Annotated in this window: 58 protein-coding genes and 1 pseudogene (1 of these 59 running past the window's edge); 6 read left to right on the top strand and 53 right to left on the bottom strand. The window is 35.1% G+C overall.

The genetic code is table 11. The annotated features are described in order from the left end of the window. Positions 1-364: 364 nt before the first annotated feature. The 22 genes from BN358_RS16740 to BN358_RS16845 all read right to left on the bottom strand — a co-directional run bounded on the left by BN358_RS16740 (position 365) and on the right by BN358_RS16845 (position 29,228). A complete protein-coding gene (locus BN358_RS16740; protein WP_019229682.1) occupies positions 365-2,437 on the bottom strand; it encodes a methyl-accepting chemotaxis protein in 2,073 nt (690 codons plus the stop codon). A 31-nt stretch (positions 2,438-2,468) separates the two neighbouring features. Beyond that, positions 2,469-2,870, bottom strand: coding sequence for a bacteriohemerythrin (locus tag BN358_RS16745; protein WP_019229683.1), 402 nt, complete (start codon positions 2,868-2,870; stop codon positions 2,469-2,471). 21 nt (positions 2,871-2,891) lie between these two features. Then, entirely contained in the window at positions 2,892-4,454 is a 1,563-nt protein-coding gene (locus BN358_RS16750) for a bifunctional diguanylate cyclase/phosphodiesterase (RefSeq protein WP_019229684.1), read from the bottom strand. A gap of 156 nt (positions 4,455-4,610) precedes the next feature. After that, positions 4,611-5,435 (bottom strand): flagellin, encoded by an 825-nt coding sequence (locus tag BN358_RS16755; protein ID WP_019229685.1) that lies wholly within the window; start codon positions 5,433-5,435, stop codon positions 4,611-4,613. A 204-nt stretch (positions 5,436-5,639) separates the two neighbouring features. Continuing rightward, positions 5,640-6,944 carry a glycosyltransferase family 2 protein gene (locus BN358_RS22530; RefSeq protein WP_019229686.1) on the bottom strand — a complete coding sequence of 435 codons (1,305 nt, stop codon included), beginning with the start codon at positions 6,942-6,944 and terminating at the stop codon, positions 5,640-5,642. A gap of 174 nt (positions 6,945-7,118) precedes the next feature. Next, a complete protein-coding gene (locus BN358_RS16765) occupies positions 7,119-8,249 on the bottom strand; it encodes a polysaccharide pyruvyl transferase family protein (protein ID WP_019229687.1) in 1,131 nt (376 codons plus the stop codon). Next, positions 8,242-9,936, bottom strand: coding sequence for a glycosyltransferase family 2 protein (locus BN358_RS16770; RefSeq protein ID WP_019229688.1), 1,695 nt, complete (start codon positions 9,934-9,936; stop codon positions 8,242-8,244). Before BN358_RS16770 ends, BN358_RS16765 begins: the two co-directional genes overlap by 8 nt. Positions 9,937-9,974: 38 nt before the next feature. After that, positions 9,975-10,811: a radical SAM protein gene (locus BN358_RS16775; protein WP_019229689.1), complete on the bottom strand. Its 837-nt coding sequence runs from the start codon at positions 10,809-10,811 to the stop codon at positions 9,975-9,977. A gap of 25 nt (positions 10,812-10,836) precedes the next feature. Next, positions 10,837-12,018, bottom strand: a complete 1,182-nt coding sequence (locus BN358_RS22535) for an FkbM family methyltransferase (RefSeq protein ID WP_019229690.1) — start codon at positions 12,016-12,018, stop codon at positions 10,837-10,839. Between the two features lie 253 nt (positions 12,019-12,271). Beyond that, positions 12,272-12,892, bottom strand: a complete 621-nt coding sequence (locus BN358_RS16785; protein WP_019229691.1) for a DapH/DapD/GlmU-related protein — start codon at positions 12,890-12,892, stop codon at positions 12,272-12,274. A 2-nt stretch (positions 12,893-12,894) separates the two neighbouring features. Further along, positions 12,895-13,812, bottom strand: coding sequence for a glycosyltransferase family 2 protein (locus BN358_RS16790; protein ID WP_232233361.1), 918 nt, complete (start codon positions 13,810-13,812; stop codon positions 12,895-12,897). A 20-nt stretch (positions 13,813-13,832) separates the two neighbouring features. Continuing rightward, entirely contained in the window at positions 13,833-14,606 is a 774-nt protein-coding gene (rfbF, locus tag BN358_RS16795) for a glucose-1-phosphate cytidylyltransferase (RefSeq protein ID WP_019229693.1), read from the bottom strand. Between the two features lie 389 nt (positions 14,607-14,995). Further along, positions 14,996-17,032, bottom strand: coding sequence for a methyl-accepting chemotaxis protein (locus tag BN358_RS16800; RefSeq protein WP_019229694.1), 2,037 nt, complete (start codon positions 17,030-17,032; stop codon positions 14,996-14,998). Between the two features lie 226 nt (positions 17,033-17,258). Further along, on the bottom strand, positions 17,259-17,663 hold the full coding sequence (locus tag BN358_RS16805) for a bacteriohemerythrin (RefSeq protein WP_019229695.1): 405 nt from the start codon (positions 17,661-17,663) through the stop codon (positions 17,259-17,261). A gap of 100 nt (positions 17,664-17,763) precedes the next feature. Beyond that, positions 17,764-19,983 (bottom strand): methyl-accepting chemotaxis protein, encoded by a 2,220-nt coding sequence (locus BN358_RS16810; RefSeq protein ID WP_019229696.1) that lies wholly within the window; start codon positions 19,981-19,983, stop codon positions 17,764-17,766. A 147-nt stretch (positions 19,984-20,130) separates the two neighbouring features. Next, entirely contained in the window at positions 20,131-22,155 is a 2,025-nt protein-coding gene (locus BN358_RS16815; RefSeq protein ID WP_019229697.1) for a methyl-accepting chemotaxis protein, read from the bottom strand. A gap of 137 nt (positions 22,156-22,292) precedes the next feature. Beyond that, positions 22,293-22,646 (bottom strand): hypothetical protein, encoded by a 354-nt coding sequence (locus BN358_RS16820; protein ID WP_019229698.1) that lies wholly within the window; start codon positions 22,644-22,646, stop codon positions 22,293-22,295. Positions 22,647-22,654: 8 nt separating this feature from the next. Next, entirely contained in the window at positions 22,655-23,032 is a 378-nt protein-coding gene (gene fliS / locus BN358_RS16825; RefSeq protein WP_019229699.1) for a flagellar export chaperone FliS, read from the bottom strand. 12 nt (positions 23,033-23,044) lie between these two features. After that, positions 23,045-25,324 (bottom strand): flagellar filament capping protein FliD, encoded by a 2,280-nt coding sequence (fliD, locus tag BN358_RS16830; protein ID WP_019229700.1) that lies wholly within the window; start codon positions 25,322-25,324, stop codon positions 23,045-23,047. A gap of 45 nt (positions 25,325-25,369) precedes the next feature. Continuing rightward, on the bottom strand, positions 25,370-26,392 hold the full coding sequence (locus BN358_RS16835) for a chemotaxis response regulator protein-glutamate methylesterase (RefSeq protein WP_019229701.1): 1,023 nt from the start codon (positions 26,390-26,392) through the stop codon (positions 25,370-25,372). 2 nt (positions 26,393-26,394) lie between these two features. After that, positions 26,395-27,198, bottom strand: coding sequence for a protein-glutamate O-methyltransferase CheR (locus tag BN358_RS16840; RefSeq protein WP_019229702.1), 804 nt, complete (start codon positions 27,196-27,198; stop codon positions 26,395-26,397). Between the two features lie 2 nt (positions 27,199-27,200). Then, complete coding sequence (locus BN358_RS16845; protein WP_019229703.1) at positions 27,201-29,228, bottom strand: chemotaxis protein CheA; 2,028 nt, start codon at positions 29,226-29,228, stop codon at positions 27,201-27,203. A gap of 195 nt (positions 29,229-29,423) precedes the next feature. Between BN358_RS16845 and BN358_RS16850 the strand changes: the two genes are divergently transcribed. The 6 genes from BN358_RS16850 to BN358_RS16875 are packed head-to-tail and all read left to right on the top strand — an operon-like array spanning position 29,424 to position 33,893. Further along, positions 29,424-30,359 carry a hypothetical protein gene (locus tag BN358_RS16850; protein ID WP_040583867.1) on the top strand — a complete coding sequence of 312 codons (936 nt, stop codon included), beginning with the start codon at positions 29,424-29,426 and terminating at the stop codon, positions 30,357-30,359. A 53-nt stretch (positions 30,360-30,412) separates the two neighbouring features. Continuing rightward, complete coding sequence (locus BN358_RS16855; RefSeq protein ID WP_040583869.1) at positions 30,413-30,859, top strand: hypothetical protein; 447 nt, start codon at positions 30,413-30,415, stop codon at positions 30,857-30,859. Then, entirely contained in the window at positions 30,846-31,133 is a 288-nt protein-coding gene (locus tag BN358_RS16860; RefSeq protein ID WP_019229704.1) for an EscU/YscU/HrcU family type III secretion system export apparatus switch protein, read from the top strand. The genes BN358_RS16855 and BN358_RS16860 overlap by 14 nt, the downstream gene beginning before the upstream one ends. 43 nt (positions 31,134-31,176) lie before the next feature. Beyond that, positions 31,177-31,809, top strand: coding sequence for a PilZ domain-containing protein (locus BN358_RS16865; protein ID WP_019229705.1), 633 nt, complete (start codon positions 31,177-31,179; stop codon positions 31,807-31,809). Positions 31,810-31,814: 5 nt separating this feature from the next. Continuing rightward, complete coding sequence (locus BN358_RS16870; protein ID WP_019229706.1) at positions 31,815-33,599, top strand: S-layer homology domain-containing protein; 1,785 nt, start codon at positions 31,815-31,817, stop codon at positions 33,597-33,599. Between the two features lie 21 nt (positions 33,600-33,620). Next, positions 33,621-33,893, top strand: a complete 273-nt coding sequence (locus BN358_RS16875) for a late competence development ComFB family protein (protein WP_019229707.1) — start codon at positions 33,621-33,623, stop codon at positions 33,891-33,893. A 64-nt stretch (positions 33,894-33,957) separates the two neighbouring features. On the opposite strand, the gene BN358_RS16880 is transcribed toward BN358_RS16875, so the two are convergent. The 31 genes and pseudogenes from BN358_RS16880 to flgC form a co-directional block, all read right to left on the bottom strand. Then, positions 33,958-34,440, bottom strand: coding sequence for a chemotaxis protein CheD (locus tag BN358_RS16880; protein ID WP_019229708.1), 483 nt, complete (start codon positions 34,438-34,440; stop codon positions 33,958-33,960). Then, a complete protein-coding gene (locus tag BN358_RS16885; RefSeq protein WP_019229709.1) occupies positions 34,437-35,042 on the bottom strand; it encodes a chemotaxis protein CheC in 606 nt (201 codons plus the stop codon). The genes BN358_RS16880 and BN358_RS16885 overlap by 4 nt, the downstream gene beginning before the upstream one ends. 21 nt (positions 35,043-35,063) lie before the next feature. Further along, on the bottom strand, positions 35,064-35,453 hold the full coding sequence (locus tag BN358_RS16890; RefSeq protein WP_019229710.1) for a hypothetical protein: 390 nt from the start codon (positions 35,451-35,453) through the stop codon (positions 35,064-35,066). Then, positions 35,428-36,531 (bottom strand): DUF342 domain-containing protein, encoded by a 1,104-nt coding sequence (locus tag BN358_RS16895; protein ID WP_019229711.1) that lies wholly within the window; start codon positions 36,529-36,531, stop codon positions 35,428-35,430. The genes BN358_RS16890 and BN358_RS16895 overlap by 26 nt, the downstream gene beginning before the upstream one ends. 20 nt (positions 36,532-36,551) lie before the next feature. Further along, positions 36,552-37,253: a flagellar hook-basal body protein gene (locus BN358_RS16900; RefSeq protein WP_019229712.1), complete on the bottom strand. Its 702-nt coding sequence runs from the start codon at positions 37,251-37,253 to the stop codon at positions 36,552-36,554. A gap of 229 nt (positions 37,254-37,482) precedes the next feature. Next, the gene (locus BN358_RS16905) at positions 37,483-38,232 is read right to left on the bottom strand and encodes a flagellar hook-basal body protein (protein ID WP_019229713.1); all 750 of its coding nucleotides are present in this window, start codon (positions 38,230-38,232) and stop codon (positions 37,483-37,485) included. 11 nt (positions 38,233-38,243) lie between these two features. Further along, on the bottom strand, positions 38,244-39,017 hold the full coding sequence (locus tag BN358_RS16910) for a sigma-70 family RNA polymerase sigma factor (RefSeq protein ID WP_019229714.1): 774 nt from the start codon (positions 39,015-39,017) through the stop codon (positions 38,244-38,246). Between the two features lie 21 nt (positions 39,018-39,038). After that, positions 39,039-41,093 carry a flagellar biosynthesis protein FlhA gene (flhA, locus tag BN358_RS16915; RefSeq protein WP_019229715.1) on the bottom strand — a complete coding sequence of 685 codons (2,055 nt, stop codon included), beginning with the start codon at positions 41,091-41,093 and terminating at the stop codon, positions 39,039-39,041. Positions 41,094-41,096: 3 nt separating this feature from the next. Continuing rightward, positions 41,097-42,092, bottom strand: a pseudogene (gene flhB, locus BN358_RS16920) (flagellar biosynthesis protein FlhB); the annotation flags it as partial. 91 nt (positions 42,093-42,183) lie between these two features. Beyond that, positions 42,184-42,954 (bottom strand): flagellar biosynthetic protein FliR, encoded by a 771-nt coding sequence (gene fliR, locus BN358_RS16925; protein WP_019229717.1) that lies wholly within the window; start codon positions 42,952-42,954, stop codon positions 42,184-42,186. 8 nt (positions 42,955-42,962) lie between these two features. Next, positions 42,963-43,229 (bottom strand): flagellar biosynthesis protein FliQ, encoded by a 267-nt coding sequence (gene fliQ / locus BN358_RS16930; protein ID WP_019229718.1) that lies wholly within the window; start codon positions 43,227-43,229, stop codon positions 42,963-42,965. 8 nt (positions 43,230-43,237) lie between these two features. Further along, positions 43,238-43,987: a flagellar type III secretion system pore protein FliP gene (gene fliP, locus BN358_RS16935; RefSeq protein ID WP_019229719.1), complete on the bottom strand. Its 750-nt coding sequence runs from the start codon at positions 43,985-43,987 to the stop codon at positions 43,238-43,240. A gap of 50 nt (positions 43,988-44,037) precedes the next feature. After that, complete coding sequence (locus BN358_RS16940) at positions 44,038-44,331, bottom strand: flagellar biosynthetic protein FliO (protein ID WP_157593551.1); 294 nt, start codon at positions 44,329-44,331, stop codon at positions 44,038-44,040. Positions 44,332-44,373: 42 nt separating this feature from the next. Beyond that, a complete protein-coding gene (locus tag BN358_RS16945; protein WP_019229721.1) occupies positions 44,374-44,736 on the bottom strand; it encodes a response regulator in 363 nt (120 codons plus the stop codon). Between the two features lie 17 nt (positions 44,737-44,753). Then, positions 44,754-45,878 (bottom strand): flagellar motor switch phosphatase FliY, encoded by a 1,125-nt coding sequence (fliY, locus tag BN358_RS16950; protein ID WP_019229722.1) that lies wholly within the window; start codon positions 45,876-45,878, stop codon positions 44,754-44,756. A gap of 11 nt (positions 45,879-45,889) precedes the next feature. Next, positions 45,890-46,876, bottom strand: coding sequence for a flagellar motor switch protein FliM (gene fliM / locus BN358_RS16955; RefSeq protein ID WP_019229723.1), 987 nt, complete (start codon positions 46,874-46,876; stop codon positions 45,890-45,892). Between the two features lie 29 nt (positions 46,877-46,905). Continuing rightward, a complete protein-coding gene (locus BN358_RS16960) occupies positions 46,906-47,706 on the bottom strand; it encodes a flagellar motor protein MotB (protein ID WP_019229724.1) in 801 nt (266 codons plus the stop codon). A gap of 20 nt (positions 47,707-47,726) precedes the next feature. Further along, on the bottom strand, positions 47,727-48,593 hold the full coding sequence (locus BN358_RS16965; protein ID WP_019229725.1) for a motility protein A: 867 nt from the start codon (positions 48,591-48,593) through the stop codon (positions 47,727-47,729). 13 nt (positions 48,594-48,606) lie between these two features. Continuing rightward, positions 48,607-48,804 carry a flagellar FlbD family protein gene (locus BN358_RS16970; protein WP_019229726.1) on the bottom strand — a complete coding sequence of 66 codons (198 nt, stop codon included), beginning with the start codon at positions 48,802-48,804 and terminating at the stop codon, positions 48,607-48,609. A gap of 159 nt (positions 48,805-48,963) precedes the next feature. Further along, positions 48,964-49,809, bottom strand: coding sequence for a flagellar hook-basal body complex protein (locus tag BN358_RS16975; protein WP_040583892.1), 846 nt, complete (start codon positions 49,807-49,809; stop codon positions 48,964-48,966). 76 nt (positions 49,810-49,885) lie between these two features. Then, complete coding sequence (locus BN358_RS16980) at positions 49,886-50,269, bottom strand: TIGR02530 family flagellar biosynthesis protein (RefSeq protein WP_019229728.1); 384 nt, start codon at positions 50,267-50,269, stop codon at positions 49,886-49,888. A 12-nt stretch (positions 50,270-50,281) separates the two neighbouring features. Further along, entirely contained in the window at positions 50,282-50,806 is a 525-nt protein-coding gene (locus BN358_RS16985; protein WP_019229729.1) for a flagellar hook assembly protein FlgD, read from the bottom strand. 14 nt (positions 50,807-50,820) lie between these two features. After that, a complete protein-coding gene (locus BN358_RS16990) occupies positions 50,821-51,663 on the bottom strand; it encodes a flagellar hook-length control protein FliK (RefSeq protein ID WP_019229730.1) in 843 nt (280 codons plus the stop codon). 6 nt (positions 51,664-51,669) lie between these two features. Beyond that, on the bottom strand, positions 51,670-51,939 hold the full coding sequence (locus BN358_RS16995) for a hypothetical protein (RefSeq protein ID WP_019229731.1): 270 nt from the start codon (positions 51,937-51,939) through the stop codon (positions 51,670-51,672). Between the two features lie 36 nt (positions 51,940-51,975). Then, complete coding sequence (gene fliJ / locus BN358_RS17000) at positions 51,976-52,428, bottom strand: flagellar export protein FliJ (protein WP_019229732.1); 453 nt, start codon at positions 52,426-52,428, stop codon at positions 51,976-51,978. A 15-nt stretch (positions 52,429-52,443) separates the two neighbouring features. Then, positions 52,444-53,754: a flagellar protein export ATPase FliI gene (gene fliI, locus BN358_RS17005; RefSeq protein ID WP_019229733.1), complete on the bottom strand. Its 1,311-nt coding sequence runs from the start codon at positions 53,752-53,754 to the stop codon at positions 52,444-52,446. After that, positions 53,744-54,520 carry a FliH/SctL family protein gene (locus tag BN358_RS17010; RefSeq protein WP_019229734.1) on the bottom strand — a complete coding sequence of 259 codons (777 nt, stop codon included), beginning with the start codon at positions 54,518-54,520 and terminating at the stop codon, positions 53,744-53,746. The genes fliI and BN358_RS17010 overlap by 11 nt, the downstream gene beginning before the upstream one ends. Beyond that, positions 54,504-55,523 carry a flagellar motor switch protein FliG gene (fliG, locus tag BN358_RS17015; RefSeq protein ID WP_019229735.1) on the bottom strand — a complete coding sequence of 340 codons (1,020 nt, stop codon included), beginning with the start codon at positions 55,521-55,523 and terminating at the stop codon, positions 54,504-54,506. Before fliG ends, BN358_RS17010 begins: the two co-directional genes overlap by 17 nt. After that, positions 55,513-57,102: a flagellar basal-body MS-ring/collar protein FliF gene (gene fliF, locus BN358_RS17020; protein WP_019229736.1), complete on the bottom strand. Its 1,590-nt coding sequence runs from the start codon at positions 57,100-57,102 to the stop codon at positions 55,513-55,515. The genes fliG and fliF overlap by 11 nt, the downstream gene beginning before the upstream one ends. Before the next feature lie 27 nt (positions 57,103-57,129). After that, positions 57,130-57,435 carry a flagellar hook-basal body complex protein FliE gene (gene fliE / locus BN358_RS17025; RefSeq protein ID WP_019229737.1) on the bottom strand — a complete coding sequence of 102 codons (306 nt, stop codon included), beginning with the start codon at positions 57,433-57,435 and terminating at the stop codon, positions 57,130-57,132. Between the two features lie 3 nt (positions 57,436-57,438). Beyond that, positions 57,439-57,671, bottom strand: partial view of a flagellar basal body rod protein FlgC gene (gene flgC, locus BN358_RS17030; protein WP_019229738.1) — the 3' portion only. 199 nt of this gene lie beyond the right edge of the window; 233 of the gene's 432 nt are visible here — the last part of the coding sequence; the start codon falls outside the window, past its right edge; the stop codon is at positions 57,439-57,441.

Below are 57,671 nucleotides of genomic sequence, written 5' to 3' on the forward strand. Positions count from 1 at the left end.
TTGGCTATATCAACATCTATTTTTTGTTTCGAGAACAAATAATTAAGCGCCTGTGTTATTTTAACTTCATCTTCCACAATTAAGATTCTCAAATTTATTCCTCCTGCGATGATTTATACCTTTATAATAGCTTTAAATTCTTAATTTAACATTAATAATATGTTCATAAACAACTTTATTTGATTAATTATATAATACCTTATATTTTATTGCAAAATAATTTTACACTAAAAAATGAGCATTGCTGCCCATCTACTACTTATAAATTTACATTTCTTACAATATATATGTTCACCCATTACCGACAAATTTACATTACGTAGGGGCGGACCTCGTGTCCGCCCGCTGAATTACAATTTCTAAGTTAGCAATCTGTCTCTGCACTGCTAAGCTCATCAATGTCATGATCAATATCAATATCATCATTCTCTTCAGCAACATCAATATTGTGAGAATCTTTATGTAGACTTCTTAATTTTATATTCTCAATAAGACCCTTGAGCACTGCTGCCTGACTGCTCAGTTCTTCACTTGCTGCTGCACTTTCTTCAGCTGTTGCAGAGTTTGTCTGCACAACAGATGAAATTTGTTCTATGCCTGAATTTATTTGAGTTGCACCTAAAGCCTGCTGCTGAGAAGCTTCTGCAATACTTTCCACTATTGAAACTGTTTCATTTGTTTTATCTACAATCATTTTAAATGACTCAACAGTTTCGTCAGCTATTTTTGCTCCCTTTGAAATAGCATTCAGAGAATTTTCAATGAGCTGAGTTGTATTTTTAGCTGCTTCCGCACTTTTTGATGCAAGATTTCTTACTTCATCAGCTACAACTGCAAATCCCTTGCCCGCAGAGCCTGCTCTTGCAGCTTCAACTGCAGCATTCAGTGCAAGAATGTTTGTCTGGAAAGCAATGTCTTCAATTGCTTTTATTATTTTTCCTATTTGAACAGACGAACTGTTGATTTCATCCATTGCTTCAATCATGAGTTCCATATATTTTGTTCCGTTGTTCACATCTGAAGCAGTTTCTTCAGATATTATTTTCGCCTGCTGAGCACTTTTTGCATTTGATATAATCTGTTCAGTGATTTCATTTATTGTTGCTGCAAGTTCTTCTATAGAGCTTGCCTGTTCAGTTGCTCCCTGGGTAAGAACCTGAGAACCTTCCGCAACTTCTTCAGATCCACTGGCCACTTGTTCTGCGCTTATGTTTATGTTCTTAAATATGTAATTCAATGATTTAATGATCTGTACAACAGAATCTTTTATAGGTTCAAAATCTCCTAAATATTCTTTGTCCACAAATTGAGTCAGATCTCCGCTTACAATTGCCCCAAGATGATGGGAGATATCCTGTATGATTGCATTAAGTTCAACTATTGTCTTTTCCAAGGAATTTAAAAGAACTGCTGTTTCATCCTTGCTTTTTGTTTTTGGGACCTCACTGTGCAAATCACCTTCAGACAAAAGCTTCAACCTTTCTGCACACGCAATTATAGGATCTGCAATTTTGTTTGACATTTTAAATCCTAAGAATGCTGCAATCAATATAGACAATAACCCAAGAATAGCTGTTGCAATAATGCTGAAATTTGTGCTTTTCATATATTCGCCCTGGGGAACATCAATGAGCATTGCCCATCCGTCTGTTCCTTCAATTGGTGAATAGGACAACATATTATTTTTTCCTTCATTTTTATATGTTCCAAAGCTTGTTTCACCATTTAGCATTTTTTGCTCAAGTGAAGCCATTTCAACATTGCTTCCGTCAGTCTGGTTATTTAAAATCACATTTTCCAGATTTAAAACCTTGCTATATTCAGGATGTCCAATAATGTATCCTTCCTTGTCAATAATAGATGCAAAACCATCCTCTCCAATAACAACCTGGGAAGCAATATCAGTCAGAGTTTTTCCATCTATTTTTACTATGACAACTCCTTCTGCTGTTGAGCCGTAAACACCGTCTTTCCAAAGAGGGGCTGATACAATATAGTACATTTCAAATGTTGCCGAATCAAACTGAGCATCAGTAACAAACACTTCTCCATTCATTGAAGCAGTGTAATAATCCATGTGCTTTACAATTTCTGTTCCTGATGATGATGCTACAAATCCATCCTTATCAGCAACGTTTATGTCTTTTAGACCATGCATTGTTATTCTTTCATTGAAAATCTTGCTTTTTTCTTCCTGAGTTATGTCTTCACTTGTGAGCTGAGAAAGCAATCCTACTTCTGCTGCTATTGTTTTATAACCTTCAAGTCTCATTGTAACAACATCTGCAGATGATGCTGCAATTTCCTGCATTGTTTCTTCAAGAGTGTCAAATGTTACATTGTAAGTAAGGTATGAAGAAACTCCCCCTATTGCTATAACTACCACCAATATTATTACCGTAATGTTTAAAAACATTTTCCGTTTAATGCTGTTCATGCTAACCCCCTGTAAGTCAATTTTTATTTTATTATTTATACATTATGTGTGCTGCAACTTTCTTGTCTTCTGATTTAATATGGTTTATAAGCCACCCTCCCACAGAAGAGTTCACTTTTGCAACCAGCTGAATGGTTGCTCCATTTTCCTTGAATTCGTCGGCTATGTTTTTTACTGTAACTTTAAATGCTTCATGCTTTTCCTTGTGAACTTTGTAATCAGGATAAGATGATTTTAGCTGTAGCATTTCTTCATCAGCAAAATGTTTTATAACATAATCCTGCAAAAAATTAAGCGTCTTTGATACTTCATTTCTTCCTTTTCCCTGGCTGCAAGCATCTAGAAGTTCATTGATTGCATTTATCAATGATTTATGCTGTGAGTCAATTGACGGATTTCCTGTTTCTAATGATTTGTCCCAGCTGTATGCCATGATTTACCTTCCTTTTTAAAATTATGTTAAATTAAAATAGTTTGTTCTTCCGCTGCTGATGAGTTTTTCATAATCTTCTATAGGCTTTGGCTTTGAAAAAATAAAACCCTGTGCCATATCGCATCCTGTTTTCTTTAAAAAATCTACCTGCAAATCTGTTTCAACACCTTCAGAAACAACTTTAAGACTGAGTTTTTTTGCAATATCTACAATATGGTCCATTATTATCTGTGAACTGTTTTCTTCAATATGATTTAAAAATATTTTGTCCAATTTCAAGGTGTCTATAGGCATCTCCTTTAAGAGGCCAAGACTTGAATAGCCCGATCCGAAATCATCCATGGATATTTCAAATCCTTCATTTTTGAAGTTCTTCATCACTGCAAAAATACTTTCTTCATTGTCATTGTTAAAAACCACTGATTCTGTTATTTCAATTTCAATAAGGTTGTTTGGTATGCTGTATTTTTCCTTGATCTTGTTGTACTCTTCAACAAAATCGGTGTTTAAAAAATGAATCCTTGAAACGTTCACAGAAACAGGAACAACATCATATCCGCTGTCAATCCATTTTCTCATGTTGACACATACCTGTTCAAAAACATACTTATCCATTTTAATAATGAAACCGTTTTTCTCAAAAATGGGTATAAATTTGTCAGGATATAAAAGCCCAAGCTCCGGATGATTCCATCTGACAAGCGCTTCTGCTCCTGATAAATTCCCGTTTTTCACGCTGACTTTTGGCTGAAAAAACACCTTAAACTCATTATTGTCCAATGCCTTGTGCATGTCATCTTCAATTCTACGTGCTTCAATGAGACTGTTGCCGATACTATCATTGTAAATAGCATATTCACTGTTATAACCGTTCTTCAAATGACTTTTTGCAAATTCAGCTCTGTCGATAGCAACTCTAAGTGCAAGCTTATCATTATCAATAAAATAAATCCCCATGTTGACTGCAGGTTTTATATTTATTTTTTTCCAAATGCTTAAATATTCAATTTTATCAGATATATTAAACATTCTTTCAATGAGCTCATTTTGTTCTTCATATTCAAACAATACAAAAAACTTATCTCCCTCAGCTTTTCCAAAAACTTCACCTTTAAGTTCCTTAGAAAATATTTTGCATATTTTCTTAAGAATATCATCACCAACCTTGTAGCCAACACTGTTGTTGATGATGGTGAACTTTTTAATATCATAATGGATAAGTGCATACTTCTTTTCAATATTATTGTTTATCCGCTCTTCTGCATCTTTTATGAACATGAATTTATTTCTTACATTAAATACCACATCCATAGCTTCAGTATTTATGTCTTTGTTCAATCTACCATTATAATTTTTAAAATATATTGTTCCTTTCCTTATAATGAAATAAAATCCTATCTCCAATATTATAAAGACAAAATTGAATACAAGCAAAAGCTTATCTCGTAATGTAATATCCTCTCCCGGAGAAAACAAATCAAGTGTTGCAAGAATCATTATTACAGTGCAGAAGGCTGCCCCAATAACATAATGCTTAACAAATGGTTTGAATTTGGAAATTTCATCATTATTAATTTTTTTCACCTCCTGTGATTATTATCTCCATTTAGTTCTATCGGCATAATTTGACAAAAGTTTACAAATAATTTACCATTAGTAAACTTTTTTTATAATTTTAAACCGATACAAAAAAAACAGGGTGCAGTAAACTGCACCCTAATTTTTTGTATTAATTTAATATTACTGTAATAACTGTAATACGCCTTGTGGCTGTTGGTTAGCTTGAGCAAGCATTGCCTGAGCAGCCTGAGAAAGGATGTTGTTCTTAGTGAATTCCATCATTTCTTTTGCCATGTCAACGTCTCTTATACGAGATTCAGCAGCTGTTAAGTTTTCTGAAGTTGTTCCCAAGTTGTTGATAGTGTGTTCAAGTCTGTTCTGAACAGCACCCATGTTTGCACGCTCATCAGAAACCAGTTTAATAGCTGCATCAATTGTTGATATTGCCGTGTCTGAAGTTGCAGCATCAACTCCTAAATCGACACCGTCAACACTTAAAGCTGTTGCCTGCATATCTGCAAATGTTACAGTTATGCTTTGTCCAGTGTTAGCGCCTATCTGAAGTGTGAAGGCACCAGTAGTTCCTCCAGTTTGGTCAAGCAGGTTTTGTGTATTGAACTGAGTGGTTGTAGCAATTCTGTCAATTTCTTCAATAAGAGCCGCATTTTCCTTCTGGATTTCTGCTCTGTCATCATCCGTATTTGTGTCTGATGCTGACTGTACAGCCAGTTCTCTCATTCTCTGAAGAATTGAGTGAGTTTCATTCAATGCACCTTCAGCAGTTTGAATCATTGAAATTCCGTCTTCTGCATTCTTAGAAGCCATTTCAAGACCGTTAATCTGGCCTCTCATTTTTTCTGATATAGCCAATCCTGCAGCATCGTCGCCTGCTCTGTTGATTCTGTAACCTGATGATAATTTCTCAAGGTTCTTGCCTGTTGCTGAATTGTTTGATCCTAATTGTCTTAAAGAGTTTAAAGCGTTAATGTTGTGTTGAATTCTCATTTAATTACCTCCATGTAATTTAACTTGGGATCCTTCCCTATTATTTGTTGATATTTATTTTCAACATGGGCCCTGTGTTGAAAATAAATTATCTTTACATAATGTATATCGAAACAACTGGAAATAAGTTTAGCTTTTTATTAAATATTTTTTTCTTTTCTAGCAGGTATTAATAATATTTAATTTGCACTTCAGTTTCTCATATCAAATAAGCAACTGCGAATCTTTAACCACTTTCAATTCTTCGTCATTTAAAAGTCTCTTATAGTAGTCTGTTAATTTTTCATTTTTAATAATTGAACTTGCTTTTAATAAGTATATTTTATCTTTCAAAAGATTATAATCATATATTTTATTTAGAAATAAAGCAATAGATTCTTCTTTTTCTTGAGTTGAAAAAATACTTATTAATATTGTTAAAACTTCAAAATTGTATTTATCCGCATTTAACATAGAAACAGCTATTTTTACCGCTTTTGTTTTATCATTATCCATTAAATAGAGTTTTAAAAGGTCATTGAAGATTTTTTCTATTTTCCCCAATGCAAAGCATTCAATATCCTTATTGAAGTTTTCACAATAATAAATACACTTTTCGAAATAATCTATTGATTCTTTTATTCTATTGTCCCTAAATGATATAGTACCCATATGCATATAAAAATCTGGATAATCGGAAAAGTATTTAACCGCCTCAACAAAGATACTTTTCAAATCATTATAAGACTTTGACAATTTGATCATATTCATCATAATGGTGTTGTATATAATGCAATAATAATCAAAAATAGTTGTTTTATCAATATATTGTAATGACTTTAAACAATAATCGAGAGCTTCTTCATACTTTTTTTCAATGCTAAGCTGTTTGCTCAGATAAAGGTTCAACTTTGCATCCTGTGGGTTTTTTTCAAGTTCCTTTTTTAATAAATTGATATTACGTTCATTCTTATTTTTTTTATTAATCTCTTCAGCAGCATACCCTGTATGATATATTTTCAATAAATCACTTGCATCAGCTAAGACCAGATTTGAATTAGAAATTCTTGTATTACACAAAATCTCATGTACTCTCTTATTATATTTTAAATAGTCTTTTCTCTTAAATAATCTAGGACTAATATTTTTCGCTGTAGCTATTATATTATTATTTAAATCAATATTGATTAATTCACAAGTAATTCCATCAACTTGTTTATTTTCTCCTAATTTCTTTATACTATCTTTAATAGATGCAACAGAATTCTCTGAGAAATACTCATCGCAATCAAGGAATATTATCCAATCTCCCTTAGCCTTGTCTAATGCAAAGTTTCTTGCAGCACTAAAATCATCTACCCAGTCGAAATGAAACACTTTAGCTCCTATGCTTTCTGCTATTTCGACTGTTCTATCCGTGGAACCAGTGTCTATAACTATTTGCTCGTCAACCACTGATTTTAGATGACTTAGGCAGTGTTCTATATTATCTTCTTCGTTTTTTGCTATTATGCATTGAGATATATACATTTCTCTTCCTTTCTTACATACAATTATTAAATGTTATATTTAAATAACTCTGATTAAATAATCTTCTTTTTACCATAGAAACATGCTTAATTAATGCCATATAAAATATTCACCATTTAATCAATATCAGTTTATCGTTTATTTATTTTATAATTTAAATTTCTTTCTCTTATACTAATTAAGAAGTGAAATAGTTTTATTTGCATTATTTCTGCATAATTCATATTTTTTTTGAAGCATGTTTCTAATGTCATTTTCATTAAAAACTAATTTTATCAACTTTTTTTCTAAAGTTCTTTCTTCTATAAATTCGTCAAGAGGAACAACATAATCTTCACACCCCAAATCAAGAGCAATTCCTTCCGCCTTAACCGAATACCCTAGTGCCAAAACAGGTACACAGGATGAATATCCTGCAATTGTTGCGTGGGTTCTCGAAAAAATCCCTAACCTACAATTTGATATTATATATTTGTATTCAGACGCACAAAGCTTATCCGAAATTAAGCATACTCTATCTCTTTTTTCAATTAATTTATATAATTCATTCAGCAATTCATAATCATTATCCATTGACATTACAACATGAGGTATAAGAGCGATATTCATATCCGTATTATTTATCACATAATCAATGACATTTAATATATTCTGGACAATGATTCCTTTTCTCTCCTCTCTACGAATAATCAAAGGACTCAAATTTATTCCTAAAGTATTTCCAACAATAAAATTATTCGGAAGTTCAACTTTCTTTTTCTCCAATAAAAACGCAACATCAGAACACAACTCTACATTTTTTAATCCTTTTTCAAGCAATGAATTATAAGTAATGCTTTCTCTTGCTGTTATAAAACTATGTGATTTCAAGGTGTCAACCATTTCATCACACAACATAGACGGTTCTATTGAGCAACTCCATAAAACACTTTTTGCGCCTACCTCAATTGCCCTTTCATGAATTGCCTTCCATTTTCTCCAATTGTCATAGCAATAATTGTCACCGCCCACCGACAAGCATACGGTATCTTTATCTATTTTATCAATTGTTGATTTATATATGAGCTTATCATATTTTCCTTTTTCAGAAGAAGATTTATCAAGTTCAACATAGTACATATCTCGTTCACAATATTCATTTACATCAACTCCGAATTCAATATCCTGTTGTTTGAAATGAGTTGAAAGAATTATATAGCTATTGGAATAGTTACTTTTTATCAAATTTATCGTGCTTTTTATAATAGCCTCTGCACCATGATTATATGAACCTCCATGCCCGTAAAGTAAAAAATTCTTATTCATGTTCTACCTCCAAGCATTTTTTCCCCAGCCTTTTACGCAATTCGAAAAAATCCTCATCATTCTGTAAAAGCTGCCCAAATTCAGCAATCTCCTTTAAGGCTTCTTCATTGCGAAAGCAGTCAAGTAAGTACGAAATCCATATTTTTTTGAAATAAATATATGCTTTTGCATTATCTGAGGCGGCTGAAAGATTTTGTCCCAATAATATATAAGATTCTGCATCATTGTCCGCAACTTCCAATTCCTGCGAAACTTCAATAAACTCGTTCAATGCGCGAGAGAAGTTTTCCTTCAGCACCCAAAGAATTGTCTGTGAAAGAGCAACTGCTAAATCGGCACTAATGTATGCTATAATCGGATGTCTTGCAATTATCTCATGAATCAGGTCATCTATGTTCAACTCTGTTGAAGAACACGGACGTCTTTTTCGAATCTCTGTCAAGAGGGCAAAAAGTTCATCATCTGTTTTGTTCAGGGCATGGTATAAGTCAATCTCAAGCTTTGACAGCACGGTGATATCCGCATCATGCCTTTCAAACCAATTTTTAAGTTGTTCCAATACCCTATTGTAGTCCTTTTTTATTAAATCAATAACGGCTTCAGGCATTTTCTGTAGCAGACATTCTAAGCTTTCCGAAGCAATGAATTGCGATAACTCCAAGTTGATTGAAAAAATAATTTTTGTAGCTATTTGTGCGCCTTCCAACTTTCGACATTCATTTTGTTTGAGTATCCAATATACTATTATTTCAATGAGTTGCTTTATTTCTCCTACATATCCTCCACACCTGAGTAAATGTTGTGTATGCTCACAACTAAAAATATCATATAGACCAATTAATTTATCTGTGGTATCAATTTGTGCATTAAGCAGGACATTTAAAGTGTCTTTTATTGAGTTGAAATATATGGCAAGTAAAAATTCTTCGTTTTTGGGGCTTATAAAACCACACTTATCAATAAGAAAAGTACGGGCAGTGTCATCTAGAATATGGTCAGAAACAATACGCCTGTTATCAAATTTATAAGATCCGGAATTGGGAGATACATAATATTTATGTAGTGTTTCTGCAAGTATGCCAACACGTTCAGCGTTGTGGAAAGCTTCCATAGCAAAAAGAGTATCAGCACCATAATTAACAGTAAAACATTTATCAAAATTACATTTCCATAAAACGTCAAATGAATAAATTTTTCCCCAAACAGTCCTCATAAATTGATGGTATTGCGTGAAGTACTCGGAAAATCCCTGTCCCTTCAACAGTAAATTTTGTTTGACTTTTCTTTGTCCCATGGACTGTTTTGTGTGCGAATTACAAAAATCGCTTCCACAGGCAGAAATATCCAAACTATTTTTACGCATGAAATCAAGCATTCTTTCAATAAAATCCGGTTCATATTCATCGTCAGAATCGAGAGTACAATAATAGTCTATATTTTTATATCTTTCTTTCGCAAACTTAACAAAAGATATCGAATTCCAACCCTTACGGTTTATAATATTAGTTAGTACATATAAACGGTTATCTTGTTTTGCATATTCTTCCAAGATGGATGCTGTACCATCTTCAGATGCATTGTCAAGCATATAAAAAACATAATCATCATAAGTTTGCATAAGTATGCTATCAATTGCTCGCCGTATTGTATTTTCAGCATTGTAAGCTGCCATAAAAATAATAACCATGATATTTGGCCTCCTTTTATTCTTTATAAGCTTGTACCCTATAATAACTCAACTTCAAAGAGGTTCTCATCATCTGCCAGTTGGATTGCAGGTTTGCAATGTTCTACTTCACTTAATTTGCCTACACAATAAGCACAAGCAGGTGTATAAGGAGCCTTTAAAATTTCACGCACTTGAGTTCGTTTATCTTCTATACCTTTGGCTGAATAAAGATCAATACAAGAATCTTCACTCTTGGGAATAATCCCTAAGGATATTCTTCTTATGACACGAAAACAAACATAAAGCTCACCAGGCATTATAATGAAATTTCCACCTTTTCGATTTCCGCACCTGACTCCAAGATCTAGTAATTCGTCTTCAGTTCTATGTTTTATTCTATGATCAGTAAAATCTATCCAGCCACCATAATGCATATTATTCCCATAATATTTAAAAACGCGAAAAGGAATTTCAGCTTCACTTAAATCTTTTTGCAAATCCTGTGACATTTTAGATAGGGCTGGACCATAATCACTGATATTAACTTCTATTTTTGGCATCTGCTTGAGGAGAGATATCAGTTCATCTGTCATTAGCAGTGTTCCATTTGTAGTAAAAATAATCTTTCCAATTTGTTCAGCATGCTCCCCAACTTTTTGAATTACTGCATTCAAATCTTTGTGTAGTAATGCTTCGCCCCCAGCTATAGTAAAATTATCTACTCTATCAATAAGTTTAAAAAAAATATCAATAGAATTACATAATTCTGTTAAATTATAATCCTCTACTGCTCCATAATATGGGCTGAATTCAAGGCAATGCTTACATTTTAAATTGCACCTCAATGTAACAGGTAATGCTGTATTGGCAATATGTAAAATTTCGTTATTCATATATTATTACCTCACTTAATAGTAATTAAATTGCAAAAAGCACAGTTTGGCTAGATGAATAGAATGGATGCCTCAAATAGAATTTATAATCATCCCTGAAACTGAGAATCAGTTCAGGAATTTTTATAATATCCTCTGGCCTATGATAGACGCAAATTGCTAATCTTGGCTTATTCTTTATGATTATCTGCTCTGCACCAGATAGTGCTTGGTATTCAGCACCCTCAATGTCCATTTTAATAAATGTAACTTTTTCATCACCAATAAAATCATCCATACGACCAACCTTGATAGATGTTGTTCCCGCATTTTGTTTATCATTTGCTAGTGACAATTGGGAAGGTATATTATTAAAGAACGTAATTGTATCTGATTTATCCCAGCATCCAAAATCAAACAAAGTAAAATTTTTCGATCCATTTAAAGTTTTACGAATGTGTGAATATTGGCGTGAGTCAGGCTCGAATGCATAAACATGTTTATAATTTCCATTACACCATTCAATAAAAGCTTTTGAAGAGGCTCCGTCGAAAACACCGCAATCTACAAAGATTTCATTTGATGTTGGTATTAATCCCGGAAAGTCAAAATACTGCTTTTCACATATAGCGTTCACCTCTGACAAAATAGGATTTAAATCAAAGCAATGTTCATCAAAATCTAATCCGCTCTCCTGTATCTGTTTCTTGATTGCTTTTCGTGCCTCATTATTGCTTACAGCAATGCCAATATAGGTATTGTCTGTATAGTTTTGAGCAATAAATTCATCAAAGCGCATTATGGGTAGACCGCATAAAATATCACCACTACTTCCAAAATTATTGTCGATAATTCCTTTCCACTGTATTGAAGGTAAGCATTGTCGTACATACCAAAAAACCACTCCTGCACCAAATATATAAAGATTAACATTGGGATTGTTTACATACTTGGGCAACAACTTCTTCATGTTATCTTCATAAGATAATAGATATTGATTAAAATAGTTGTTCATGACAGAAAAATCCTTTGTCAATGAAAACGACAGACGTGCATTAAACAAATCCTGCGATTGCTTATCACCCAGTGCATTATATATTTGAGCAATAGATTCAACTTGACACTCCTCATACCCAGAACCCCAAAGGCTACGATTAAAATCATATTGAAACTGTGAGAGAGTATGTGCATTTATATTTTGTCTACCAGAAAATGTTTTATGTATCATATGAGTATTCCTCCTTTTAATAATTCTTAAATGTTTACTTAGTGACCACTCTGCAATTGCAGACGACACCTAGACTATTTCAATTTTTGTTTGTTTAAGGTATAGCGTGCTTAATAAATCTAAATAATTAGTATACTTTTTAATAATAAACTGAACAATCTAAAAAATTTCTCTATAAAGCATTTATCTATGTAATTATTAAAGCATAATTTGCATAACTACACACTGTACACTTTTTTCAATTAATACCATATTATTTCCACCTAATTTTTTCTTTTATTACTTTCGCAGGATTACCTACAGCTATACAGTTAGCAGGAATATCTTTGTTTACTACAGCTCCTGCGCCTATTATTGATCCGTTTCCTATGTTTACGCCCTTCAAAATAATTGCCCCCACTCCAATCCAAACATGCTTACCTATATTTATGGGCACGGATTTATTTAATATATTTTCGTCATCATCTAAAATAGAATGATGATCACCGTCATATATATATACATTACGTGCAATTGTAGCGCCATCACCTATTATTATTTTATTGCAGCATGCAATTACCGAATTGGAATTTAAATATCCTCTTCCTAAAGTCAATGTTGCATTTTTGAATACCTGTATAGTTGACCCATAAAACAATTTAAAGCGTCCGTCTATATTAAGCATGGCATTTTCCTGTAACTTGATATAACACTCGGCTTTCGATTTTTTAAAAGTGTCCGAATTTATATAGAAATCTTCATTCAGATTAATTTTTGCAGATTTATGAATATCCAAAACAGAATTTCTAAAAATTTTCAGTTTTCCGTTTTTTCTACATACATTTTTACTAAAATTGTTATAGTAAAAACTTTTTAGCATGTCTTCATTGTTCATTTTTATACCCTAATATATAAATTCATAAATTCTTTTTCAAATTCTTCAATATATTTCCCATAATAAAATTCATCATAATGTTTTGTTAACACTTTTTTTACATGCTCCAATTGCTTTGAACAGTTTGTAAGGTTATTTTTTTTAATCTTGTTGCACATTGATATCATATATGACCATTCACTGTACTGTGCGTATTCAGATATGTCCGGAAGAATTTTAGACAAATATATTGTTCTTTCCCTAAAAGCACTGAAATATTCATCCAGCTGTTCTGGAGTCAACAACATATCATTAGTTGTGAAGGATGAATTGTTTTTTTCATGTCTTGTGAAACAATATTTAGGCAATCCATTAACAACAACTTTACGTGCATTCGCTATATACTTATAAGTAACGCTTATATCATCATACTTGCCCGTCTCATTAAACCTAATGATATCAAATAAATGCCTTTTAATCATTTTAGTTGGCATTGCAGCATTGATTTTTTTTCTCTTAAGCAATTCAATGACAGCCTCCGGTGGAGTCAACTCCAAATATTCATCAAATAGGCAGTTAGGAAAAATTTTACCTTCAACTTTTTTAGTCGAACCACAGATTGATATATCCGCATTATTTTCAACTGCAAGATTATATAAAAATTCCAGCATGTCCGACTCTGCTATATCATCATCATCTACAAAAGTTATAAAATCACCTTTAGCTAAACTCAATCCTATATTTCTTCCTTTTCCTATGCTACTTTTTGGAATATGAATTACTTTAATTCTATAGTCTAATTTTGCATACATTTCTGCAATTTCGCCACTTTTATCAGTGGAACCGTTGTTCACTATTATAAATTCATAGTCACTTTCTGTTTGATTCAAGATGGATTCTATTGCTTCTGATATAAAATTTTCTCTATTGTAGGTAAGCATAATAACACTTATCTTCATATCTACCATACCTTCCAAGGTGCTCTATTTTTTTCCCATATGGAGTCAAGGTGATTTTTATCTCTTTGTGTATCCATACACTGCCAAAAACCTGAATGCTTATATGCTAATAATTCACCTTTTTGAGTTAACCTTTCTAATGGCTCTCTCTCGAGTATTGTACTATCATCTTTTATTAGATCAAATATTTCCGGTTCCAATACCATAAATCCGCCGTTAATCCAACCCCCGTCCTCTTTAGCTTTTTCAGCAAATCTTGCAATATTTTGATTTCCATCAATTTCTAATACCCCGAATTTACCACCTGGCTGAATAGCTGTCAATGTTGCAATTTTATTACTTTTATTGTGAAATTGAACTAATTCATTTAAATCGACATCACTGACACCATCTCCATATGTTAACATAAATTTTTCATGACCAACATACTGCTGAATTCTTTTTACTCTTCCTCCGGTTTGAGTATACAGACCAGTATCCACTAAAGTAACTTTCCAAGGCTCAGCAATGTTATTATGAATTATCATCTTATTATCATTTGTAAAATCAAATGTAACATCTGAGCAATGAAGATAATAATCTGCAAAGTATTCTTTTATTACATAACCTTTGTAACCGCAACATATGATAAAATCATTATATCCATAGTGAGAATATATTTTCATAATATGCCACAATATGGGCTTATCCCCTATCTCAATCATAGGCTTTGGTTTCAAATGCGATTCTTCGCTTATTCTTGTGCCAAATCCTCCAGCAAGAATTACTACTTTCATTTAATCCTCCAAAATACAATCAATTTAATAATTTGTAATAAGTTAATTAATATTAATAAAATTATAAAGAATATAAAATCAAGAATATATTGCACTTAATATTATATCGACACATTATTTATTTATTTTATGTTTTTAAGTTTATTATTGCAAATTTTATAAAAAATGCAACACTTCCTACTGTTAAGAAACAGGTAAAGCTGCGAGGATATTTTGTCAAACTATATTATGTCACAATTAAACTTATTACCACTTCACATATAGCTAATGAATATTTTATATTGCTAAATAAAAACAAGGGAAGATCTTTTAGAACTTACCCTTGTTTTTAAGCAATGTAAATTAATGAAATTTAAAAATGTTATAGAACAATATGCTAACCTCTAGATTTAGATTTCGAATTTGTTCACAAGATTATTAAGTATCTGTGACTGACCTGAGAGCTCCTCACTGTTTGCTGCGCTTGTTTCTGCTGTTGATGCGTTTTGTTGAACAACAGAGGATATTTGTTCTATTCCGCTTTTTATCTGGTTTACAGAAACTGCTTGATGAGATGAAGCCTCTGCTATTTCTGCTATGAGTTCATTTGTTTCATTGGTTTTTGAAACTATTCCGGACAATGATTTTCCTGCCTCGCCTGCCAGAGCTGTTCCTTTATTTATGGCATTAATTGAATTTTCTATCAATGCTGTTGTATGTTTTGCAGCTTCTGCTGATTTTCCTGCCAGATTTCTCACTTCATCGGCTACCACGGCAAAGCCCTTGCCAGCAGAACCAGCCCTTGCTGCTTCAACTGCTGCATTTAATGCAAGTATGTTTGTCTGGAAAGCTATGTCATCAATAACTTTTATTATTTTATTTATTTCTCTTGAAGTGTTACTTATTTCATCCATTGCTGAAAGCATTTGATTCATCTGGTCATTTCCTCTTTCAACTTCACTGGCTGCTTCCTTAGCCTTGTTTCCTGCACTTTCAGCATGTTCAGCATTGTTTGCTATTGTCTGGTAAATTTCGTTTATTTCTGCTGAAAGCTCTTGGATGGCGCTTGCTTGTTCTGTTGTTCCCTGAGCCAGAACCTGAGCACTGCTAGATACATGTTCTGCATTCATATTTATTGATTCAGATGATTCCTTGATTTTTCCTATGGTGTCTTTTAGTGTGTTTGACATGGAGAGAAGTGCAGATTTTAACTTAGCAAATTCACCTTCATAGTCATTTTGGAATTCCACATTTAATTTTCCTTCTGCCATTTCATTGAGCACATTTACGCTTTCATCTATATACGTTATATATGATTTAAGACGACCCGTCAAACTTCCTATGGAATGAGCAAGTTCTCCAATTTCATCGCTGCTTTTTATGTCTAAATCCACATCAAGTTCACCTTCTGCAAGCTTGTTTGTTATGGCTGTAATCTTCTTAATTGGCTTTGTAACTATGCCTACAATTATAAACATGGCTGCAGACAGCAGAACAATTGTCAAAATATATATTATTGTTATCAATTTCGTAAGATCTCTGGTGTTTGACATGAATTCATCTCTTGGAATTGCTGAAACAACTTTCCATCCTGTATCTCCAACTAGGACTGTATTTCCCATGTATTCACTATCTTTGTATGAGTACTTTATGACTTCTTCATTTAAATCTTGCGCTGATTTCAAAATGTTTTCGCTTACTCCAATGTCCTTGAACAATTTTAAAATATTGTCGGTATCCTTATGGGATGTTATAACATCACCTTCTGTCAAAAGAGTAAAATATCCATTTTCTCCAAGTTTGTACTCTCCTACAACCTGCGACAATTTGTCTATAGTTATGTCAATACCGGTCAAACCTACTATTTTACCTTCCGCATGGACAGGGGCAGTAATAGTTATGACCATGCTTCCTGTTGCAGCATCCACATAAGGTTCTGTGATGCATGTAACATCATCTGTTATGGTTTTATAGTACTCTCTTGTTTTCAAGTCAAAGGAAGCATCTGATACTCCGCTTAAATCATCCACATAATATGACGGTTCAGCTTCAGCTATGTATGCTGAAAGCATTACGTCGCTGTTTGATTTTTGCGTTTCTATTAATGTATTTCTGAGTACTTCATATCCATCTACACTTGGAATGTAGTCACCCGGTTCTGCATCCATCAAAAAATTCTGTATGTTTTTATCTTGTGCCATTTGCTTTGCAATTGTAACATATCGTTCAAAAAACAACTCTGCATCCTTACTTACACTCTGGGATGTTTCACTCAATATTTTCTTTTCATTTTCTGTGAGCCGGCTGTTTAAGGTTGTGCTCAGCACAATTCCTGTTAACGTTAACAACAGTGTGCTGCCAATAAACAAAACAATTACAAGCTTTGTTTTTATACTCTTTGCAGCGGTTCTTTTAGTTGCATTATTTTTGCCTTTTATCCCTTTCATTTTCTCCTCCTTAAAATGCATACAAATATATTATCGGATTTTCGATGCGAAAATTTACCATTTTTTTATAAATATAAAATTATAACGATTAGAAACTAAAAGAGATACAATGTCTACATTTTAAGTATAAAGAAATATTTTTGTTTCTAAATTTAATACGAAGCTTACGTACATCAGTATGCGCATAAAAACGGATCATAAGTACTAAACTAATGACCCGTCAATATTATTTTAGATTCTTGGCAAATTCGCCTATTTTTTTGTCTGCCTGTGAAATGTGTTTAGTGAGCCAGTCCAAAATAAACTGGTTTGAATTCAAAATAACAGTTAAATTTACACCGTCTTTTTCATATTCACTTCTTAATTCCTTAAGCTTTTTGATGAATCCTTCATGCATTTGCTTTTGAGCGCTTAATTCAGGATAATTAATACTTTGCATGTAGCGTTCCTCATCCTTGAAATGGGTCCTGGTGTATTCATCAAGAAAGTCAAACATTTTAACTATGTATTCCTTTGATTTTCCGCTTTTCCCTGCTTCGAAAAGCTGATCAGCTTTCTCAAACCACTTTTTATGCTGCTGATCTATTAAATCAACCCCAACCTCTAAATTTTTAGTCCACATTAAAGCCATATGAGCCTCCAAATATTTTATTATGCATGAAAATTTACAATTGTGTCTTTTTCCATACTTATGGTTTATACCCTTATTTTTCAACTATTAATCATATAATTTAGATAGTCTCATGTATAGCTTCACTGGAATCTTCAACTAATTTTATTTTTTCCACAAGTTCTTTCATAATCTGAGCCTGGCTTGACAGTTCTTCACTTGCAGCTGCACTTTCTTCCGCTGTTGCAGAATTTGTTTGTACTATAAATGAAATTTGTTCAACTCCATATAAAACCTGAGTTGCTGCTTCTGACTGTTGTTTAGAAGCTTCGGTAATTTCTTTTATCATATCTTCAACAACTTGAGTTTTTTCAACAGCGATATTAAGTGCTTCATTTGTCTTGGCTGCTACTTTAGTTCCTTTTGCAACTGCTCTTAAAGCATTTTCTATTAGCTGTTCAGTATTTTTTGCTGCTTCTGCACTCTTGAGTGCAAGATTCTTAACTTCGGTTGCAACAACTGCAAATCCGTTTCCTGCAGAACCTGCCCTTGCTGCTTCAACAGAAGCATTGAGAGCAAGAATATTTGTTTGGAATGCAATGTTGTCAATAACCTTTATTATTTTCCCGATTTCCTTGGAAGTCTCGTTAATTTCCGACATTGCATCATTCATTTCCTTCACATAATTGCTGCTGTTTTCAACTTGTGCTGCTGATTCAAGGGATGCTTCCTTTGCTTTGCCTGCATTTCTGGCATTGCCGTTTATTTGTTCTGTTATTTCACTTATTGTTGCAGAAAGTTCCTGAACAGAGCTTGCCTGTTCAGTTGCTCCCTGGGACAGTGCCTGTGCACCGCCTGCCAGCTGCTCAGAACCGCATGCAACCTGTTCTGCACTTTCGTTTACCTGTCTTACCATGCGATTTAAATAGCTGTTAATCTGCTCCAATGAAATAACTATTGAATTGAAATCACCGTTATATTCACTATCAATTTTGTTTGAAAAATCTCCATCCGCAATTGCTCCTAAGTGAAATGAAATGTCATTTATTATTATATTTAACCCTTTGACTGTGGAGCCTAGGGATTTTATGAGTGTTCCGATTTCATCATCACGTGTAGTTTTTTCAATTTCTGTGTGTAAATCTCCTTCAGCAAGATTCTTAAGCCTTTCAGCACATAAAATAATTGGATTTGCAATGTTGTCAGATACCTTCTTTCCGATTGAATACGCTACTATAAGAGACAATATTGAAATTATCAAAGTGATGAGTAAACTTAAATTTGTGGAGCCTGTATATTCCGATTGAGGAGCGCTTATAAATAGTCCCCATCCATCGCTTCCTTTAATAAAAGAATATGCAATCAGATTTTTTTGTCCGTCTAATTCATATTCACCAAGGTCAAGTTTCATGCTCAGCATCTTTTGCTCGACTTCAGCCAATTGCTTGTTGATTCCATTTTCTTCGTAGGATTTTATTATGTTTTCTGATTCGACGACCTTTTCATAAACAGGATGTGCAATTGTATATCCGTCCTTGTCCAGTATGTAGGCAAATCCACCTTCGCCGATTTTAACGGAGGAAACCATGTCTGACAATACCTTGCCGTCCAGCACTATGACTGCAGCACCAATTATTTTCGAACCATATACTCCGTCTTCCCACAGAGGCGCTGATACAGTAAATGTAACCTTGTCAAATTTATCATTCATCTTTGGTTCAGTAATTACTGTACTTCCTGCCATAGCAGAAAAGAAATAATCAGTATCTCCTATCATGTATATTTGTTTTGTGATTGGAGATTCTCCTTTTCCTTTTGTATTGGTTGTATACGCATCAAGCAGCCCATATGCCTTCGTCATTTGCGTGACTATTTTTGCTTTTTGCTGATTGTTTACAGTCATATCAGAAAGCTGCTGGTTAAGCCCTATGTTGTTGGCAACTGCCCTGTATATATCAAGTTCATTTTCAATTGATTCTGATGACACCTGGGCAACGTTATCCATTGTACGTTCAAGAGTATCAAATGTGATTTTGTAGCTTTGATAAGCAGAAATTCCCCCTAATATAATTACCACTGCAAGTATTAGTGAAATAAAGCTTAAGAATATTTTTGACTTTATGCTGGTTTTGTTTGTGATTGTAAAGGCCAAATCTCCGACTTTTTTTCTTATGAATTCAATGATTTTTTTTAACACTTTGTTACTGCTGATACTTTTGTAAGTATTGCTGAAGATTTTCTTAATGTTGTTGATAAGATTTTTAATATTATTATTTTTGCCTAATAAGTCTTTTACTTTTAGTTTTTCCTTAATGTTAAAGTTAAATTTAATTTTTTTCACAAGATCCCCCATATTAATTTATAATCATATACAGTCCATTTAATATATCGGCATTTTTTTCATAAATTTAACATTATATGAAAATTAATATTGGGGACGGACCCTTGAGTTGAAAAATTAAACTCTAGGGTCCGTCCCCTAATTTTTTTACAGATTGAATTTGCTTACCAGTTCGTTTAATATGTGTGACTGGCCAGACAGTTCCTCGCTGTTTGCAGCACTGGCTTCTGCAGATGCTGCATTTTCCTGAACAACTGATGAAATTTGTTCTATTCCGCTCTTTATTTGATTTACGGAAACAGTCTGATGCGAAGATGCACTTGCAATTTCAGCAATAAGCTCGTTGGTCTCATTTGTTTTATTTACTATTCCGGACAATGATTTTCCTGCCTCATCAGCAAGAGCTGTGCCCTTGTTGATTGCATTTATGGAATTTTCAATCAATGCTGTTGTCTGCTTTGCAGCTTCAGCAGATTTTCCCGCAAGGTTTCTTACTTCATCTGCAACAACTGCAAAACCCTTTCCTGCGGAACCTGCCCTTGCTGCTTCTACAGCAGCATTCAAAGCAAGTATGTTTGTCTGGAATGCTATGTCATCTATTACTTTTATTATTTTATTTATTTCTCTTGAAGTCTTGCTGATTTCATCCATTGCAGAAAGCATTTCACTCATCTGCACGTTTCCTTTCTCTACTTCACTGGCTGTTTCCTTGGCCTTGTTTCCTGCACTTACAGCATGCTCAGCATTGTTGACTATGGTGTGATATATTTCATTTATTTCTGCCGACAGTTCTTCTATGGCGCTTGCCTGCTCAGTTGTTCCTTGAGCCAGTACCTGTGCTCCGCTTGACACTTGTTCCGCATTCATGTTTATTGATTCAGAGGATTCCTTGATTTTGCCTATAGTTTCCTTAAGAATATCTGAAAGTGAAAGTAAAGATACTTTTAATTTTGCAAACTCACCGTCATAATCATTTTTAAGCTCAACATTTAAGTTCCCTCTAGCCATTTCATTCAGCACATATTCACTTTCAGCAATGTATGCTATATAAGATTTGAGACGTGCTGTAAGACTCCCTATTGACTGGGCCAATTCACCTATTTCATCGTTGCTTTTTATGTTTATTTCTGCATCAAGTTCACCGGCGGCAAGCTTATCAGTAATATCAGTAATTTTCTTGATTGGTTTTGTCATCTTTTTAATCATAACCGTCATCACAGCCAGGAGCGCAATAATCATGACAGCAAATATAATTACGATTGACATAATAATCTTTTGTGTATGAGATGTGAATTCATCCTTTGGCAGCGATGAAAGTATCTGCCATCCGGTATTTCCAATTTCAACGCTGTTTCCAATATATGTTTCACCGTTGTATGTAAATTCTGTGACTTCTCCTGTACGGCTGTTTACAGACTGGATCATATTTTCACTTATGTCTATGTCATTTATTGATTTAAGAAGGCTGTTTTCATCCTTGTGTCCTGCAATGATGTTATTTTCAGTAAGCAATGTAAAATTTCCTGTTTCCCCCAGCTTATAGTTTCCTACCATAGCAGTCAGCTTGTCAATGGCAATATCCACAGCTGTCAATCCTATGACCTCGTTGTTTGACTTTACAGGAGCAGAAATAGTTATTACAATTCCACCAGTTATTGCATCAAGATAAGGATCTGTTATGTATATTCTGTTTTCTGTAACTGCCTTGTAATAGTCCTTGGAAGAAACATCATAGTCTTCCTTTGAATAAACTGTTGGTGATACAAGATAAAAATCATCTTCAGCAATATATGCTGACAAGATTACATCAGGATTTGCCTTTTGAGTTTCATCTACTGTCTGTCCAGCAGTCATAAATCCTTCTGTTTCAAGAAGAGTCTCACGTCCTTCTGCATTGATCATAAAGTTCTGCAGATTCTTATCCTGTGCCATTTGTTCAACTATTGCAATATAACGTTCGAAAAATGCGTTTGCCTCATTGCTTACGCTTTTTGTCGTTTCATTCAGGATATCCTTTTCACTGTTGGTAAAATATTCGTTGACTGTCATTCCAATTACGACACCTGTTGCAAGGAGAGCTAAAAAACATAACACAAACAATGTTAATGTTATTTTGCTTGCTATTGAAGTTTTTCCTAAAGTAACTTTTACCTTATTGCTATTTCTTTTCATAAATCCTCCTAGCCGTTCCTAATTTTTTACTGCAATCATAATTTTTTAGTAATATTATTTAAAATATTACTGAGGACGGACCCTTATTAGTGTCCGTCCACTCAATGATTCGTCCCCGTATTTACCCCACAATGATATTATGCTTTGATGTTTAGCTGCCCCAATGATGATGAAGGCTCATTGAGTTTCGTTTTAACAACCTTTATTTCATCATTAAGATTCTTTCTGATTTGCTTGTCCATTTCAATTATTTCTTGAACAGACTGATTAATGAGTTTCTTAATGTTTTTTACTTCATCTGTGTCTTTTGTGCTGTTTACTTTTTTAATTTTTTCATCTATTTCGCTAACTGCATTGATGAACTCTATTCTTTTTTCAACCATTGAATTCACATTATCATAGTCGGTTTTAACAGATAATTCTGTTATTTCCCTTGTGAAGCCCTTCAGTCTTTCAACAGCTTCAAGCTTTGATTTAAACAAATTTTCCATGAGTCACCTTAATTTTTTGCTGACTTTGAAATTTTGTCAGCTTCTTCCCAGGTGTTTCTCAAATCCTTCACCAGTGGTAGTATGTTATCTATGTTCTTAATTGACTTCATGGATGAAGCCAATATAAGTTCCTTGTTAAAAAACATGTACATTTCTCTTAAATCCTTGGAGATTGCATAATTGTCATCAAGCGTTACAATGAGATGATTAAAAATTTTCCTGCACTTTTCAAGGTTGATGCTGGCATTTTCAAAATCGTTGTTTTCCATTAATATTTTGCTCATATTCATTTTTTTAATTGCTTCATCGTAAAGGAGCACCAGCAGTTCTCCTCTGGTCATTGTATTGACTGAAGTCTTTTTATATTGCTCAAAAGCGCTTATCATTTAATCTCCTTTCTAACCCATCATGTCAGTGAAATAGGAGCTTTGAGAGTTAAGTTTATTTAAAGTTGTCTCCAATGATGTAAACTTACTCCAGTACCTCTTTCTTTCAACTTCCATCTTGTCCTTTAATTCTGCCATTTTGCCATCATAGTCTTCTATTCTTTTAGAAATATTGTTCTTGTCTGAAGTAATTCCTTTGTCTAGTCCTGCTTCGTCAATGAGAACTCCGGTTGTACCATAGGCTCCTACGTTTGCCACCAGCAATTCTCTGATACGAACACCTAAACCTGAAATTTCTCCTTCCACAGAAGTGGATCCCGAAAACAGGTTTGCTATTTCATCAGGGCTCTCTAGCAGTTTCGCCTTTAATTTGTCCTCATCTATTACCAGTTTTCCGCTGGTATCCATAGTTGCAGAAGAAATACCTATATCGGATAGTGTCAGACTGCTCACTGAAGTCTTGCTTGTCATGGTTTGTCTCAATTTGCGCAGTACATTGTTCATGTTGCTGTCACCATAAAGCACTCCTTTTTGGGCTTGTTCGGTCCAGTCCTTTATTTCGTCTTCTTCCATTTCATCCTGCTGGTCTGGTGTAAGAGGCTGATAGTCTCTGTTAGGTTTTTCTTTTGTTTTTGTATTCAATAATTCAATTATTTCATTGTAATCATTTATAAATCCCTTAATTCTTTCTACTACTTCATCAACATTGTTTGTAACGTCGAAAGTTATTTCAGTATCGCTTTCAGTCAGACCTTCTGATTTTTTATTCAGTTCTATGTTGATTCCATCAATTGAAAAATTGGCAGTGCTTCTAACTACAGAAGTTTTTACACCGTTTAATGTATAGTCCATTATTGTGTCTTTACCGTTGACTACATTTTGGTACGTTGCATCTCCGAACAAAGCTTCTGATAGATTTCCGCCACTGACTTCTTCAATTTTTACAGCCATGTTCGATCCTGTTTCATCAGCTTTGATTGAAAAAGTGTCTGTGGTTGACAAATATGAAATTGTTACTTTTGCATCAGCATCGTTGTTGATTGTCTTAATTATGTCGTTTAATGATGCAGTTTTTTCAAACTCAAAAAGCTTGTCGTTTATTTTTATTGCATATCCGCTGTTGCCATTTGAAAGTGTTGTTTCATTAAGTCCAAGCTTTAAACCAGATTCACCTATTGCAGAAGACTTATTCAATCTGTTGCAATCACCTGATTGAATGCCTGTAAAGTTGCTTAATTCTGCACTAATACCGCTTACACTGAACAGGTTTGTGTTTGAACTGCTGTCCACTGTTTTAAATGTCAGTTTTTTTGTGTCCAAACTGTCATAGCTTACTTCAACTTTTCCGGCACCATAACTTTTATCCAATTCAGTCTGCAAATAACTTTTAAGATCCGAACCGTCTGTTATTCCTTCTTTTAAATATATAGTCTTTGAAACTCCGTTATAATCAAATTTAAAGTATGAACTTGTATTTGAGAATATATCAGATTGTGTCCTGTTTAATTTTTCGTTGTCTACTGCCTCTATGGACGCAGCCGGTTCACCAACCTTCATATTAAGAAACTCTAGAACATCGTTGCTTGCAGCTGTAAGCTTTGTTGTTGTTCCTTCAGGAGAGTTAATAACCAGCTTGTTATCACCAGATACACTGTATCGCAATACATTATCGCTTGCGTCAGAAGAAGTACCACCGTTCAAATCAGCTATTTTTTCAATTTGGCTGTTGAGCTGGTCAGCTACTGCCTGTAAATCGACCTTTGCATCTCCCAAACCAAACTTGCTGTCAATGGTGAGCTTGTATGACTTGCCTTCATATTCAATGTTCATGGAATCTCCTGCCAGAGATGATAGGTAGGTGCTCAGACCATCTGAACTAAAGGACTGAGTGGATGTTGTATATGTGGAAGTCATGGAAGCATAATCTGCTACACTTGATATGCTGTTTATGGAGAAATTTTGAATATTTGCCTGATCTCCGGACACATTAACATAATTAGATGTAGATTTAAATGAATATGCCTTGAAAAAGTTTGAACTCATAATATTTGTTTTTGATCCAGATGAATAAGAAAGATACTTGTTGTTGAATGAAACAAGCTTGGAACTTATTTCCCTGTACGCCTGCTGCTTGTACAACAACTTTTGTTTTGCTTGGTAAGCCTTATTTATTTTTGATTTTGTTCCTGCCAGCATCTGATTGACTAAATCGTCTGTGTCAAGTCCAGAAACCAGTCCTCCGAAGCCTTTGCTTGTTGATGAGCCATATAAGCTTGTCGATAATGTTGACATTTTTTTCCCCTTTCTGCTGCCGGTAAATTAATTGGCAACTCCATATTATTTATTCAAATGCTTTATAAGTATTTCTGCTATATCTTCTACATCCGATTGAACCATCACAGCCCCTATGTTGAATGCAACCATTGGCATTCCATAAACAACAGAGGACTTTTCATCCTGTCCAACGGTATATGCACCTGATTTTTTCATGTTCAACAGTCCTTGTGCTCCATCCTTACCCATTCCTGTGAGGATTATCCCTACGGAATTTTTACCTGCATTTTCAGCTACGGAGTTAAACAATACGTCAACTGACGGGCAGTGGCCGCTAACCTTTTCGCCGGGCTTGCAGGAAACATAGTACCCTTTATCGTCCTTTGCAAGCTTCATTTGTTTATCGCCTGGAGCTACCAAAACAAGACCTTTTTCAACTCTGTCTCCGTCCAGTGCTTCTCTTACTTCCAAATCGCATATTTTATTGAGCCTGTCAGCGTACATTTTTGTAAATCCTGGTGGCATATGCTGGGTAACCAGTATACCCGGCATATGAGCCGGAAGTGATTTTAAAATTGTGAGTGTTGCTTCCGTTCCTCCTGTTGAAGCTCCAATTGCTATTACTTTTGATGAAGTTATTTTTTCGAGCTTTTTTGTTTCAGGAATTTTAGACGATGTAAACGGAACAAGTTTTGCTATGGAAGCAACTTTTATTTTTGTTCTGATTTCTCTAAAAAACATTGGCAGGTCGTTTTTAGACGACATGTCTGGTTTCTTGACAAAATCAACTGCTCCTGCATGAAGGGCATCAAAGACGCTTATGTTCATAGAACTAACAAGAACAACCTTCAATGGATTTTCCTCCATGAGCTTCTTTAAAAACACCAATCCACTCATCTTTGGCATTTCAACATCCAACGTGAGAATGTCAGGCTTGAGGGATTTAATTTTTTCAAGAGCATCCACGGGATCAACAGCCATTCCCACAACTTCTATGTGAGGATCTTCGCTTAATTCTTTTTTTAAAACATTTCTGAACAGAAGAGAATCATCTGTGATTAGAACCCTTATTTTGTTAATTATCATAGCTATTCCTTTCTGTATATTGCAGGACTTATGTACATGAATTTTGATTGGTTTCTCTGTATTGTTTCTGCATGTCCAATCATTAAGTACCCCTGCGGTTTTACAGCTTCATAAAACTTGTTAACAATATTCATCTTTGTTTCTGCATTGAAGTAAATCATTACATTTCTACAAAAAATCACATCGTACTTGTTCTTTGCAGGGATGGTGTCCATGAGGTTGAATACTTTGAATGTTATATTCCTTTTTATTTCCGGAACCACTTGGTATCTTCCGTCAGGAGTTTTTTCAAAATATTTCTTCTTGTAGGATTCAGGAAGCTTAGATAGGCTTTCTTCTCCATAAATTCCTTCCCTGGCTTTTGAAAGAACATTTTCTGAAATGTCTGAAGCAAGAATTTGTATTTTCCATGAAGAATTGAATTTAAAATAATCATCCATTACCATTGCCAGTGTATATGGCTCTTCTCCTGAAGAACACCCTGCGCTCCAGATGTTCAGCACTTTCATCTTGTTGTTTTTTTCTTCATATGGAAGAAATACTTCCTTCAAGAATTTGAAGTGGTTTTCTTCCCTGTAGAAATATGTGTAGTTTGTTGTAAGCTTGTTGATGAGAAGTGTTATTTCTTCTTTGTCGTTTTTCTTTATGCTTTCAAGGTACTGGCTGAAACTGTTCATGCCTTTTCGTTCTACTAAATTGGACAGCCTTCCTTCAATCAATATTCTTTTTTTTGAAAGGTCTATGCCGTAATTGCCATGCATTATTTTTACAAATTCCAAAAATTCGTTATCTGTTAATTTTACCATACTTACATGCTTTCTATTAGATTTCCTATGTCTAGGATTAAGTTGATGCTTCCGTCTCCAAGTATGGAACAGCCGGATATTCCAGATTCTTTAAGGCTGTACTTTGCAAGAATCAGAGGCAGTGGTTTTACTACAACCTGTTGTTCTCCAACAATTTTATCCACAAACAGGCACACGCTTCCATCTCCTGATTCCACAAGTATGAGTATTCCGTCATCAATATTGGTGATCTCAGTTTTTATATTGAAGTACTCATTTAGTCTTATAACAGGATAGCACTTATCTCTTATGAGGATCATTTCACCGCCGTCAGTGTTATGTATTATTTCTTCTTCAGTTGTCTTGAAAGACTGCTGTATATTTTTAATAGGAATTATGAACTCCGAGTCTCCAACCACAATCTGCATACCTGACACAATAGTCAATGTCAAAGGTATTTTAAATGTAACAACGGTTCCTATGCCTTCCTTGCTGTCTAGGACTACAGTTCCTCCGACCTTTTCAACATTTGACTTTACCACATCCATTCCAACGCCTCTGCCGGAATATTCTGTTACAGTTTCATTGGTTGAAAATCCGGGAAGCATGAGGAACTGGAATATTTCCTTAGGTGTGTAATCACCTTCTGATTTTGTGAGAAGATCCTTTGTCTTTGCTTTTTCAAGTATTTTCTTAAGCTCAAATCCTCTTCCGTCATCTTCAACGGTTATGTGAATTTCACCGCCTGTGTTTGACGCTGAAAGTCTTATAGTTCCCTTTTTGTTTTTGCCTTTGTTTATTCTGTCATCTTCAGATTCTATTCCATGGTCCATGGCGTTTCTCACAAGATGCATGATAGGGTCTGAAATTCCGTCTACTATTGTTTTGTCAATTTCAGTTTCTTCACCTGACAAAATAAGTTCAACTTCCTTGTTCAATTCCTTGCCCATGTCTCTTACAATACGCTTCATTTTCTGGAATATTCCGGATACCGGCACCATTCTCAAGGACATAACTATGTCTTGAAGCTCGTCAGTAAGTTTTCTCATCTGCCTTGTGGATTTTGTAAAGCTGTCAAGATTGAGCTTCTTTATTTCATTGTCTGCTGCAACCATTGATTCTGCAATTACAAGCTCTCCCACTATATTAACAAGCTTGTCAAGCTTTGAAAGATTCACTGTGATTAAATTCTGCTTGCTGTGCTTAGCTGAAGATTCCACCTTTTCTGTTTTTTCTGTCTTTGCAGCCTGTACAGGCTTTACTTCATTGTTTTTAGCATTTGTATCTGATGAATCTTTTTTTGTTTCTTCATTTTGAGTATTTTCATTGTACTCCAGCACTGTATAATTCTTTACGTTGAGCGCTTCTCTTATGACACCCACAGCAGGTTCAAGAGATTCCTTGTCAAACAAGTAGACGAAAAATCCTTCTTTAACAATTTCATGAGATGTATCGCTTATTGTTTCAACGTTCTGAGGTTTGTAGGAAAAATCAATGCCTGTTTCTTTCAATTGGTTGACAATCATGAACGCCCTTAAATTTTCCATTCCTATGTCGTCATCAAATATAACCTTTATTGCATATTTTTCTTTTGGTTGCTTGTTAGTAACGTCCTCAGTGAGAACTGCTTCTTCTGCTGCAGAGCTTCCGTTTGATATCACCTGCAGAAAATCAAATATCTCTTTTTCAAAATGTTCCAGATTTTCTTCAAGTTCTTCCCCTTTTTCTATTTTGGATATTTCTCCCTTTATGAAATCTGTAAATTTAAATACGAGATTTACCAATTCTTCATTGTATTTTTTGTCTGCGCCGTTTTCTCTTATGTAAAAAAATAAATCTTCAATTTTATGTGATATTGTCATGATGCTATTAAACTGCATCATTGCGGATGAGCCTTTTATAGTGTGCATTATTCTAAATATTTCATCTACGCATTCTTTGTCAAATGCCTGATCGCTTTCTGCTCTCAGAAGTATGTCATCCAACTGTTCAAGCAGCTGTCTTGCTTCAAAAAGATACATGTCAAGCACAGAATCAAAACTATTGTCCATTTTAGGTCTCCTTAATATTCCTATCTATCTTGTTTTTTATATCGGCAAAATTTGAAATTTATTAAGCACAATAGGGAATTTTTTTAAAATTTATATAATAAGCAACTTATTAAAATATTAAATATGACGATATAATAATTAGCAAAACTGCTTATTCTTTGTTATAATAATATATAATTAATTTCAGGAGATTCTATGTTAGACAACAATATAAACATAAAAACCCACAATCCCATAGACAATAACAATACCAGCAAGCCGACCCATAAGACGGTACAGGTTGCACCACTTGATGTTGCTGACCCGACAAGGGTAAATAGGACACCAAAACAGGATTCCGGAAGTCAATCCGGTCAAAGCCAGCTAAACTACAATCCTGATTCTGTTTTTGAAAAATTCATCAAGTCACTTGGGAATTCCCCTGTATTATCTGAAGGAGCTAAAAAACTGCTCTTGAACAAGCAGTTTATCAATAGTAACATTAAAAGCGATTCTGTTTTAAAGTCTTTGTTTGAAACATTTTTAAAAAGCATTGAGATGGACGAAACTGAAATTTTAAATTTTCTAAAATTCCAGCATGGATCATACACAAAGTTTCAAGGCGACTTTTTCAATTCATTGAGAAGTTTATTAAAAAGCAACCCTGACAACAATGATTTTAAAATTGTACTCAGAAACTTCTTAAAAAGCTATGATTGTTTTGTTTCGGTTGATGAAACAAACAAATCTATCAATGCAGCCTTAAATAACATAGAAAGAAATCTGCCTGACATGTTAAAAAATTCATTTAGTGAGCTTACAGACAAGCTGTTGAATAATTACTCGTCAAATGGCACGGACATAAATTTAAACCTATTAAAAAATGAAATACTGCCATTTGTGGGACGATATATTTCAAAAATGAATGATTTCGGTCCAGTAAGAGATTACGTTTCTGTCCTTGTTCACAACATGGTCAGACTGGAAAATGCCTCAAGAGATAATTTTTCTGAGAATTTGGATAATTTATTTGAATTTGTGAGATATAACTTCAGCCTCGATGAAGAAGATATGCAAAAGCTAAAAATGTCACTTATAGATACATACGAAACAGCATCAACAAAAAAAATAATTCCGTTGATTCGTTTTTAAAGCTCATAGATTCAGGCATTAAAGAAAGCAAAAACCTTGTAAACAAGGGGACCATGGAAGATATGGCAGAATCCCTGCTTTTCAGTCAGGATGTCCACATCCCTCTGACACACATGTTCTTGCCGCTGAATTTCAACAACATGTTCATGTTTTCTGAGATATGGATAGGAAAGGAATTTGAAATTTCCGAAAAGGACAAAAAAAACAAGCAAATTTATGTGCAGACATACAAAGTTTTTATAACATTCGACATACAAAATGTAGGTTATTTTGAAACAACACTTGTGCTAAAAGAATCAAGATTGTCACTCGACATTTATGTTCCAAATAGTCTGACAGGCACTATTGAAACAATTAAAAATGACCTTAACAAAATTCTCAGCAAAAATAATTTATCAGTTTCATCTTTAAATGTTAATGAAAGTATAAGAAAAAGAAGATTCAGTGAAGTCTTCAGCAATTTGTCAGAAAGGAAAAGCGGTGTAGATGTCACAATATAAAAACAATTCAAGCTCAAAAAGAGCAACAGCATTAAGGTATGATGCAGGAAAAAACAAAGCACCTGTTGTAATAGCCTCAGGTTCAGGCTACATTGCCGACAAAGTTGTTGAAATAGCTGAAGAAAGCGGAATACCTGTATACAAGGATGATTCTCTTTCTGTGATACTTTCGCAGCTTGATGTAGGATCAGAAATTCCTGAAGAGCTTTTCAGTGCAGTGGTGGATATATATGTTTACTTTTTAAATTTCAAACTTCCTAAAAACGAATCTTAAAAAAATTATGACATAATGATACTAATACAAAGGGAGGAGTTATATGGACAACTCAGGACTTTTAGTTAAAGTTTACAATTTAAATAAAGATTTGGCAGGTGTCGGTACTTTGTTAAGCATTAACAACGATACAATAAAAATCAAGGGAAGTGATCTTCCTGAAATCAAATCCGGAACAAAGGTATATATTGAAATATACAATGAGCTTACAGGAATTACACCTTATATTTGTGAAATAGGCGTTGCGTCAAGAAATCAGCTTAATGCACACATCAATAGCAGGGAACATATTATTGAGCGAAGAAATTCATTGAAAGTTAGAACAGATTTGTCTTTCTATATTGAAAACCTCATTAGAGAGGACGAAGATATTACAAAAGATGTCCCCAACATGAAAATAAACGTGCTCAATTTAAGCGTGGGAGGAATGCTCATTTCATCAAATTATGACTTATTAATAAATGATGAAATTAAATTCCACTTTCAATATGCAAAGTATCAGCTCATTTTAATGAAAGCAAAAGTAATCCGAATAGACAAAAAACAAGATCCTGACAATGAGGATATTGAAACTGTCAATTACGGATGTTCTTTTGAAAAAATGGCAAGATACAACGAATCAGTAATCATGCAGTATTTGTATGACAGGCAGCTTCAACTTTACAGGAACAGGTAGATAAAATGAAAAAAATAATAATATTAACAATAACTTTGCTGTTGTCCATAAGCTTTTGCAAAGTTTACGGAGCAGAAAGCAATTATTTGAGGGCTAAATTTACTGAAAGCACAGTTTCAGGCACAAATTTCAAGGAAATAACAATAACACCCTACCGCTATCAAAACGGTTCAAAATTAGAAGACGATGAAGAAACATCTTATTACATATACCTTCCTTCCGGTTACCAGGTAAACGGTAAAAGCGCAACCTTTGTGGCAGACAGAGAAGGAGAATATCCATTTACAGTATATTACTCCAATTATAAAAAGACATTTGTGTATAAGGTGGATGACATAGACGAAGATATAGATGAGGATGAAGATGAAGATATAAGCTTTGAATATGAACTAGAGTATGATTATGAAAAAAAGCAGATTCTTTTCCATATGGAAACAGACAAGTTAAGGAAAATCACAACTCCAAAGAGCACCTCTGCTACAAATGAAATAAACTATTACGTAGATAATTTAACTAACAATGTGCCTTGTGAATTCAGCATTAAAATAGATGATATGACCTATGACTATAAGATAATCAAACAAGGAGAGTTTTATCTTTTGATTGAGCTTTGGCCTCTGGATTACAACAATTACAGTACCCTGGTGGAATACAAGGGTTATAATTTCACAAATAACTTTAACTACACAGTATATCCGTCAAAAGACATATATGAAGACAACGGCAATTATGAGGCATTAGTTAAATCTACAGAAGGTTCATCTCAAAATTTGTTCATATTTAACATTGATGATATTGATTACAGAAGGCCTGAACTTGAAGCAGAACTCCATGATGACGACACATTTTACCTTGAAATGAAGGACGATTTTGGACTTGACTACATGATTACATTTGACGGCAAGTATATTCCCATAGGCAAATCCTCAGCAGTTAAAGATTTTTCATACAACCATACTACAGCCATAGCCTATAACGGCGAATATATTTTCACTGTGGTTGATAAAAATGGAAACAGAAACGTTGAAACAGTAAAAGTAGATTCAAAAAAAACTGCAAAAAAACACAAGCTTAATCTAGATGTGCACGAAGAAGATTATACAGAAGAATTATTTGAGAACAAAGGTCTCCCCTATGATGACTCTAAAGATGAAGAGACTTATTTTGAATCAATGATTCCTTCTTATATGAGCGGCAGCAATTTCCTGTTTAAGCCAAATTCACCTATTACAAGAGCTGAAATGGTCACAGTCTTCTGCAGGCTCAATGATTTGCCCTATGACAGAAACGCATATCTGAAGGCAAAATTTACTGATATTGAAACTCACTGGGCGAGGGATTACATTTCCATGGGAAGCGCAAAAAAATTTGTTTCAGGATACAAGGACAAGACTTTCAAACCGGACGGATATGTTACAAGAGCAGAGTTCTGCCAAATGCTTACAAAAATTAGCGCATACAAAGCAAAGCTCACTGCAATACCGGCTTCAAGCAATTACATTTTTGACGACACTGCAGGTCACTGGGCTGAAAGCGAAATTATAAAAATAACAAGCAGGGATTTAGTATCAAGCTCCGGCAGCTTATTTTATCCGGACAAGCCTATTACAAGGGCTGAAGTAGTTCATGCCATAAACATGCTATATGGATACAATCCTTCAAGTCTGGAATTAAATTTCATAAATTCCATGTATAAAAAATATTACAATTTTACGGATATTCAAGGTCACAAATATTATAACGACATTATTATTTCTGCAGTAGGCATGTACAGGGAAATAATTCAATAAAATAAAAGGAGTGAGCATACAATGGTATTAAACTATATGGAAGAAATAGTTGAAAATTATCTTAACAACGTTTTAAAAACCGACAAAGCATACGCAGATACATGCAAATGCTCAAGCTGCATGGATGATATGATGGCAAAAGCCTTAAACAATCTGAAACCTTACTACATAACCACTAAAAAAGGGGAAATATTTGCTGAGTACTCTTCCTTGGAAATACAGCATCAGGCTGAAGTAATCACAGAAGTTATAAAAGCAATAGATTTCGTATCAAAAAACAAAAAACATCAATAAACCAAATCCGGGGACGTACCTTTTAGTTGAATAAATCAACTTAAGGGTACGTCCCCGGATTTTATTAAATTACTTTTATATTTTTAGCAAATGATTTTATGGTCAGATTTCCTGTATTGCTGTCAAAAATTATTGTTCTGCCGTAGTTTTCTCCTGTGTCTGCTGCCACAAGCTTCACCTTTAAATTTTGAAGGGTTTCTTTTGTGGCTAAAACATTTCTTTCACCAATGTTTCCGATGGTTGAGTTGCTTTTAATTTCAAACATCTTGGCTCCTCCTGCAATTTTTGCAACCATCCTGGAGCGCATGCAGCCCATCATTTCCATTTTCTTTACCATTTCAGCTATTCCTGTATCAGCATATTTGAATATATTTGCCTTGTCTTCATTTTTGTTGTATGGAAGCATAATGTGAGCCATCCCCGCAATTTTAAGCACTTTATCCGTTATGCAAATTCCAACACATGATCCAAGGGCATATGATATGAGCCCTTCCGGTGAAGTCACTATCTTCATGTCTGATATTCCGACATTTACTTCTTGGCTCATATTTCCATTCCAAACTTTCTAAGCAATATTTCCAGGGATGACATGCTTGGCAAAAGAAGCATGTGGCTGTATATGGTTTCTTCCTGACAAAAGTATTTTTCTCTTATGAAAATTACCCTGTCTGCTGCTTCTGAGAATTCTGCAGTAACTGCATCAAGAAGAGCTCCTGACATATCTATGTTCAGGCTTGGAACTGTTATGTCAATTGCCATGTTTGTGAGAGAAGATATTGAATTTACATATGAAGATACCATTATGTTGCCTATTTCCGACAAAGCTGACATTTCCATTTCAGAAATATCCTCGAAGCCTTGAAGTTCGGTGCCTAAAAGCGAATTTAAAATCATATGCACAAATTCTTTTTTAAGTAAAAACAATATTACACCTTCAATTTCACCTTCAAAGCTTACTAAGATTCCAACAACTACATTTTCAGCTCCTCCTATGGAATTTATTACATTCTCATAATCAAGCAAACTTACTTCAGGAACATTCATGTCTATTCTCTTTGACAACATTTGTGAAAGAGATGTGGCAGCGTTGCCTGCTCCAATATTCCCTATTTCCTTTAAAATATCTATATGAATTTCGTTTAATTCCATTTTGCCTCCTTGACTCTTTTTTCATTCAAGGTCAGACGGATTCAATGGCACAACTGATATGTCGTTTCCGTCATTGTAAATCTTGCTGTAGCTTATGTCCTGTCTTACCCTGTGCTTCATCCATCCAATTGTTATCTTTGTGTTAGCATACATTATTCCCTTACAGACTACTTTATGATTTGCTACGTTGTCTGTTGGAATAATTTCAGTAAGCTGTCTTTTCAAATCCTGTATTTCGTTGTTAACCTTTATTTTTTTTAGCACAAGCTGTTTTTTTACTGCATTTTTACTGTTGGCATCCATGCTTGAACTCATAATTACATCTGTTTTTTCTTCGATATCTTTAAGCTCTTTATTTTTCAAATCCAATTCCTTTTCAAGGCTGTCATTGATTTTTTTCTTTAGCAGCATAAAGCTTTTGTTCTTCCATGTAGCGTGTTAAGTTTATAATGATATTTGTTTCTGCGTTTGTCTTGCTTCCTATGGTCTTTGCATAGATCATATTTTCAGCCTGGCTGGTTCCTCCAATTATCGCTGCACTTGAACCACGGAGCATTATAGATTCCTTTGCAGTTACATCGCTGTTAATAAGAGCTTCCGCATATATGCATTTATCGGTAACAATTGTTGCATTTTCAATATACTTGCTTGTTATATTGCCTTTGGCATATATTGTTCCTTTTCCCATGCCATTCATTCCCTTGCCTATAACAACTTCTCCCTCAGCTTTTATGTGAGCTCCTTCAACCATACCGCGTATCTTAATGTCTCCTTTTGAAGACACTGAAAACCCTGCTTTCACATCACCGTTTATTACAACATTTCCAACGAAATCTATGTTTCCTGTTTCGTTGTCCACATTTTCAACCTTGTAGACACTTTCCACATAGACTTTGTCATTTGATATTTCAGCGCTTCCGTCTGAGGATGCAAGAAGCTTGAGGCCATCATCCGACACATATGTGTTGTTTCCGTTGTTAAATGAAACTGTATTGCCTTTTTTGTAAGCTATTGCCTCTCCGTAAACATCAATTCCGTCCTCACCATCCTGCACAGGAATTATATGGCAGAGTACATCGTCTTTATTAACATTTATAACATTGTTCAAATTGTGAAAATCAATTGAACCGTCTTCCTTTTCTGTAAATCTGCATTCCTTTGAAACATCAAAATCATAAACGAGCTCTGCGTCCTTACCATTTACAGGCTCTTTGCCGCAAGCTGCCGTAAGTTCCTTACTATATTCCTTGTTCTGGCAATATGATCTGATTTCGTCTTCTCTTATTCCGTAAACTATTCCCTGTTCAGCCAGATAGTTTAGTATTTCCTCCGGGCTGATCTCTGTTTCTTTGTCAAACAACTCTATTCTTACGTAAGTTTTTAATTTGTTCGCTGATACTAAATGATTGATGTTATACTTCAGCAGTGCTTCTTCACTTTGAGCCTCATTTGCCTCCACACCGTCCTGCAAGCTGTTAATTTCTTCCATAGTACCGCTCCTTTAGTTATTTAGCTTCTTAAAGAGTTTATTGTTTGTTCAATTTCGTCTGCAGTCTGTATTACATTTGAATTCAACTGAAATGATTTTTGAATTTGAAGAAGTTTTACCATTTCCTCAGCCAAATCAACATTGGAAGATTCCAGGAAGCCTTTCATAACCCTTGATTTTTCTGAAAGGCTGTACTCAGCATCTTCATTTGCAATACGAAACAAATTGTTTCCTGCCTGCATTAAGTCACCGTTATTCATAAACTCAAAAACACCTACATTTATAATATCGTCAGAATTTTCCAAAATTATAGGTTCTTCCTCATTATTTAAAACAAAGCCTCCCTGATATGTGAGGTAGTTCTCATCATCAATATTTGTTACCTGAAAGCTTCCTCCTCTTGTATACAAGTTTTCGTCTTCAAACTGCACAGCAAAATAGCCATCTCCTGCAATTGCAAAGTCAGTTTTTCCTCCTGTGGAATACAGGGCTCCCTGATTGAACATTACGTCTACCTTATTAAGTCTGCTTCCGCTTCCTGATTTCATTTCTGTGTTTTCTCCTTCAGAACCGCGTATGTTTGTATACATCAAATCAGAAAACTCAGCCTTTGATTTTTTAAATCCTTCTGTCTGGATGTTGGCCATGTTGTTTGAAATAACATCCAGGTAATTTTGATTGCTTGTTGCTCCGTTTACTGCAGTGTAATATGCTTTAATCATAATTGCTCCTTATTGACAAATATTTTAAAATCATATAGCTTTTCTCTGTTAAGTGACAAATTTCCCAGGAAATAAAATTAATTTTAGACTATTGACAAACCCCTACGCTGTCATCATGAACGTTAGTGAAGAATCTCATTTTTGTTGAAAACATGAGATTCTTCGAGCAAGCTCTCAGAATGACAACGTCCAGAATATATACCTTGTCATCAACCTGAAATTAATTATACTAATTTATTTTTCCTATTTCATTAACAGCCTTGTCTTGAATCATGTCATATATTTTAAATGCTTGGGCCGCTGTTTGAAGAGCCCTTTGAGATGACATTATATCTGTCATTTCCTTTGTGACATCAACGTTGGACCTTTCAATTGTACTGTTTATAACCTCAGGATATTCCACAAGTTCAGGATCTTCTTCTGATGTGTACAACCCTTCTCCTGTTTTGTTAAGACTGTTGTAGTCAAGGAAATCATATACTGCAACTCTGTCCACTTCTTCTCCGTCAACAATGATTGTGCCGTTGTTGAAATCAAACTCATCGCTTCCCACATATATTTCTCCGTATTCGCCCTGTACCCTTCCTGAACCCTGAAGAACAAGGTATCCTTCATTGTCTATGTTGAAGCTTCCATTTCTTGTGTATAAAACTTCTCCCCCGTTGTCCACTGCGAAAAAACCTGCTCCCATAATGGCAAAATCAGTGTTTCTGTCTGTCTGCTCCAGTGTTCCCTGTGAATGTATGGTGTTGTTTTCAGCCATTGTCCTTATTATTGAAACATTGTCCAGGGGAACTGACTCTTCTCTTATTCCATCCTGCTTGTACTTGTTTATGAACAGACTTCCGAAGTTTGTAGTCACAGCTTGTTCTTTTTTATAACCGGCAGTGTTAAGATTTGATATGTTATTGCTTGAAATGTCAATTTTTCTTTGTTGGGTTAGCATTCCTGATGTTAAAGCATAAAATCCTCTTGACATAAAACACCTCTTTATTTTTTATCGTACATATATTGTCTTATTCCATGCTCCAATTTCTGCAGCGCTGAAGTATGTATCTGCGATATTCTTGAATTGCTGATATTTAAAATTTCTGCTATGTCCTTCAGTTTCAGCTCTTCGTTATAATAAAGTGATACAACCAGTTTTTCTTTTTCATTCAATTTGTTTATGCCGTCTTTTAAAATTGCATAAAGCTCTTTAGTTTCAAGCTCCTGCTCCGGAAGCTCATAGCCAGAACTTGTTTCCAGTTCCCTTAGATTTGTTTCACTCAGCAGTTCTTCAAATGACAACATGGCAGTGCCGTGGGCATTTCTCACTATGTTGTTGTATTCAGTAATGTCAAGTTTAAGATGCCTTGCAATTTCTTTGTCATCAGGCTCCCTCCCCAGCTTGAATGTAAGCTCATCCTGAGCTTCCTTTACTGTCTTGAAGTCATTTTTAACCTTTCTGGGTATCCAGTCCTGCTTTCTGACGTAGTCAATGATAGATCCCCTGATTCGAATTGTTGCGTATGTTTCAAACTTGATGTTCTTTGACAGATCAAACTTGTCTATTACATCAATAAGCGCAATTATGCCTTCATTGACAATGTCTTCCACATCACCGTACTGTTGGTATACGCCTCTTAACTTCAAAGCGATTATTTTAACCAGATAGCTGTATTTTTCTATAATCTGATTTCTTATTTTTATGTCTTTAGTAAAAGCATATTGTTCCCATAAATAATTTTCATCTACAATTGTTGTTTTCTCAGTTAAAATCATATCATCACTCTCTCATACCAATTAAATTGCAATATTGCCTAATGCTTGTATCTGCGTAGAATTATCAATTTCATTAAATGATAACACAATGGCCTTTGGATAAAATTGATCTAAAAGTTTCCTAAAATATCCCCTCACAAATGGAGATGTGAGAATAATTGGAGTGTTCAGCTCATTTTTCAGTTTATTTATCTGTTCTAAGAGCTGTCCCACAAGCTTCTGCATTACATCAGGGTCTATGGATAAATAAGATCCTCTTTCGTTTTTGTTTATTGCGCTTATTATTATTTTTTCAACATCTGTACTGAGTGTTATTACCTTTATTTGACCGCCTTCTGCCCATTTCCTCGTTATAGTCCTCTTAAGTGACTGGCGCACATATTCTGTAAGCATTTCAGTGTCCTTTACAGAAGAACCGTAATCGCTTATAGTTTCAAGAATTGTTTCCATATCCTTTATTGGAATTCCTTCTCGAAGGAGATTTCCTAAAATCTTTTGGAGATTTCCCTGGGAAACAACTCCGGGAACAACTTCCTGCACCAACAGTTCATTTTCTTTCTTGATGTTATTAAGTAGTTGGTTTAAATCCTGTCTTGATAGCAGTTCATGAGCATGTGTCTTTATAACTTCTGACAAGTGAGTTAAAAGCACCGACAAAGGATCAATTACTGTGTAGCCATATATTTCTGCAAGTTCCTTCTTGTCCTTTGTAATCCACTTGCTCGGTATACCGTAAGCCGGCTCAATAGTTTCTATGCCGTCAACTTCACCGGACAGGCTTCCTGGATCAAGTGCAAGGTAATACTCGACCAGTATTTCTCCTCTTGCCACTTCTTCCCCTTTGAGCTTGACCACATATTCATTGGGGTTTAAGTATCCGTTGTCTCTCAGTCTAACTGAAGGAACAACCATTCCCATTTCCTGGGCAAACTGCCGTCTGAACATTACAACCCTGTCAATGAAGTTACCTCCGCTTGCCTCGTCCACCAAAGGAATCAAACTGTATCCGACTTCCATTTCAATTGGATCAATTTGAATGAGTTCATATATGTTGTCAATATTTCTGAAATATTCTTCTTCTGAAGGGGTTGCTTCTTCACTTTTAGTTTCTTCATTTTCATAATCATTAACTTTTTCACTGCCTCCCTCAAGAAGCTTGTACCCTAAAAATATGAAAATAGCTGCAAGTGTAAAGGTCTGAATTTTAGGAAAGTTCGGTATGAGTCCCATTATTATCAATACAATTCCTGAAATTATCAGGACTATAGGCTGTGATTTGAACTGGCTTGTCAAATCCACATTCATGGTGGACTCTGAAGCTGCTCTTGTAACAATCATACTTGTTGCAGTTGATATTAAGAGAGCCGGTATCTGGGAAACCAGGCCGTCACCTACTGTTGAAATTGAATATGTTTGAATTACCATAGCAAATGTGGAACCGCCCTGAACCATTCCTATTATTACTCCGCCTACAAAGTTTATGGCGGTAATAATGATTGACATGATGGAGTCGCCCTTGACGAATTTAGTGGCTCCGTCCATTGCTCCGTAAAAGTCTGCTTCTCTTTGTATGTTGTTTCTTCTTTTCTTTGCTTCAATTTCAGTTATTATTCCAGAGCTTAAGTCTGCATCTATTGCCATTTGCTTACCAGGCATTGCATCCAGGGTGAAACGCGCCGTTACTTCTGCGATTCTTTCAGCACCTTTTGTGATTACAATAAACTGAACCAATACAATAATTATGAACACTATGAATCCTACTACTGCATTTCCGCCGAGAACGAAGTTACCAAATGTTGCAATAACTGCTCCTGCATCCCCACTGTTTGTAAGTATTAGCCTTGTTGAAGAAATGTTCAATGACAACCTGAACAATGTGGTTATGAGCAAAAGCGAAGGAAAAACTGAAAATTCCAGGGCTTCTTTTATATACATTGTTGTAAGCAATATTATTATGGATAATGCTATGTTGATAATAAACATCAAATCCAGTACAAACTCCGGAAGTGGAATTATTATCATGAGTATTATTGCTATTATGAATAGTGAAATGGAATTGTTAAGTATCTTCTTCATATTTTATTGTTTTTCCTTTTCCTTTAACCTGTAGACCCACGCCAATATTTCTGCAATAGGTTCGTAATATTCCAAAGGTATTTCGTGATTTATTTCTGTAGTTTTATATAATGCCCTTGCCAAAGGGATGTTTTCAACAATATTAATGTTGCTTTCTTTTGCTTTATCTATAATCCTCAGTGCCACGTTGTCCTGTCCCTTGGCCAGAACAATTGGAGCACGGTCTTTTTCAATATCATATTTTATTGCAACTGCAAAATGTGTAGGGTTTCTAATTATTACATCGGCTTGCGGAACCTGCTGCATCATCCTTGAATAGGATATGGCTCTTTGTTTTTCCTTGATCTTTCCCTTGACCTTTGGATCCCCTTCCATTTGCTTGTATTCTTCCTTAACTTCCTGCTTTGACATTTTAATGTTCTTTTCGTATTCCCACCATTGATACAGAAAGTCAAAGGCTGAAATGGCAACGAATGCTATTATTACCTTTTTAACAATTACCATTATTGATGAAAATATAAAATGTATTGCAGAGACCAAATCTATTTGTGCAAGTTTAGGAACCTGCTGCAAGTTGTCCATTATGGCTGAATAAATCAGGTATGCAAGTATTGCGATTTTAATCAGATTTTTTATGACTTCCACAACAGACCTAATGGAAAACATTCTTTTTATCCCCGAAAGAGGATTTAATTTTGAAAATTTAAATTTTATATTTTCTCTTGATATGAGAAATTTTGTTTGTGCTCCTGTAAATATGACTGATGTAAACATTACAGAAATCATTATGATTCCCACGCTGGACAACAGCGTAAATGTAATGTCCTTTACAAGCAGTGACAAGAAGTTTTCTTCTATACTGTACGTTGAAGTCATCAAAGAAATATATTTCCTGAAGGCATTGCTTGTGTATTTATAAATGTGCGGTCCCCAAAAATCCAGCATTATAAATGATATGGCAATGACTCCAACTGTTACAACATCCTTGCTTTGAAATACATTACCCTTTTTTCATTCATCCCGCCTTTTCTTGGGGGAGGCTTTCTCGGTTTTTTCTTCGCCTGCCATACTTATTCCTTTTACATTATTTCTATGTTATCAGTGAACTTAGGCTGTTCCTTACTTGTTCAAACATAAGAGTAAGAATCTTATCTATAAATGTTGAGAATGTGGGAACAAGCATCAATATTAAAAGTAGTCCAACAATTATTTTTAATTGCACGTTCACTGAAAAAACCTGTATTTGAGGTATTGCCTTCATTAACACACCAATTCCAGACTCCAAAATTATTTCCACTGCCATTAAAGGCATTGCTAATTTCAAGGATAATATCAGTATTTGAGAAAACATCTCAACCATGTTCCTAAACAAGTCCTGTGGTATGCTGAAATTTCCTATTTCTATGAGCTTACATGAAGTCATGAATATTTTAATCAGCGATATGTGTCCATTGGCGCTAAAAAATAAGAATATCAAAATTATATTTAAAAAGCTTCCTGTAATACCTGATGAAACATTGCTGCTTGGATCATATATTTTTGACATTGACATGCCCATCTGCATGTCCATTACTTCACCGCCTATTACAACTATGCTGAAAAACGAGCTGATTATGTAACCTATGATATAGCCTATGAACAGTTCTTTTATTATCAAAAACATGTATTCAATGTTTGTGCTGACTACAATATCTGCTTGAGGAGGAAGCATTCCGTATGCCGTAACTGTAAAAAACAAGCTGAGGGATATTTTAAATATTGAAGGTAAATTTCCTCTTCCGAATATCTGGTTAAAAAACACACATCCGCTCATTCTTGCAAGTATTAATAAAAAATAAGTAAAATCTCCCGTAAGTGTCATATGCACCTCTAGTAAACAGTCAACATTAGGTCAAATATATGAAAAATGAAGTCAGACATCACTTCCATCATCCATGGACCCAACATTATTAGCACTAATACCGTTACCAGAAGCTTTGGAACAAAGGTGAGTGTTTGTTCATGTATTTGAGTAGCTGCCTGAAAAACCGCTATAAGAAGCCCTATGGTAAGACTCAACAACAAAATTGGAGCTGCTATTTTAATTGCAGCCATTGCTGCAGACTGCATGATTTCCATTGCAAATGATATATTCATAAGCCCTCCTAGAAATTAAAGGTAGAAATCAGTGTTTTAAACAACAGCGACCACCCATCTATTACAACAAACAGAAGCAGCTTGAAAGGCATTGATATCATTACCGGAGGCAGCATCATCATACCCATGGACATGAGGACGCTTGATACTATCATATCTATTATGAGGAACGGTATATACAATAGAAAACCAATGATAAATGCTCTTTTTAGTTCGCTTGTTACAAACGCCGGCATTACAACAGTCAGAGGTAAATCTTCCACACTTTCAGGATTTTTAACTTCTTCATCGTTTGACATATCAACATACATTTGAAGTTCGTCGTTTCCAGTCTGCTTCAGCATGAATATTTTTAAAGGCTTAGATGCCCTGTCAAAAAACTCTTCCTGTGCTATTTCTTCATTTTTGTATGGCTCATAAGCTTCAGTATTTATTTCGTCAATAACCGGCGACATTATGAACAGTGTAAGAAATATTGCAATTCCTATGAGAACCTGGTTTGGAGGTGTTTGCTGCAAACCCATGGCATTTTTTAAAAATGACAGGACTATTATTATTCGTGTAAAAGCTGTCATCATTATCAAAATAGACGGCAGCAGTGTAATCAACGTGAGCATAACCAGAATTTCAACAGTCTGTGCTGAATTTCCGTTAATGTCCATGTTGATTGTTCCTGCATACGCATTTTTTGTGCTCAGGAACACAAAAACCATAATTGTTAAAATTGTTGCTGAAATTTGTTTTATCTTGCTTGTCATTTTTCCTCTTTTTGAGAATGCCTGATTTATAAGGCATTCTCACTGCCATGCTATTTTTTCAAAAATTTGTTTATAATGCTGCTAAAATCCATAACTTCCGGCTTTTCTTCTTCATGTTTTAATTGAAAATCATCCAGTTCTTTTATGATGTTCACATCTTTCTCTGTGATGCTCAGCAAATAGTACTTGTTTGTTATTTCAGCTATTACCAGGTACTTGTTTTGACCTATGACAATCCTGTCAACTATGTTCATGTACTTTGAACCGGAAGCAATATTTGTTTTAGTAGAAATCCACCTGGTACCGTAGTAAGTCAAGAACAAAACCAATATAATTCCTGCCAAAGAAGCAATCAGCGAAAATATATCCTTAATTTAAACCAGCTCCTATCCGATGATACCCTGTACTGTTTTTAATACTCTGTCAGCCTTGAATGGTTTAACTATAAAGTCTTTTGCACCGCTTCGTATTGCTTCAACAACCATTGATTCCTGACCCATAGCAGAGCACATTACTATTTTTGCAGAAGGATCGAAATCTTTTATTTCCTTCAATGCCTCAAGACCATTTTTGTTTGGCATGGTAATATCCATTATAACCAAATCCGGTTTCTCTGTCTTATATGCCTGTACTGCCAGTTCACCATCTGATGCTTCTATTAAATTTTCATAACCATTCTTTTTCAGCGTATCCTTAATCATCATTCTCATAAACGCTGCATCATCCACTACTAATATTTTACCTTCCATTTCTAACCTCCGTAATTCTATAATGTGATTTTTATCAATTCATCTTTTTTGATTATTTCTGCTATTCTAACTCCGAAATTGTCATTTACAACAACAACTTCACCCTTTGCAATGAGCTGACCGTTAACTATGATGTCAACTAAAGCTCCTGCCTGTTTGTCAAGCTCTATTATGGTACCCTGAGAAAATTCAAGTATATCTTTTATCTTTCTTTTGCTTTTTCCTATTTCAACGCTGATTTCCAGCGGCACTGTCATAATTAATTCAAGATTTGAAAGCTGTTCTTCTGAAAGCTGATCTTCTTCATCATCATCAAACCTTTCATAATCCATAGGTCTTACATTTACAGGAACCTGTTCTTTCTTTTTTGGTTTTGGCCTTTGTTGTATGTTTCTTTGTCTTGGTCTTTCTTCGTAATCATCATCATCTTCATATTCAAACACTTCTGTGTTTCTTTGTATGTCCTTGACTTCTGCTGCCATGTCTGTCTTCTTTATTTCTTCCTGAGGCTTTGTTTCTTCAGCAGGACTTTCAGCAAAACTTTCTGCTCCTTTTAAAAAGTTAGATACAATTTCTCTGGCAAGAGAAACAGGCATTACATTTATGAACTGACTCTGTACCGTTCCTTCTATAAACAGATCGAAACTTACTGCTACAATAACTTCATCTTCTATAAAATATTTATTTCTGAACTCAGTTTTGTCATTGATTTCATAAGCTAAAGGTGTTGATATGTTTATTGATTTTCCTAAAAAGTCTGACAAGGCAGTTGCTGCTGAACCCATCATCTGGTTCATTACTTCGCATATGGCGCTTGAATTTATCTCATCCATTTCAAACTCATCATCAGCTATGGATTGCCCCATCAATATTTCTATTATGGCTTTTGCGTCCATTCTTTTCCATATCATGAGATTGACGCCGTTTAGTCCTTCAACATAGTTGATTTCAACACCTATTGCAGGTTCCAGATTTTCATAGCTGAACTGCGTGGCGTTTATTACATTTACTTTAGGCACGGTTATTTCAACTCTTTTTCCCAACAATGTGGACAGTGATGTAGCAGAAGAGCCTAAACTTATATTCATTACTTCTCCTATTACATCCCGCTCCATATCTGAAAAAATATTTTCATTCATCATAAGTAGCTCCTCTATCGTATAATATTCTTAATTTTTATTACGCCTTTATTTTTCTTTGTTCCCCATGTTCCCTCAAACCACTTTTCACCGTCAACATTCACATCAACATAGGAATTGACGGCCTTGTCAAGGATTATCAAGTCTCCGACCTGCATGTCCACAACATCTTTCAGCGTTGCCTGGGCTTTTCCCAGCACGCCTGTTATTGTAAGCTTGGAAGACTTTATGGAATCCATGATAATTTCCTTTTGTTCTTCCACGCTTTGATCCATTTTTTTCTTGCTTGTCTTTGAAAATATATTGGCTTTTTTCATGACTTCGCCAATGATACTTGAAGGCATGCATATGGTTATTTTTCCTGTGGACTCATTCAAAGCAACATTCAATACCACTATGACTATAGTGTCATTGTAATTTATTGACTGAATGAATCTTGAATTGGTTTCTATTTTAGCAAGCTCGGTTTTTAGTTCAATTGTACTATCCCATGAAACACCCATCATTGGGACAATCTGTTTCAACATGTTTCCCAGCAGTGAAAGCTCTATGTCCGTATAATCTCTTATATTTTCATACTCTTCACCGCTTCCGCCCAAAAGCCTGTCTATTATTACAAAAGACAACGGTTTTGAAATATCCATGAGAATCTGGCTGTCTGAAATCGAATTGTCCGGATATCCTACATTTACAAGGCCCATGAGCACATAATCATCCAGGGCGTTGTTGTATTCATGGAATATGCTTTCTTCAACCTGTTCCACTGTAACATCACACATGAGCCTTAGCATGGACGTCAACCTTGATGATAGCATGCGGCAATAGCCTTCATAAATCCCTTTTAGTAGCTTTATTGTTTCCTTTGTGATTTTTTTAGGACTTCTGAAATCATATTCTTTTACTTTCTTCTCATTTGCTTCAATTTCCTTTATATCAACATCTCCGCTGCTTAAATTGTTAAGCAGCTCGTCTATCTGGCTCTGTGATAGTATTTCTGCCATATCATACGCCCTCGTTCCATGATTTTTCCTTATCTTAACTGATTGCTCTGATACTCAATTTTATCTTCACTTTCAGTGTTGTCATCTCCATTTATTGTATCTTTAATTATTTCTGTATAACTTATTGGATGTCCCTTGCGGCTTATGAAAATTTCAACTCTTCTGTTTTTTGCCCTTCCTTCAGGAGTGCTGTTGTCTGCAATGGGACTGTACAGTCCATATCCTATAGCCAGATACTTGGCCGGACTAATTACATTCTTGCTCTCCAGGTATTGAAGCACTGCATTGGCTCTGTCTGTTGAAAGTGCCCTGTCTATGTTTGACTTGTCTTTTTCCACTTCAGCTGTGTGCCCTGCTATGATTACTTCTTCCACATATTCGTCAACCAGATTCAACCCGTTTGCAAGTACATCTAAAATGTCTCGACCGCTTTGATTTAAGTCGTTGCTGTAGCCCTTAAATGTGATGTTGTCAGAAAATCTGATGAACACATACTCTTCGCTTTTGCTTATTTCTACGCTTTCACTGAGGTTGTTTTCATCTACGTAGCTTTTAAGCATTTCATAAAGCTGATCAATATCCTCTTCATCAGCTTCTTCTACTTCTATGGAGCCACCGTCCATCTGACCTGTTCCAGATAATTCTTCAATTTGCTCTTTAACTTCAGTGCCTTTTGAAAAGGCCTCTACTATTATTGCATATTTCTGGGCATCTATTGTTGACATGGCATACAGCATTATAAAAAATGTCAACAGCAATGTAACCATATCACTGTATGTTTCCAGCCAACTTGCTCCGCCACCGCCGTCCCTTTTTCTTTTTCTAGCCATATTAACCCCTATTTGCAGTTTTAAGCATTTGCTTCACTTTTTCTGCTTTTTCCTCTTTTTGATTTTTTCTTTGTTCCGCCTTCTTCACTATCTGCTTGAGCTGCGGAACCTCTTTCTTCATATGTTATGTATGAGTTCAGTTTTTCTCTTATGTATTTCGGATTTTCACCTGACTGTATTGAAAGGACACCTTCCATAATCAGTTCCTTGGCTATCATTTCTTCGTCATGCTTTGCTTTCAGTCTGTTAGATATTGGAACACAAAACATATTTGTGAGAGCTGAACCGTAAAATGTTGTAACAAGTGCAGTGGACATACCTTTACCAAGAGCATCTGCTCCGTTTGATGTATCCATGTTTGCAAGCATGTTTATGAGTCCAATGAGTGTTCCAAGCATACCAAAGGCAGGTCCGAAGCTTCCCAATGTATCAAATACCTTCCATGCAGAAGCATGTCGAGCTTCAATACAGTCTATTTCATTTTCTATCTGTGCTCTTACCTTTGTTGGTTCAATGGCATCTACTATGAGCATTACGCAGTATTTTAAAAACTCATCCTGCAAATCCATGGCATTGACTTTTTCCTCGAGAACCAATAATCCCTTAAGTCTTGCTTCTTTGGCAAGCTCTTCTATGGTGTCTATATATTCGTTCAAATTAATTTTTTCTCTTTTCATCAGCACCTTTAAATTTTTAGGTACATCCTTAAGGTATTTAACCGGAACGGACATTATGGTTGCAGAAAAAGCGCCTCCAAATGTAATAAACATGCTGGGAAAATCAATAAAGCTTTGTGTAACCTGAGACAAGCTTGACCCGCTTGTTCCAATTCCGTATACTACTAAGGCAACTCCTGCCACCAACCCAATTAAAAACGATATGTTCATCTTTCACCTCTTGTTATTCAGCAGTAACGCCTTTTAATATTTTTTGATTGTATTTGATTATTTTATTGACTATTTCTTCTTTTGAATCTTTAACCAGGTAATACTTTCCTGTTGTCAGGGTTATTTTTGTTTCAGGAATGAATTCTATTTTTTCAATTAAGCTAGCATTCAATATAAATGATTCCCCGTTAATACCCAATACTTCTACCATAAGCCCTCCTATTTTTATAAAAATATTAACCACAACCACAACATTTTATAGACATGGTTAATACTTTTATTGATAAAGCAAGATGTAACGACGGCAATAGATGAACAATTTTTCATTGTCCTTCTATTGTTATCCGTCTATTACACTGTTATTTTTTATTTATCTTTTCATGTTGACAAGTTCTTCAAGCATTTGGTCAACAACAGTTATTATTTTTGAATTTGCCTGATAACCTCTTTGAGTTATAATCATGTCTGAAAACTCATTGGCCAGGTCTACATTTGACATTTCAAGTCCCCCTGTTACAAGAGATCCTGAACCGCCCAATCCAGCAGCATGGTATGTAATTGTTCCAGTGTTATTTCCAGCAGTATAGTAGGAACTTCCGTCCAGCTGCAAAGCTGCTTGGTTAGGTATTGTTGCAATTGCTATGAGGCCCAATGTGTCTATCTGGTCCGTTCCTATTTTTACGCCTGTAATTGTACCGTCTGAATTTATAGTAATGTTTGAATAATCATTAATAGCGATTTGGATTTTAGCAAGAGAAGCTTCAGCAATTGTGTCATTTGCTGCTGCAGTTGTGTCTCCATTAATACCCATTACAATAGAACCGTTTGAATCAACCAGCTGTCCTTCAGAGTCAAAGTTCAATGCGCCATAACGAGTATAGTACATGTTTCCGCTGGCATCAGTTACCTTCAGGTAGCCTTCCCCATTGATGTAAAGGTCTGTTTCCTTGTTTGTAGGAGAGTATCCGGATAATGTATGGATAGTATCCACTGAAGCAATCTGTGCTCCATAACCTACCTGTGATGAGTTGGTTCCGCCTATTCCAGCAGATGCCTGGCTTGGATTGCTTACTGTCTGGTAATAAACGTCTCTGAATGTTGCACGTTGAGTTTTGTAACCATTTGTGTTTACGTTGGCGATATTGTTACCTATTACGTCCATTTTTGTCTGGTGGCTTCTTAAACCTGAAACTCCAGAATAAAGTGCTTTCATCATAATTAATCTTTCTCCTTTTTTTATTAGCTGTGAGTCCTTCAAACAATCCGGACTATAACCCCCTAAAAAGGACCGGCTATTTTATTACAGCTCCATCTATATTTGTAAATATGTTTTCTTTAAGCTCATTGCTGTTTACTGCTGTTATGACCTTGTTGCTCATGGTGCTCACTATGAATGCCTGATTGTCAATCATTACAAGCACATTTTTCAAACCCTTGTCTTTTGCCTGTTCTACGGCTTCATTGAGTTTATCCGTCACTTCCGGGCTTACATCGATATTTCTTTCAGATATTCTTTCATTTGCATGCTTTGAAAATGTAACTTCATTTTCCCTGAACTTTTCTTTGAATATGTCCTTGAAAGATGAATCTATGTCCTGGTTGTGTTTTAAGTTTGTACCTGGTTGAATACCGTTGTTTAAGTTGCTTATTTTTCTTATAAAATTTATGTCAGTCACTTAATCACCACCTTAGTATATCTGACTGCCTTCAATTGTTGAATCATCAACAGTTTCATCTTTAATCAGAAAATTCTTTATGCTGTTTACTCCTTCAAGCATTTGAGTGGCTATGTCCATTTCTGTAACAGTTTCTTCCGATTCATTTTTAACTTCCATAACATTTGAATAATCATACTCAATATCATTTACAAAAAGCTTTGTTTCACCGCTGTGGATAGTTACCTTTTGAACTACCCCTTCCTGTATTTCAAGCTCTCCCTTGCTGTTATAGCTTGCCATAACAACATTTTTCCCAATGAGAGATGTCGCTTGTCCCTGCATTGATATTTCAGTTAAATCAGTCATTGCCTGCAATGCTGAAAACTGGGCCATTTGTGATACAAATTCCGTATTTTCCATGGGATTCATGCTGTCCTGGTTTGTTACCTGGGCAACCATCAAATTCAAGAAGTCATTCATATCCAGTGCTGAACTGTTTTTTGTGCTTATATTTAAATTAGATGTACCACTTGTACCGTATGCGTTTATTTCCATATTACCCTCCTTTCTTATGCTGTGCTGTTCATAATCCGAGAAAAAATGTCGTCGTCGTTGTCATCATGATCATTTCCACTGTATGTATAATTATTTTTTTGCTGATTTTTGTTTTGATTCTGGTTGTAATCAAGAGGATTTTGACCATAAGTCGTTTCATCATGCTTTACAACAACATTCACGTTGGAATCTATTGTCTTGTTCAATACTTTTGCTAACTCCTGTGAATTTGACATGAGCAGCTTGCTGGTTTCTTCATTCAATGCCTTTATTTCCACTGTAAGCTTGTTGCCCTCATAGAACATTTTTATGTTTACCTTGCCTAATTTTTCAGGCTGCAGTTCCATGGTCACTTCTTTTGTACCGTTTGTTCTTTCATTAACCATCAGCTCAATTTTGTCCTTAATTTGAGAAATGGCTGAAGATTTTATGTAAGATGACTCGTCGCTTACTTGGATTATTTTGTTATCAGAAAACATTAATTTATTTTTTTCTGCCAGATTTGCATTAAGATCAATTTCATTCTTAAGCTTGCTTCTGCTGTTTTCTATGTGCGTAATCAGCTTCTCTGCATATGTGCTGATTTCTTTTAAGCCTTCATACATAGGAACTTCAGTATTTAGTTTCTCCTGAGCCGGATTTTGCTGTTCTTGAACCTTAAAGCTTTGCATAGTATCTGATTTTGGTTTTGATTGATTTATCAATTCATTAAAAACCTTCATGCTGTCATCAGCCTTAAACACTTCATAGTTGTCAGTTTCCAAATTTGGTACGTATGCAAGGTATTGGCTCATTACTTCAATCGAAGCCATTAAATCTTCATCCGTGTTCTTTTTTAACTTTTTCTGTTGGTTCAATTTCCTTCAAACCAGCTGTACATAAGAAGTAGTCACTGAATCTGACGATTTGCTTAAATCCATATCTTTTCCTATCATTTCAAGCAAGTTAACATCTTTAACTGATACATCAGGATTATCAACCATTGTAGCTGCCATCAAAGTCCCTGGTATGTTTTCTGCCATCAAAGAATCTAACAAATTTATGAAAAAATTTTCTTTTGTACTTACTGCAGCCATGTTTTTTGGCATTTGTCCCAGTTGTCCCGGAATCATTCCGTTTAAATTTACGTTCATTATACTCACCTCCTTTCAATAGTTAAAAATCATTTATCATACTAAGTAACCCTTGACCATGCTTTTGTTTGAAACAAACTCCTCAATGAAAAGTTCTTCGCTTTTCGCCAGGGCACTGTTGTATTTCTCCAGCTCTTTTTCCCTTAATTTTTCAAGGCTTGATATTTCTACATTCTTGCTTACAATTTCATGCCTTTTATCTTCTATTTTTTTAAGGATTTTTTCTTTTTCCTCTTCCTTGCTTTCTATTTTTCTCAGTATGCTGCTTAAAAGCATTTTATAATAAGACATTTCACCAACAGAAATGGAAACAGATGATTTTTCTGAAAATTCCATATTTATATCTGAATATTTGCTTTTCATAATTGCTATTTCATTTTCCACTTCTTTGTAGTCATGATTTAAGTTGCTTAATTCCAATTTCAAGTTTTCTAAAACTTGTTCTTTTATTTCCAAAACCTTCTGCAGCGAAAAACTAAACTTTTTCATTGTTCCCCCATATCACTATATTTCATTCATTAGCGCAAGCACGTCATCATATGTGAATTTATCGTCCACTCTCTGCATGAGGAAGTTGTTTACCATATCGATTTTGGATATTGCTTCGTCAAGCTTCAAGTTTGTTCCCTTTTTATATGCCCCTATGGATATCAGATCATAATTTGCATAGTACACTGAAAGCAAGTCTCTCATTTTCTTAGCATTGTCGTTTTGCTCTTTTGACACAATGTCATTCATAAGCCTTGATATGCTTGCATTTATGTCAATTGCCGGATAGTGGTTTGAATTGGCAAGCTTTCTTGTAAGAACAATGTGTCCGTCCACAATTCCTCTCACTGTGTCTGCAATTGGTTCATTCGTATCATCTCCTTCAACCAGCACCGTGTAAATTCCTGTTATGGAGCCTGTGTTGAAGTTTCCGCTTCTTTCAAGAAGCTTTGGAAGTTCTGCATATATGGAAGGAGTGTAACCCCTGGCTACAGGAGGTTCTCCCGTTGCAAGTCCTATTTCTCTTTGAGCCATTGCAAATCTTGTGAGCGAGTCCATCATCAACAGCACATCTTTTCCTTTGTCCTTGAAATATTCAGCAATGGTTGTGGCAACCATAGCACATTTTACTCTGAGCATTGCAGGCTGGTCAGAAGTTGCTATGACCAGTACAGACCTCTTTAATCCTTCTTCTCCAAGGTCTTTTTCAATGAACTCTCTTACTTCTCTTCCTCTTTCTCCAACAAGGGCTATAACGTTTATGTCGGCTTTTACATTTCTTGCAACCATTCCAAGAAGTGTGCTTTTACCAACGCCGCTTCCAGCAAATATACCCATACGCTGACCTTTTCCTATTGTGAGAAGACCGTCGATTGCCTTCACGCCGAAACTCAGTTTTTCTTCAATTCTGGGCCTTGACAATGGGTTTATGTACTCGCTGTCAACATAACAGTACTCTTCACTGTTGAAATCTTCTCCACCGTCAATGGGATGTCCGGTTGCATCAACTGTACGTCCTATGAGGAAATCTCCAACCGGAATTTTAAGTTTGTTTTTTGTTGACACAACAATGTTTCCAAGACCGATGCCTTTTATGTCTTCATAAGGCATCAACAATACCCTTCCGTCGTTGAATCCTACTACTTCTGTTCGGACTCTCTTATCCCGGGAATCATTGAGTATTTCGCATACCTCTCCGATTTTGTACCTGTTTCCCGTTGCTTCGATCATCATTCCTGATATTCTTTTAACCTTGCCTATGTATGAGCAAAGGTCTTCTCTTGCTATGGTGTCACGGATACTTTTAAGTTTTTCATCACATATCATTTTTGCTGAGCACCATTTCCTTAAGATTGTTAAGCTGAGTTATTACTCCTGCATCCACTATTCCTTCGGGAGTTTCAACTATTATGCTTCCTTCTTTCAAGTCACTTGCAATTTCTATTTTAACGTCACTGGATATTTTGTTGAGATTGTTTATCAAGTCCTTGTCGGCCTTGATTTTCTTAACATCACTTTCATTTGAAATGTATATTTTTATCCATTCAACGTTTCTGTAATCCTTGATTGAATCGTCTATTATTTTTGTAATCACATTTTCATTTGAGTCTATTTTTTGTCTTATAATCTTTTCTGCAATTTCAATTGATAAATTAGCAATACTATTTTCATATTTTGAAATTATGGCATCTTTTTCATTTTCTATTTCTTCAATCATATATGATATTTCTTTTAATCGTGATTGATTCAGCTCTTTAATTTCTTCGGCTGCCTTGTTGCGTCCCGTAAGCAGTCCTTCTTCATATCCTTTATTTTTGCCTATTTCCATTCCTGCATTGAAGCCTTCCTCATAGCCCTTTTTCTTTAGCTCAGTTATTTCAGACTGAGCATTTCTTTTTGCTGTATTTACTATTTTCATGGCTTCTTCGTTGGCTTCTTTTAAAATTACTTCCCTTTGGTTGTAAATTTCATACAGGTCTTCTCTTGGGGTATTTATCACCTTTGGTTCAGGCTCGGTTTTCATTATTCTGGGTATATTTTTGTCATCAAAAACTACATATTGGGCTTTTATTATATTAGACAATAATATCATCCTTTCCGCCTTTGGCTATGAAAAGCTCTCCTTCTTCTTCCAAGCGCCTTATTACTGAAACTATTCTCTGCTGTGCTTCTTCAACATCTCTCAACCTTACATTGTGAGTGTATTCAAGCTCAGATTTGATTGTATCACCCATCTTGGTTGACATGTTGCCGAACAATACATCGGCAACTTCTTTGTTGGAGCCTTTAATTGCAAATACAAGATCTTTGCTGTCCACTTCACGCAGGAATCTTTGAATTCCAAGAGAATCCATTGTAACAATGTCTTCGAATACAAACATTCTCTTTCTGATTTCGTCTGCGAGTTTGACATCCTTTTTGTTGAGTTCGTCAAATATATATTTTTCGTTGCTTCTGTCCATGTTGTTCATTACATCTGCCACGTAGTTTACTCCGCCTATTTCTGTGAAATCCACAGAAACAATGGAATTGAATTTCTTTTCCAGCTCCATTTCCACATACTTTATGATTTCAGGAGATGTACGGTCCATTTTTGCAATTCTTTCAACAACATCGATTCTTTTTTCTTTTGGCAGCTCTGCAATTACTGCTGATGCCTGGTCTGCCCTTGCATAAGACAATATGAGTGCAATTGTCTGAGGATGTTCATTTTGAATTATTGTAATGAGATTTTTATAATCCGCTTTCCTGAGAAATTCAAATGACTTTGTCCTCATGGTCTTTGTAACTCTTTCAAGTAAACTTGACGCCGTCTGGGCCCCAAAGGCCTTTTCTAGAACGTTTCTGGCATACTCGAATCCGCCTTCAGTTATAACTTTCTGAGTGAGGCAGAGATCATAAAAATCCTTTAATGTGCTTTCCATTACCTGTGGGCTTAAGTGCTGCAGCCTTGAAATCTCAAATGTTAGCTGCTCTATTTCTTCTTCCTTAAGGTATTTGTATATTTTCGATGCATCATCGGCTCCGAGAGAAATGATAATTGCCGCTGCTTTTTGTTTTCCTGTAAGTTTTGTGTCCGACATATTATTCTTCATCCCCCTTTATCCAAGTTCTTATGAGCTGAGCTGCAATCTCAGGATTTGTCGATGTAAATTCCTTAAGCTGTTTTTTAATAGCCTGTTCCTGTGTTTCCTGCAGTTTAATTCCATCTTGTATATCCTGCCATGAGAAATCACCGGCTGCGGCTGCTTCAGCTTCTGCTTCAGCTTTTGACTTGGCAGCATTCAAGGCTTCTTTTTTCTTCTTACGCTTTCTTAAGACTATGCTCAATATGAAAATCAGCACCGATAAAACTGCCAGCGCTATTCCGCCGTAAATCAGTATCTCTCTCATAGTTATTGCATCTTCTCCATTTACTTCATCTGATATTGCAGGCTGAGCCGGAGCATCAGGATCATAAAAAAGCATGTTGTGAAGTGCTATGTCTTCTGTTGAAACACCTGCCGAGAAAGCTATGAGTTCCTTGACTTCAGTTAATTCCTCATCTCTTATGCTTGCCTTGTTAATTACAGCAGCAACAGTCAACTGCTCAATTTCCCCCGGATTATGCTCAATTTGTTCCTTCAGCTGGCTTACCAGGTAATTGATTGAGTTTGAATCTTTAAAATAAATGTTGTCGCCTTCTACTACTACTCCCGGATATGTGGGAACCTCAGCATTTGATTCTGTTCCTGATATTCCTCCAACAGTTTCACCGGGTCCTGTTATTTCTCTTTGATTTTGTGTGCTTCCCGGAACACCAAGTTTTGTTTCTTCATCTGGCAGGTACTGTAGCATCTCGCTTATTTTCTTATCAAAATTAATAGTGCATTTTGCAGATACTTTAATATTTTCTTCACCGTATATCTTTGCCAGGAACTCTGAAACATTTTTGATTGTTTCTCTTTCAAATTGCTTTTCAATTTCCAGTTTAAGCTTTATGGTGTTTGTTTGCTTAATTTCTCCACTTGCCACAAGACTGTTTCCATCATTATCAACAATGGCAACATTTTCTTCCTCCAGACCTTCAACACTTTTAACCACCAGCTGCATTATTCCATCTGTTTGAGAAGAGGATAATGACTTGCCGCTTTTAAGATTTACTTTTACTGAAGCGGAAGGTTTTGCAGTATTTGTTTCCCATGCGAAGTTTTTTTCCTCAGGTACGCTTATAGTAACAATTGCATCCTCAACACCATCAATTGTCATAATTGATGATTGAAGCCTTTCCTGAAGCTGAAATATTTCATATTGTCTTTTTTCATAATCTGTTGTCATGAAATCAATATTTTCAGTAAAAACATCGTAATTTGTTCCGCTTCTGGGGTGTCCTGACTGTGCAAGCTGCATTCTTAAGGTGCTTTCCTGCGCTTCTGGTATAAGAATGGTTCCGTCATTTTCATATTTGTAATCAACGTTGTTTTCCTGAAGCTGCTGCATTACTTCAGCAGTTTCTTCCTCGTCAATACCACTGAACAAAACAACATATTCCTTGTTGTTCAAAACAAGTGCAATAATTAAAGACGCCACAACTATGCCTGCAAATCCGCCAATTATAATTTTCCTGCTTTTGCTGCTTAATTTATCCCAAAAGTCTTTTATACTTTTGACGATGTTTTTGATTTGATCAGCCATTAATAACTCCTAAATATGTACGCTATATTATAAATTCATACGCATTATTTCATTGTAAGCATCTAATGTCTTGTTTCTAAGTTGTATCATAAGATCAAGAGATAATTCTGCTTTTTTTGTATTTATCATTAAATTGTGAACATCATCGCTTTCTCCTGTTGAAAGCTTGTATATGTCTTCGTCAACCTGCTTTTCAGCACTTATGTAATCATTTAATGCATTGTCAAAAATGGATTTGAAAAGACTGTTTCCTTTTTCAACTGTGTTTTCATTCTTGCTTAATTCATTAATCTGGTAAATTCCCTTAATTGGTTGTATCGGTTCTATAAACATTTTTTATCTCCCTATCTCCAAAGCCTTCACTGCCATTTGTTTTGTTGTGTTAAGAGCAGTTACATTTGCCTGATACGCTCTGTATGCTTCCATCATGTCCACTGTTTCCTTTAGAGAATCAACATTGGGCATTTTCACATATCCGTTCATATCGGCATCCGGATGTTCAGGGTCATAAACAAGCTTGAACTCGCTTTGATCTTCAACAATTTCCGTAACTTCCACTCCACCGGCTT

The sequence above is a fragment of the Sedimentibacter sp. B4 genome (assembly GCF_000309315.1).
Taxonomy (GTDB): Bacteria; Bacillota; Clostridia; order Tissierellales; family Sedimentibacteraceae; genus Sedimentibacter; species Sedimentibacter saalensis.

Excerpts from the sequence above, each read along its gene's own strand:
- BN358_RS16775 (WP_019229689.1), bottom strand. The coding sequence starts at position 10,811 with ATGAATAACGAAATTTTACATATTGCCAATACAGCATTACCTGTTACA.
- BN358_RS22535 (WP_019229690.1), bottom strand. The coding sequence starts at position 12,018 with ATGATACATAAAACATTTTCTGGTAGACAAAATATAAATGCACATACT.
- fliE (WP_019229737.1), bottom strand. The coding sequence starts at position 57,435 with ATGTTTATAGAACCGATACAACCAATTAAGGGAATTTACCAGATTAAT.
- BN358_RS16850 (WP_040583867.1), top strand. The coding sequence starts at position 29,424 with ATGTTAGACAACAATATAAACATAAAAACCCACAATCCCATAGACAAT.
- BN358_RS16905 (WP_019229713.1), bottom strand. The coding sequence starts at position 38,232 with ATGTCAAGAGGATTTTATGCTTTAACATCAGGAATGCTAACCCAACAA.
- BN358_RS16910 (WP_019229714.1), bottom strand. The coding sequence starts at position 39,017 with ATGATTTTAACTGAGAAAACAACAATTGTAGATGAAAATTATTTATGG.
- BN358_RS16865 (WP_019229705.1), top strand. The coding sequence starts at position 31,177 with ATGGACAACTCAGGACTTTTAGTTAAAGTTTACAATTTAAATAAAGAT.
- BN358_RS16870 (WP_019229706.1), top strand. The coding sequence starts at position 31,815 with ATGAAAAAAATAATAATATTAACAATAACTTTGCTGTTGTCCATAAGC.
- BN358_RS16875 (WP_019229707.1), top strand. The coding sequence starts at position 33,621 with ATGGTATTAAACTATATGGAAGAAATAGTTGAAAATTATCTTAACAAC.
- BN358_RS16985 (WP_019229729.1), bottom strand. The coding sequence starts at position 50,806 with ATGGAAATAAACGCATACGGTACAAGTGGTACATCTAATTTAAATATA.
- BN358_RS16805 (WP_019229695.1), bottom strand. The coding sequence starts at position 17,663 with ATGGCTTTAATGTGGACTAAAAATTTAGAGGTTGGGGTTGATTTAATA.
- fliR (WP_019229717.1), bottom strand. The coding sequence starts at position 42,954 with ATGACACTTACGGGAGATTTTACTTATTTTTTATTAATACTTGCAAGA.
- fliP (WP_019229719.1), bottom strand. The coding sequence starts at position 43,987 with ATGACAAGCAAGATAAAACAAATTTCAGCAACAATTTTAACAATTATG.
- BN358_RS16755 (WP_019229685.1), bottom strand. The coding sequence starts at position 5,435 with ATGAGAATTCAACACAACATTAACGCTTTAAACTCTTTAAGACAATTA.
- BN358_RS16945 (WP_019229721.1), bottom strand. The coding sequence starts at position 44,736 with ATGGAAGGTAAAATATTAGTAGTGGATGATGCAGCGTTTATGAGAATG.
- BN358_RS16820 (WP_019229698.1), bottom strand. The coding sequence starts at position 22,646 with ATGGAAAATTTGTTTAAATCAAAGCTTGAAGCTGTTGAAAGACTGAAG.
- BN358_RS22530 (WP_019229686.1), bottom strand. The coding sequence starts at position 6,944 with ATGTATATATCTCAATGCATAATAGCAAAAAACGAAGAAGATAATATA.
- BN358_RS16890 (WP_019229710.1), bottom strand. The coding sequence starts at position 35,453 with ATGCTGCTAAAGAAAAAAATCAATGACAGCCTTGAAAAGGAATTGGAT.
- BN358_RS16770 (WP_019229688.1), bottom strand. The coding sequence starts at position 9,936 with ATGGTTATTATTTTTATGGCAGCTTACAATGCTGAAAATACAATACGG.
- BN358_RS16785 (WP_019229691.1), bottom strand. The coding sequence starts at position 12,892 with ATGAACAATGAAGACATGCTAAAAAGTTTTTACTATAACAATTTTAGT.
- BN358_RS16965 (WP_019229725.1), bottom strand. The coding sequence starts at position 48,593 with ATGAACATATCGTTTTTAATTGGGTTGGTGGCAGGAGTTGCCTTAGTA.
- BN358_RS16975 (WP_040583892.1), bottom strand. The coding sequence starts at position 49,809 with ATGATGAAAGCACTTTATTCTGGAGTTTCAGGTTTAAGAAGCCACCAG.
- BN358_RS16765 (WP_019229687.1), bottom strand. The coding sequence starts at position 8,249 with ATGAATAAGAATTTTTTACTTTACGGGCATGGAGGTTCATATAATCAT.
- rfbF (WP_019229693.1), bottom strand. The coding sequence starts at position 14,606 with ATGAAAGTAGTAATTCTTGCTGGAGGATTTGGCACAAGAATAAGCGAA.
- BN358_RS16790 (WP_232233361.1), bottom strand. The coding sequence starts at position 13,812 with ATGCTTACCTACAATAGAGAAAATTTTATATCAGAAGCAATAGAATCC.
- fliI (WP_019229733.1), bottom strand. The coding sequence starts at position 53,754 with ATGATATGTGATGAAAAACTTAAAAGTATCCGTGACACCATAGCAAGA.
- BN358_RS16845 (WP_019229703.1), bottom strand. The coding sequence starts at position 29,228 with ATGGACAATAGTTTTGATTCTGTGCTTGACATGTATCTTTTTGAAGCA.
- BN358_RS16960 (WP_019229724.1), bottom strand. The coding sequence starts at position 47,706 with ATGGCTAGAAAAAGAAAAAGGGACGGCGGTGGCGGAGCAAGTTGGCTG.
- BN358_RS16745 (WP_019229683.1), bottom strand. The coding sequence starts at position 2,870 with ATGGCATACAGCTGGGACAAATCATTAGAAACAGGAAATCCGTCAATT.
- BN358_RS17010 (WP_019229734.1), bottom strand. The coding sequence starts at position 54,520 with ATGATATTATTGTCTAATATAATAAAAGCCCAATATGTAGTTTTTGAT.
- BN358_RS16855 (WP_040583869.1), top strand. The coding sequence starts at position 30,413 with ATGGAAGATATGGCAGAATCCCTGCTTTTCAGTCAGGATGTCCACATC.
- BN358_RS16860 (WP_019229704.1), top strand. The coding sequence starts at position 30,846 with ATGTCACAATATAAAAACAATTCAAGCTCAAAAAGAGCAACAGCATTA.
- BN358_RS16880 (WP_019229708.1), bottom strand. The coding sequence starts at position 34,440 with ATGAGCCAAGAAGTAAATGTCGGAATATCAGACATGAAGATAGTGACT.
- BN358_RS16840 (WP_019229702.1), bottom strand. The coding sequence starts at position 27,198 with ATGGTAAAATTAACAGATAACGAATTTTTGGAATTTGTAAAAATAATG.
- BN358_RS16900 (WP_019229712.1), bottom strand. The coding sequence starts at position 37,253 with ATGATTAAAGCATATTACACTGCAGTAAACGGAGCAACAAGCAATCAA.
- BN358_RS16740 (WP_019229682.1), bottom strand. The coding sequence starts at position 2,437 with ATGAACAGCATTAAACGGAAAATGTTTTTAAACATTACGGTAATAATA.
- fliJ (WP_019229732.1), bottom strand. The coding sequence starts at position 52,428 with ATGAAAAAGTTTAGTTTTTCGCTGCAGAAGGTTTTGGAAATAAAAGAA.
- fliY (WP_019229722.1), bottom strand. The coding sequence starts at position 45,878 with ATGATGAATGAAAATATTTTTTCAGATATGGAGCGGGATGTAATAGGA.
- BN358_RS16995 (WP_019229731.1), bottom strand. The coding sequence starts at position 51,939 with ATGAACGTAAATTTAAACGGAATGATTCCGGGACAACTGGGACAAATG.
- BN358_RS16885 (WP_019229709.1), bottom strand. The coding sequence starts at position 35,042 with ATGGAATTAAACGAAATTCATATAGATATTTTAAAGGAAATAGGGAAT.
- BN358_RS16895 (WP_019229711.1), bottom strand. The coding sequence starts at position 36,531 with ATGGAAGAAATTAACAGCTTGCAGGACGGTGTGGAGGCAAATGAGGCT.
- flhA (WP_019229715.1), bottom strand. The coding sequence starts at position 41,093 with ATGAAGAAGATACTTAACAATTCCATTTCACTATTCATAATAGCAATA.
- fliS (WP_019229699.1), bottom strand. The coding sequence starts at position 23,032 with ATGATAAGCGCTTTTGAGCAATATAAAAAGACTTCAGTCAATACAATG.
- fliG (WP_019229735.1), bottom strand. The coding sequence starts at position 55,523 with ATGAAGAATAATATGTCGGACACAAAACTTACAGGAAAACAAAAAGCA.
- fliD (WP_019229700.1), bottom strand. The coding sequence starts at position 25,324 with ATGTCAACATTATCGACAAGCTTATATGGCTCATCAACAAGCAAAGGC.
- BN358_RS16800 (WP_019229694.1), bottom strand. The coding sequence starts at position 17,032 with ATGAAAGGGATAAAAGGCAAAAATAATGCAACTAAAAGAACCGCTGCA.
- fliF (WP_019229736.1), bottom strand. The coding sequence starts at position 57,102 with ATGGCTGATCAAATCAAAAACATCGTCAAAAGTATAAAAGACTTTTGG.
- BN358_RS16835 (WP_019229701.1), bottom strand. The coding sequence starts at position 26,392 with ATGATAATTAACAAAATAAGGGTTCTAATCACAGATGATTCTCTTCTG.
- BN358_RS16970 (WP_019229726.1), bottom strand. The coding sequence starts at position 48,804 with ATGGTAGAAGTATTGGGTATTAACGGGGAATCATTTATATTGAATGCT.
- BN358_RS16815 (WP_019229697.1), bottom strand. The coding sequence starts at position 22,155 with ATGAAAAGAAATAGCAATAAGGTAAAAGTTACTTTAGGAAAAACTTCA.
- fliM (WP_019229723.1), bottom strand. The coding sequence starts at position 46,876 with ATGGCAGAAATACTATCACAGAGCCAGATAGACGAGCTGCTTAACAAT.
- fliQ (WP_019229718.1), bottom strand. The coding sequence starts at position 43,229 with ATGAATATATCATTTGCAATGGAAATCATGCAGTCTGCAGCAATGGCT.